This window comes from Jatrophihabitans sp. YIM 134969, assembly GCF_054456675.1.
In genome coordinates this window covers 1-48,855 of the sequence record NZ_JBTJEQ010000039.1, presented here as the reverse complement: position 1 = coordinate 48,855, position 48,855 = coordinate 1, and the positions used below count along the sequence as shown (strand labels likewise).

The 48,855-nt window shown below is 72.1% G+C and carries 47 protein-coding genes; 14 read left to right on the top strand and 33 right to left on the bottom strand.

The window, feature by feature from the left end; translation table 11 throughout:
- The first annotated feature begins 226 nt into the window (after positions 1 to 226).
- A complete protein-coding gene (locus ACXR2U_RS18130) occupies positions 227 to 1,729 on the top strand; it encodes a DUF2079 domain-containing protein (RefSeq protein WP_458826475.1) in 1,503 nt (500 codons plus the stop codon).
- Between the two features lie 70 nt (positions 1,730 to 1,799).
- On the opposite strand, the gene ACXR2U_RS18125 is transcribed toward ACXR2U_RS18130, so the two are convergent.
- A complete protein-coding gene (locus ACXR2U_RS18125; RefSeq protein ID WP_458826474.1) occupies positions 1,800 to 3,440 on the bottom strand; it encodes a lamin tail domain-containing protein in 1,641 nt (546 codons plus the stop codon).
- Between the two features lie 87 nt (positions 3,441 to 3,527).
- Between ACXR2U_RS18125 and sppA the strand changes: the two genes are divergently transcribed.
- Positions 3,528 to 5,174 carry a signal peptide peptidase SppA gene (gene sppA / locus ACXR2U_RS18120; protein ID WP_458826473.1) on the top strand — a complete coding sequence of 549 codons (1,647 nt, stop codon included), beginning with the start codon at positions 3,528 to 3,530 and terminating at the stop codon, positions 5,172 to 5,174.
- A 12-nt stretch (positions 5,175 to 5,186) separates the two neighbouring features.
- On the opposite strand, the gene ACXR2U_RS18115 is transcribed toward sppA, so the two are convergent.
- From ACXR2U_RS18115 to ACXR2U_RS18095, 5 genes are read right to left on the bottom strand one after another with little or no spacing between them, the layout of a single operon-like run.
- The gene (locus ACXR2U_RS18115; RefSeq protein WP_458826472.1) at positions 5,187 to 6,503 is read right to left on the bottom strand and encodes a mannitol dehydrogenase family protein; all 1,317 of its coding nucleotides are present in this window, start codon (positions 6,501 to 6,503) and stop codon (positions 5,187 to 5,189) included.
- Positions 6,500 to 7,747: an alpha-amylase family glycosyl hydrolase gene (locus tag ACXR2U_RS18110; protein ID WP_458826471.1), complete on the bottom strand. Its 1,248-nt coding sequence runs from the start codon at positions 7,745 to 7,747 to the stop codon at positions 6,500 to 6,502. Before ACXR2U_RS18110 ends, ACXR2U_RS18115 begins: the two co-directional genes overlap by 4 nt.
- Positions 7,744 to 8,211 carry a vitamin K epoxide reductase family protein gene (locus ACXR2U_RS18105; protein ID WP_458826470.1) on the bottom strand — a complete coding sequence of 156 codons (468 nt, stop codon included), beginning with the start codon at positions 8,209 to 8,211 and terminating at the stop codon, positions 7,744 to 7,746. Before ACXR2U_RS18105 ends, ACXR2U_RS18110 begins: the two co-directional genes overlap by 4 nt.
- Before the next feature lie 10 nt (positions 8,212 to 8,221).
- Positions 8,222 to 9,091, bottom strand: coding sequence for a DUF929 family protein (locus ACXR2U_RS18100; RefSeq protein WP_458826469.1), 870 nt, complete (start codon positions 9,089 to 9,091; stop codon positions 8,222 to 8,224).
- Positions 9,092 to 9,111: 20 nt separating this feature from the next.
- Positions 9,112 to 10,095 (bottom strand): EamA family transporter, encoded by a 984-nt coding sequence (locus tag ACXR2U_RS18095; protein WP_458826468.1) that lies wholly within the window; start codon positions 10,093 to 10,095, stop codon positions 9,112 to 9,114.
- A gap of 91 nt (positions 10,096 to 10,186) precedes the next feature.
- Here ACXR2U_RS18095 and ACXR2U_RS18090 point away from each other — a divergent pair, with 91 nt between their 5' ends.
- Positions 10,187 to 10,726: a CGNR zinc finger domain-containing protein gene (locus ACXR2U_RS18090; RefSeq protein WP_458826467.1), complete on the top strand. Its 540-nt coding sequence runs from the start codon at positions 10,187 to 10,189 to the stop codon at positions 10,724 to 10,726.
- 56 nt (positions 10,727 to 10,782) lie between these two features.
- On the top strand, positions 10,783 to 11,271 hold the full coding sequence (locus tag ACXR2U_RS18085; RefSeq protein WP_458826466.1) for a beta-class carbonic anhydrase: 489 nt from the start codon (positions 10,783 to 10,785) through the stop codon (positions 11,269 to 11,271).
- Here ACXR2U_RS18085 and ACXR2U_RS18080 read toward each other — a convergent pair.
- From ACXR2U_RS18080 to cobA, 3 genes are read right to left on the bottom strand one after another with little or no spacing between them, the layout of a single operon-like run.
- The gene (locus ACXR2U_RS18080; RefSeq protein WP_458826465.1) at positions 11,268 to 11,741 is read right to left on the bottom strand and encodes an SRPBCC family protein; all 474 of its coding nucleotides are present in this window, start codon (positions 11,739 to 11,741) and stop codon (positions 11,268 to 11,270) included. The genes ACXR2U_RS18085 and ACXR2U_RS18080 overlap by 4 nt on opposite strands.
- A complete protein-coding gene (locus ACXR2U_RS18075; protein WP_458826464.1) occupies positions 11,738 to 12,367 on the bottom strand; it encodes a pyridoxamine 5'-phosphate oxidase family protein in 630 nt (209 codons plus the stop codon). The genes ACXR2U_RS18080 and ACXR2U_RS18075 overlap by 4 nt, the downstream gene beginning before the upstream one ends.
- Positions 12,364 to 13,584, bottom strand: coding sequence for a uroporphyrinogen-III C-methyltransferase (gene cobA, locus ACXR2U_RS18070; protein ID WP_458826463.1), 1,221 nt, complete (start codon positions 13,582 to 13,584; stop codon positions 12,364 to 12,366). Before cobA ends, ACXR2U_RS18075 begins: the two co-directional genes overlap by 4 nt.
- A 139-nt stretch (positions 13,585 to 13,723) precedes the next feature.
- Between cobA and ACXR2U_RS18065 the strand changes: the two genes are divergently transcribed.
- Together ACXR2U_RS18065 and ACXR2U_RS18060 are read left to right on the top strand one after the other, a co-directional pair.
- The gene (locus ACXR2U_RS18065; protein ID WP_458826462.1) at positions 13,724 to 14,089 is read left to right on the top strand and encodes a nitrite reductase (NAD(P)H) small subunit; all 366 of its coding nucleotides are present in this window, start codon (positions 13,724 to 13,726) and stop codon (positions 14,087 to 14,089) included.
- 7 nt (positions 14,090 to 14,096) lie between these two features.
- Positions 14,097 to 14,384, top strand: a complete 288-nt coding sequence (locus tag ACXR2U_RS18060) for a winged helix-turn-helix domain-containing protein (RefSeq protein WP_458826461.1) — start codon at positions 14,097 to 14,099, stop codon at positions 14,382 to 14,384.
- Positions 14,385 to 14,487: 103 nt separating this feature from the next.
- On the opposite strand, the gene ACXR2U_RS18055 is transcribed toward ACXR2U_RS18060, so the two are convergent.
- Positions 14,488 to 15,270: a methyltransferase domain-containing protein gene (locus tag ACXR2U_RS18055; protein ID WP_458826460.1), complete on the bottom strand. Its 783-nt coding sequence runs from the start codon at positions 15,268 to 15,270 to the stop codon at positions 14,488 to 14,490.
- A gap of 70 nt (positions 15,271 to 15,340) precedes the next feature.
- Here ACXR2U_RS18055 and ACXR2U_RS18050 point away from each other — a divergent pair, with 70 nt between their 5' ends.
- From ACXR2U_RS18050 to ACXR2U_RS18040, 3 genes are read left to right on the top strand one after another with little or no spacing between them, the layout of a single operon-like run.
- Positions 15,341 to 15,709: an FKBP-type peptidyl-prolyl cis-trans isomerase gene (locus ACXR2U_RS18050; RefSeq protein ID WP_458826459.1), complete on the top strand. Its 369-nt coding sequence runs from the start codon at positions 15,341 to 15,343 to the stop codon at positions 15,707 to 15,709.
- A gap of 10 nt (positions 15,710 to 15,719) precedes the next feature.
- Positions 15,720 to 16,661 (top strand): nucleoside hydrolase, encoded by a 942-nt coding sequence (locus ACXR2U_RS18045; RefSeq protein WP_458826458.1) that lies wholly within the window; start codon positions 15,720 to 15,722, stop codon positions 16,659 to 16,661.
- Positions 16,662 to 16,680: 19 nt separating this feature from the next.
- Positions 16,681 to 17,064 carry a hypothetical protein gene (locus ACXR2U_RS18040; RefSeq protein ID WP_458826457.1) on the top strand — a complete coding sequence of 128 codons (384 nt, stop codon included), beginning with the start codon at positions 16,681 to 16,683 and terminating at the stop codon, positions 17,062 to 17,064.
- Here ACXR2U_RS18040 and ACXR2U_RS18035 read toward each other — a convergent pair.
- The 7 genes from ACXR2U_RS18035 to ACXR2U_RS18005 all read right to left on the bottom strand — a co-directional run bounded on the left by ACXR2U_RS18035 (position 17,061) and on the right by ACXR2U_RS18005 (position 26,124).
- Entirely contained in the window at positions 17,061 to 19,313 is a 2,253-nt protein-coding gene (locus ACXR2U_RS18035; protein ID WP_458826456.1) for a HelD family protein, read from the bottom strand. The two genes, ACXR2U_RS18040 and ACXR2U_RS18035, sit on opposite strands and share 4 nt — an antisense overlap.
- Before the next feature lie 22 nt (positions 19,314 to 19,335).
- Entirely contained in the window at positions 19,336 to 20,094 is a 759-nt protein-coding gene (locus ACXR2U_RS18030; protein ID WP_458826455.1) for a LamB/YcsF family protein, read from the bottom strand.
- A 24-nt stretch (positions 20,095 to 20,118) separates the two neighbouring features.
- Positions 20,119 to 21,627 (bottom strand): arabinosylfuranosidase ArfA, encoded by a 1,509-nt coding sequence (arfA, locus tag ACXR2U_RS18025; RefSeq protein WP_458826454.1) that lies wholly within the window; start codon positions 21,625 to 21,627, stop codon positions 20,119 to 20,121.
- 52 nt (positions 21,628 to 21,679) lie between these two features.
- Positions 21,680 to 22,570 carry a carbohydrate ABC transporter permease gene (locus ACXR2U_RS18020; RefSeq protein WP_458826453.1) on the bottom strand — a complete coding sequence of 297 codons (891 nt, stop codon included), beginning with the start codon at positions 22,568 to 22,570 and terminating at the stop codon, positions 21,680 to 21,682.
- A gap of 1 nt (position 22,571) precedes the next feature.
- Positions 22,572 to 23,522 (bottom strand): carbohydrate ABC transporter permease, encoded by a 951-nt coding sequence (locus ACXR2U_RS18015; RefSeq protein WP_458826452.1) that lies wholly within the window; start codon positions 23,520 to 23,522, stop codon positions 22,572 to 22,574.
- Positions 23,523 to 23,596: 74 nt separating this feature from the next.
- A complete protein-coding gene (locus ACXR2U_RS18010; RefSeq protein WP_458826451.1) occupies positions 23,597 to 24,973 on the bottom strand; it encodes an extracellular solute-binding protein in 1,377 nt (458 codons plus the stop codon).
- An 83-nt stretch (positions 24,974 to 25,056) separates the two neighbouring features.
- Complete coding sequence (locus tag ACXR2U_RS18005) at positions 25,057 to 26,124, bottom strand: LacI family DNA-binding transcriptional regulator (RefSeq protein WP_458826450.1); 1,068 nt, start codon at positions 26,122 to 26,124, stop codon at positions 25,057 to 25,059.
- Positions 26,125 to 26,277: 153 nt separating this feature from the next.
- Between ACXR2U_RS18005 and ACXR2U_RS18000 the strand changes: the two genes are divergently transcribed.
- Positions 26,278 to 27,084, top strand: coding sequence for a phosphotransferase (locus tag ACXR2U_RS18000; protein ID WP_458826449.1), 807 nt, complete (start codon positions 26,278 to 26,280; stop codon positions 27,082 to 27,084).
- A gap of 108 nt (positions 27,085 to 27,192) precedes the next feature.
- Here the strand turns inward: ACXR2U_RS18000 and ACXR2U_RS17995 are convergent, their stop codons facing one another.
- On the bottom strand, positions 27,193 to 28,590 hold the full coding sequence (locus ACXR2U_RS17995; RefSeq protein ID WP_458826448.1) for a WS/DGAT/MGAT family O-acyltransferase: 1,398 nt from the start codon (positions 28,588 to 28,590) through the stop codon (positions 27,193 to 27,195).
- A gap of 232 nt (positions 28,591 to 28,822) precedes the next feature.
- Between ACXR2U_RS17995 and ACXR2U_RS17990 the strand changes: the two genes are divergently transcribed.
- A complete protein-coding gene (locus tag ACXR2U_RS17990) occupies positions 28,823 to 29,476 on the top strand; it encodes a phosphatase PAP2 family protein (RefSeq protein ID WP_458826447.1) in 654 nt (217 codons plus the stop codon).
- 11 nt (positions 29,477 to 29,487) lie between these two features.
- On the opposite strand, the gene lon is transcribed toward ACXR2U_RS17990, so the two are convergent.
- The 13 genes from lon to ACXR2U_RS17925 form a co-directional block, all read right to left on the bottom strand.
- The gene (lon, locus tag ACXR2U_RS17985) at positions 29,488 to 31,848 is read right to left on the bottom strand and encodes an endopeptidase La (RefSeq protein ID WP_458826446.1); all 2,361 of its coding nucleotides are present in this window, start codon (positions 31,846 to 31,848) and stop codon (positions 29,488 to 29,490) included.
- Between the two features lie 254 nt (positions 31,849 to 32,102).
- Positions 32,103 to 32,969 carry a hypothetical protein gene (locus tag ACXR2U_RS17980; RefSeq protein WP_458826445.1) on the bottom strand — a complete coding sequence of 289 codons (867 nt, stop codon included), beginning with the start codon at positions 32,967 to 32,969 and terminating at the stop codon, positions 32,103 to 32,105.
- 161 nt (positions 32,970 to 33,130) lie between these two features.
- Entirely contained in the window at positions 33,131 to 33,343 is a 213-nt protein-coding gene (locus tag ACXR2U_RS17975) for a DUF3072 domain-containing protein (RefSeq protein ID WP_458826444.1), read from the bottom strand.
- Positions 33,344 to 33,396: 53 nt separating this feature from the next.
- Positions 33,397 to 33,906, bottom strand: a complete 510-nt coding sequence (locus tag ACXR2U_RS17970) for a hypothetical protein (RefSeq protein WP_458826443.1) — start codon at positions 33,904 to 33,906, stop codon at positions 33,397 to 33,399.
- The gene (locus ACXR2U_RS17965) at positions 33,903 to 34,772 is read right to left on the bottom strand and encodes a hypothetical protein (protein WP_458826442.1); all 870 of its coding nucleotides are present in this window, start codon (positions 34,770 to 34,772) and stop codon (positions 33,903 to 33,905) included. Before ACXR2U_RS17965 ends, ACXR2U_RS17970 begins: the two co-directional genes overlap by 4 nt.
- A gap of 13 nt (positions 34,773 to 34,785) precedes the next feature.
- Positions 34,786 to 35,907, bottom strand: a complete 1,122-nt coding sequence (locus ACXR2U_RS17960; RefSeq protein ID WP_458826441.1) for an MCE family protein — start codon at positions 35,905 to 35,907, stop codon at positions 34,786 to 34,788.
- Complete coding sequence (locus tag ACXR2U_RS17955) at positions 35,904 to 37,265, bottom strand: MCE family protein (RefSeq protein WP_458826440.1); 1,362 nt, start codon at positions 37,263 to 37,265, stop codon at positions 35,904 to 35,906. Before ACXR2U_RS17955 ends, ACXR2U_RS17960 begins: the two co-directional genes overlap by 4 nt.
- Positions 37,262 to 38,380 carry an MCE family protein gene (locus ACXR2U_RS17950; RefSeq protein ID WP_458826439.1) on the bottom strand — a complete coding sequence of 373 codons (1,119 nt, stop codon included), beginning with the start codon at positions 38,378 to 38,380 and terminating at the stop codon, positions 37,262 to 37,264. Before ACXR2U_RS17950 ends, ACXR2U_RS17955 begins: the two co-directional genes overlap by 4 nt.
- Positions 38,377 to 39,462 (bottom strand): MCE family protein, encoded by a 1,086-nt coding sequence (locus tag ACXR2U_RS17945; protein ID WP_458826438.1) that lies wholly within the window; start codon positions 39,460 to 39,462, stop codon positions 38,377 to 38,379. Before ACXR2U_RS17945 ends, ACXR2U_RS17950 begins: the two co-directional genes overlap by 4 nt.
- Entirely contained in the window at positions 39,459 to 40,493 is a 1,035-nt protein-coding gene (locus ACXR2U_RS17940) for an MCE family protein (RefSeq protein ID WP_458826437.1), read from the bottom strand. The genes ACXR2U_RS17945 and ACXR2U_RS17940 overlap by 4 nt, the downstream gene beginning before the upstream one ends.
- Positions 40,490 to 41,854 carry an MCE family protein gene (locus tag ACXR2U_RS17935; protein ID WP_458826436.1) on the bottom strand — a complete coding sequence of 455 codons (1,365 nt, stop codon included), beginning with the start codon at positions 41,852 to 41,854 and terminating at the stop codon, positions 40,490 to 40,492. Before ACXR2U_RS17935 ends, ACXR2U_RS17940 begins: the two co-directional genes overlap by 4 nt.
- Positions 41,854 to 42,705, bottom strand: a complete 852-nt coding sequence (locus ACXR2U_RS17930; protein WP_458826435.1) for an MlaE family ABC transporter permease — start codon at positions 42,703 to 42,705, stop codon at positions 41,854 to 41,856. The genes ACXR2U_RS17935 and ACXR2U_RS17930 overlap by 1 nt, the downstream gene beginning before the upstream one ends.
- Before the next feature lie 7 nt (positions 42,706 to 42,712).
- Complete coding sequence (locus ACXR2U_RS17925; RefSeq protein WP_458826476.1) at positions 42,713 to 43,525, bottom strand: MlaE family ABC transporter permease; 813 nt, start codon at positions 43,523 to 43,525, stop codon at positions 42,713 to 42,715.
- A gap of 303 nt (positions 43,526 to 43,828) precedes the next feature.
- On the opposite strand from ACXR2U_RS17925, the gene ACXR2U_RS17920 reads away from it, so the two are divergent.
- On the top strand, positions 43,829 to 45,145 hold the full coding sequence (locus ACXR2U_RS17920; protein ID WP_458826434.1) for a PucR family transcriptional regulator: 1,317 nt from the start codon (positions 43,829 to 43,831) through the stop codon (positions 45,143 to 45,145).
- Positions 45,146 to 45,148: 3 nt separating this feature from the next.
- Here the strand turns inward: ACXR2U_RS17920 and ACXR2U_RS17915 are convergent, their stop codons facing one another.
- Positions 45,149 to 46,087 (bottom strand): hypothetical protein, encoded by a 939-nt coding sequence (locus ACXR2U_RS17915; RefSeq protein WP_458826433.1) that lies wholly within the window; start codon positions 46,085 to 46,087, stop codon positions 45,149 to 45,151.
- 255 nt (positions 46,088 to 46,342) lie between these two features.
- Between ACXR2U_RS17915 and ACXR2U_RS17910 the strand changes: the two genes are divergently transcribed.
- Both ACXR2U_RS17910 and ACXR2U_RS17905 read left to right on the top strand, forming a co-directional pair.
- Entirely contained in the window at positions 46,343 to 47,014 is a 672-nt protein-coding gene (locus ACXR2U_RS17910) for a hypothetical protein (protein WP_458826432.1), read from the top strand.
- A 102-nt stretch (positions 47,015 to 47,116) separates the two neighbouring features.
- Positions 47,117 to 47,746, top strand: coding sequence for a hypothetical protein (locus ACXR2U_RS17905; protein ID WP_458826431.1), 630 nt, complete (start codon positions 47,117 to 47,119; stop codon positions 47,744 to 47,746).
- 86 nt (positions 47,747 to 47,832) lie between these two features.
- Here ACXR2U_RS17905 and ACXR2U_RS17900 read toward each other — a convergent pair.
- On the bottom strand, positions 47,833 to 48,855 hold a 1,023-nt coding region (locus ACXR2U_RS17900; protein WP_458826430.1), incomplete at its 5' end, for a mechanosensitive ion channel family protein.

Here is a 48,855-nt window from a genome sequence, read left to right as displayed (position 1 = left end):
GCGGCCCGGCGGTCCCGGCGGTCCCGGCCGCACCGGTCGACCCGAACGCGGTGCCGCCGTACCCGCCGAACGCGCCGTTCCCCGGCGGTCCGTTCCCGCCGCCGGGGCCGGCGCGCAACGGGCTCATCGCCGGGTGCGTCGCCGCCATCGGGCTGTGCTGCACCGGCCAGATGTGTTGCTCGAGTGAGTGGCAGGGCCCGTTCACCGGGCGCAACCACGAGGGTCTGTGCCACAAGTGCGACTGCTCCGGTTGCTGCGACTGTTCCGACTGCGCCTGCGACTGCTGCGACTGCGACTGCTGTTGAAGGTGCTCGACCGCGACCGACGGGACGGGATGACGGCCTGGGCACGCGGCACCAGACGGCGCCTGCGGGCCGTCGACGGCTGGGTGCCGCTGCTGACCGCCGTCCTCGTCGCGGCGCTCTACACCGCGACCTCGGTGCGGCGGCACCTGAACCTGCAGACCAGCGGGTTCGACCTCGGCATCTTCACCCAGGACGTGCGCAGCTGGGCCGAGGGGCGTTTCCCGCCGACGTCGACGTTGAAGGGGCCGGGCTTCGACCGGTTCGGTGACCACGTCTCCCCAATCCTCGCGGTGCTGGCGCCGGTCTACCGGGTGTTCCCGTCGCCGGTGACCCTGCTGGTCGTCCAGGCCCTGCTGCTCGCGGTCGCGGTGGTGCCGCTCATGCGGTTCGCCCACCGGCGGCTGGGAACGGCGCCGATGGTGGTGGTCGGCGCGGCGTTCGGGTTGTCGTGGGGCATCGCCAACGCCGCGAACTTCGAGTTCCACGAGGTGGCTTTCGCCGTCCCGATGCTGGCGTTCGCGTCGGTCGCCTACGCCGAACGGCGCGACGTCGCGGCCGTCGCCTGGGCCGCGCCGTTGGTGCTGGTCAAGGAGGACCTCGGCCTCACCCTCGCCGTGCTCGGCGTGCTCGTCGCCGTCCGTGGTCGACGGCGGCTGGGAGTCCTGACGGCGGTGGGTGGCGTCGCCGCCACCGCCGTCTCACTGCTGGTGATCATCCCGGCCGCGAACCCCTCGGGCCGCAACGACCACGACGGCTTCTTCGCGGGGTCGTTCGGCCACGACCTGCTCACCTCGCCCGGCCTCGACACCAAGCTGCTCACACTGCTGTGGCTGCTCGCGCCGACCGCGTTCCTCGCCGTGCGGTCGTCGGTGGTGTGGCTCGCGGTCCCCACGCTGCTGTGGCGTTTCGTCTCCGCCCACCCGCCGTTCTGGGGCACCCAGTACCACTACAGCGCCGTCCTGATGCCGGTGGTGTTCGTGGCCTTCGTCGACGCCCTCACCGGCGTGCGCGCCCGCGGCCGACCCGTCTGGTTGCCGCTGGCGGTGAGCGCGGCGGTGACGGTCGCGCTCGTCCCGTGGCAGTCGCTGGACCAGGCCCTGCACCCGGCGTTCTGGCGGACCAGCGCCGACACCGCCGCGGTGCACCGGCTGCTCGACCGGGTGCCGTCCGGCGTCACCGTCGCGGCCTCGAACGACCTCGCGGCGCAGCTGGCCGCCCGCGACGACGTCAGCCTCATCGGCCGGATCGACCTCGGCCCGACGGGACCGCGGTACGCGGTCGTCGACGTCGCACGGAACGCGTTCCCGCTCGACGGCGTGGACCAGGCCCGGGCGATCGTCGCCCGCGCGCTCACCGCCGGGTACCGGCAACTCGACGCCGCCGGCGGGGTCGTGCTGCTCACCCGCGACCCTCCCCCGAGTTGATCACGACGTTCGTGTCGTTGTTGCACTGCTGGTGACGACAGGAACGTCGTGATCAACTCCAGGTGGGGGATCAGGCAGCGTGGCGCCCCCGGCGGCGGTGCAGCCCGACGACGAGCAACGCCAGACCGAGGGTCACGGCGGCGGAGCCCACGCCGAGCGAGAGCCCGGTGTCGGCGCCGGTGGCCGCGAGCGGCGGTGTGCTGGCGTCGGTCGGGCCGCCGGAGCCGGAGATCGGCGCGGAGGGAGTCGTCGGTGGGGCGGGGACGCTGCAGGTGACCGCGCCCTGACGCAGGGCGTGGCCGTCGGTGTCGTCGTCCGCCCAGATCGCGGGCTTGCGGCCGTCGACGCAGAACGCGTCCGGCGCCAGGGCGAAGCCCTCGTCGTTGACGTCCGGGAGACCGGTCGGGCGGTCGTAGGCGACACGCGCGGCGAAGGTCCCGTCCTGCAGGGTCAGCAGCGTCTGCTGCCCCTCGCAGGTGTTGTCGCAGACCGCCCGCAGCTGGCCGCGCTCCGCGTCCCACTGCAACTCCATGACGGTCGGGAACCCGCTGCTGAACGAGGCGATCCGCGTGAACGCGGTGCCGGCCTCGTCGAGGGCGTAGGCGTAGACGTGGCCGTCGGCCTCGAGCCCGCCCAGGAACAGCCCGCCGAAGTGCGGACCGACGCTGCGGGGGTCGTAGGCGTGGACGGCACCGGGCGGGGTGCCGGTGAGCAGACCGCCGGCGACCAGCGCGGCGTCAGGCACGTACGTCAGGGCCTCGAAGCCGGAGTTCGGCTCGACGCTCGGCAGGTCGGTCGTCATGTCCCACTGGTCGGTGGCGACCAGCTCGGTGTCGCTGCCTGCGACGTCGAAACGCAGGATCGCGGGCTTGCTCACCTCGTCGTCGGCGTTGTCGCGTTCCGTCGACACGAACACGCCCCGGCTGCTGTCGCCGCCGACGAGGGTGACGCCCTCGCTGTCGGGTTCGCCGGTGCCGTCGGGGTAGCGCAGCTGCTTGCCGTGCGCCCACCCGTTCGCGGTGTCAGGGGTCCAGGTCGTGCCGTTCCACAGCAGCCGCCACAGCACGCCCGGGTCGTTCTGCACCGACCACAGCACGCTGTCGGCGAGCGAGGCGCCGGCCTCGAGGAACAGCCCGCTCTGGTCCTCGCCGAGCGTGCCCTCACCGTCGGCCACCGCGACCGTCTGCGGGCCGGGCCAGGCGACGGCGTCGGAGCGCACCGGCGGCAACGGCGCCGGCCCGCAGTCGTTGGCGGCGCCACGGGTGGCCGACGCCGTGACCGCGAACTCGCCTGTGCCGTCGGGGCAGCGACCCCACGACGTCGCAGCCTCGGTGGTCCACGTGAAGGAGTCGAGCAGCGTGGTGCCGTCGGCGGCGAACAGGCGGGCGGAGTCCGAGCCGCCGCCGAGCCCGAAGGGTGGGTCGGTGTCGAACGCGACGAACGCCCCGGGCGCGAGCGTCGTGTCGGCGGGCACGATCACCCGGTCGTGGTCGTCGTCGTCCAAGAGTTGATACCCGGAGATGTCGACGGCGGTCGCGCCGGTGTTGGTCAGCTCGATGTAGTCCGGGGTGTCGCCGCTGGTCTGCACCTCGTTCACCACGACCGTTCCGGTCGCTGCCGCCGCGGCGGGCGACGCGAGGCCGAGGCCCACCCCGCCGACACCCGCGACCAGCACTCCGACGACGAGCAGATGTGAGCGTTCGCGCAGCATGGGGTGAGCTTCTCGGGAGCAGATGAACCGGTGGTGAACGGCCGTCGACGCCGCGACGGCGGCTCGGCGCTGACTACCGTCGGATCCATGCCGTCCCTGCCGCGCCGCCCGCGGGTCGTCCTGGAACTCGACCTCACCGTCGCGCCCGTCGAGATCGAACCCGACGACCCGATCGGCCGGCTGCGCTCCCGCAGCCGGACCCGGCTGAAGCCGGTGCTGCGGGCGTTGCACGAAGCCGGCCGCGACCCCCGGGTGGTCGGGCTGGTGGTCAAGGTCGGCCGGTCGGCGTTGTCGTGGACGACCATGCAGGACCTGCGCCGCGGGGTGCTCGCGTTCCGCGGTTCGGGCAAGCCGACCGTGGCGTGGGCCGAGACGTTCGGCGACGGCGGCAACGGCACGGCCGACTACGTCCTGGCCAGCGCCTTCGAGCGGATCTGGCTGATGCCCGCGGGCGAACTCGCGCTGCTCGGCGTGGCGTCGGAGACCACGTTCCTGCGCGGCGCCCTGGACAAGCTCGGCGTCGAACCGCAACTGCACCAGCGCCGGGAGTACAAGAACGCCGCCGACCGGATCATGCGCACCGAGTTCACCCCGGCACACGAGGAGGCCGTCTCGGCGCTGACCGGGTCGATCTGGGCCGGGGCGGTCGAGGCGGTCGCCGACGGCCGGTCGTTGACGCCCGAGGAGGTGCGCGCCCTCGCCGACCGCGCCCCGCTCGCGGCGGACGACGCCCGCCGGGCCGGACTGGTCGACGCCCTCGGTCACCGCGACCAGGTCCTCGCCGACGTACGCGGGCGGGCCGGCCACGACGACGCCGCCCTGCTGTTCGCCGACCGCTGGTCGCCGCGCCGCACCCCGCGGCTGCCGCAGCGCCACCGTCGGGTGGTCGGGCTGGTCGAGGGCCACGGTGCGATCGTCTCCGGGCGCAGCCGGGGAGGCGCCGGTGGCGGGCGGATGGGCAGCGACACCGTCGCCGCCGCCCTGCGTGCAGCCCGCGAGGACGACGCGGTGGCCGCGGTGGTGTTCCGCGTCGACTCCCCCGGTGGCTCGGCCGTGGCCTCGGACGTCATCTGGCGTGAGGTGGTGCTGACCCGTGAGGCCGGCAAGCCGGTGGTGGTGTCGATGGGTGCGTTGGCGGCGTCGGGCGGCTACTACGTCGCGTGTCCGGCCGACGTGATCGTCGCCGAACCCGCCACGCTCACCGGGTCGATCGGGGTGTTCGGCGGGAAGGTCGTCGTGGCCGACCTGCTGGAGCGGCTCGGCCTCACGACCGGTGCAGTGAGCAACGGTGCCGCGTCACGCATGTTCTCCCCGCGCGTGCCGTTCTCGTCCGAGGAGGAACGCCGGATCGACGCGATGCTCGACCGGGTCTACGCCGAGTTCGTCGGCAAGGTCGCCGCCGGGCGCGGTATGACCGAGGAGGCCGTCGACGCCGTCGCCCGTGGGCGGGTGTGGTCGGGGATCGATGCCTCGGGCAACGGTCTGGTCGATGAGCTCGGTGGCCTGCGCGACGCCGTCGCACTCGCCCGCTCGCGGGCGGGTCTGCCGGCCGACGCCCCGGTCCGGGCCGCCCTGCACGTCCCGCCGATCGCCCGGCTCGGCCGCCCCCGGAGCAGCGAGGACCCGCGCGCCGTCACCGCCGGTCTCGGCACCGGCCCGCTCGACGACCTGCTCGCCGGCGTCGGTCTGTCCTCGCGGGCCGTCCTGCTCATGCCGGACATCCGCCTGCGCTGAGCCGCAGCGTCGTCAGGCGGCGGCGGCCTCGCCCGCCGCGGCGTCGGGGCCGTGGCGACGCAGGACGTCGAGCAAGTCCCCCACCCGGTCCGCGAACTCCGGCCGCGCGGCGAGTGTTGCACCCAGCAACGCCTGGTCGACCACCACGGCCCGGGCCAGGTCGGCGGCAGCGGCGTGGTCACGCGCCGCGGCGGCGACGGCCGCGGCCGCCGGGTCACTCGGCCGTTCCGACGCCACCAGCGCGTCCGGATCGGCCAGGCCGTGCAACCAGGCCGCGACGACCAGCGCCAGCAGATGCGGAACGCGCCCGCGGTCCAGGTGGTACGCCGCGGCCGCGGGGACCCGCTGGGTCAGCTTCACCGAGCCGTCGGCGGCGACCTGCGCGCAGCGGTGCCCGAGGGCAGCGTTGTCGAACCGGCGGGACAGCGCGGCGCGGTAGTCGGCGACGTCGAGTCGCTCGGGAACCCGCAGGGTCGGCAGGTACTCGTCACCGAGCGCGTCGGCGGCGGCCCGGACCGCCGGCGCACGGTGGGCCTCGGCGATGAGCCGGTCGCCGCGCAGCAGCCCGAGGTGGGCGAGCAGGCTGTGGACGCCGTTGAGCAGACGCACCTTGACCGTCTCCCACGCCTCGACGTCGTCGGTGACGATCGCACCGGCCCGTTCCCAGTCGGGACGCGGACCGGTGAAGCGCGGCTGCAGCACCCACTGCGAGAACGGCTCGGCGGGCACGGGGACGGCGTCGTCGAAGCCGCCCGAACGGGCGAGTTCGACGGTCTCGGCGGTGGTGGCCGGCACGATCCGGTCGACCATCGTCGAGGGGAAACCCACGGCGGCGTCGAGGAAGTCGGTGAAGGCGGTGTCACCGGCTGCGACGCCGCGCACCAGCGACTCCACGACCCGGCCGTTGCCCGCGAGGTTGTCGCAGCTCACGACCGTCACCGGGGTGCCGTGGGCCGCGCGCGCCCGCAGAGCCTCGACCAGGGTGAGCACCAGGTCGCCGGGGAAGCCGTCGGGCCCGAGCGCGTAGGCCTTCTCCGTGACGGTCATGGTCACCACCGCGGTGTCCGGATCGGCGATCCGTGCCACGACCGCGTCGCGGTCGTCGGCGAGCACCAACCCCCCGGTGACGACCTCGACCGGCTCGACCTCGACCCGGTCGCCGCCGATCACCACGACGTGGTAGCGGTACCCCTGGGCTCGCAGCGCGTCCACGACGTCCCGGCTGCGGTGCGCGACCCCGGTGATCTCCCAGCCGTCGCCGGCGTCGCGGGTGTAGACGGCCTGGTGGGCGCGGTGGAAGTTGCCGAGTCCGAGGTGGACGATCCTCACGCCCCGACCACCGCCCAGCCGTGGGGTGGAACGACGACGGTTGCACCCTGCACCGATGCCGCGCCGGCGAGCAGCTCGCCGGGCGCTTCCTGCGTGAAGGGCTCGTCGTCGAGGTTGAGCAGCACCCGGCAGCGGTCCCCCTCCCCCACCAGGTCGTACGCCAACGTCGTGTTGGTGAGGGTCACGACCTCGGTGCGGGCGCGGTGCCACCACGGGTGGCGGCGGCGCAGGCCGATCAGCTCCTGGGTCCGGGCGAGGGCCGCGGCCGCCTCCGGGTCCGGGTCACCGGGCGCCGGCGGGAAGGTGGGGCGGACGGCGTCGTCGCCGCCGAACCGTTCCTCCTTGACGCCGGTCGCGTCGTACTCGTCGCCGTAGTAGACGGCGGGTGTCCCGGCCACGGTGAACAGCACGACGTCGGCGTGGGCCCGGTGCCGCGGGTCGCCGACCTGCGAGGCGATCCGCGTGACGTCGTGGTTGCCGACGAACGTCCACGGCACGAAGGTCGGCAGCAGGTCGTCGTGGCGGCCGAGGGCGTACGCGAGTTCGAAGAAGTTCGCGTCGTGCAGGGCACTCCAGATCGCCTTCCACAGTTCGTACTGGGTGACGGAGTCGACTCCGGATCCCTCGACGAACGCGGGGTAGTCGCCGTGGATGACCTCGCCGACGACGTAGACGTCGGGGTGCGACTCGCGCACCTGCGGCAGCACCTGGGCCCAGAACGACGTGGGCACCGCGTACGCGGCGTCGAGGCGCCAGCCGTCGGCCCCGCGGTCGAGCCAGTGCCGCATCACGGCGACGACGTGTTCGACCACCGCGGGCGAGTCGTGGTCGAGCGCGACGAGGCCCTCGTGACCCTCGAACACCTCACCGTCGGCACGGACGTACTGCTCGTCGCGGTCGGCGACCCACCGGTGCTCGCGGCCGACGTGGTTGAACACGCCGTCGAGCAGCACCCGGAGGCCGCGGTCGTGGGCGGCGGCGACGAGCCGGTCGAATGCGGCATCGTCACCGAGGCGGGTGTCGACACGGAAGTGGTCGAGGGTGTCGTAACCGTGCGAGGTCGACTCGAACACGGGGCCGAGCGCGAGCCCCGAGGCGCCGAGGTCGATCGCGTGGTCGAGCCACGCGACCACCTGGTCGAGTCCGCCGTGCACCGACCGGTCGCCACCGGTGGTGTCGGCGCCGGTGAACCCCAGCGGGTAGACCTGCCACCAGACGGCGTGCGCGACCCAGTCCGCGGTCACCGCCGGCCCACACGGGTGTCGGCGGTCGACGGCGCGGACCGCTCGCTCTCCCGCCACCAGATCGTGGTGCCGAGCAGGACGAGTGTCAGCAGGTGCACCCCGGTGCACCACACGCACACCGCGTCGACGAGGAACAGCTCGACGTACACCAGCCACAGGACCATCAACGCGCCCACGACCGCGGCGGCGACGCGGAGGTCGGCGGCGAGCCGGCCGCCGAGCACCGACAGAGCCGTCATGCCCGTGAAGAACACCAGCCCGAGCACCGCGACCGGTACGCCCGCGATGACCGACCACGACGAGGTGGTGACCTTGACGCAGTCGAGCGCGCCGGTGGCGGGGCAGGCCAGGCTGGTCGACGAGCTGTAGTGCTCGACGGTGAGGTAGACCGACACGGCGAGGCCGAGCAGCGCGACCACCAGCGTGGTGCGGCCTGCGGCGGTGCCGGGCAGGGCGGGGGTCACCGGGCGTCCGTCACGAACCGAGCGACGACGCCGCGGCCGTCACACCCGACGACGTGCAGACGGCACCGGGCTGGCCGTCGGTGAGTTGGCACAACCGCGCGGTGTAGAGGTTCGCGGCGGCGAGGACGGCCTTGCCGATGTCGGTGTCCGGATCCTTGATCGCGGACGCGATCTCGGCGTGGGTCTTGCCCTTCAGCACGGTGGGGACGTAGCTCGACCCGCTCTGGACGAACTTCCCGCCCAGGTCCTGGAACGGGATGCTGCCGTCGGGGTCGAGCGACTGCAGCAGTGCCTCGTCGGACGACGGCAGGGTGTCGAGGGGCTTGTGCTCGCGGTCGGTGGTCTCGTAGCCGTCGAACACCAGGTAGTCGCTGACGTACGACGCGCCGTGGAACGACAGCGTGGCGGTGTCCGGGTAGACGTCGTCGGAGGCCGAGTTGGTCTGCGCGAGGTTGGTGAACGTGCCGAAACGCGCGAGCGAGGCGACGACGACCCAGCGTTCCGCCGCGCAGAACGGGCAGAACTCGCCGCCGACGTAGAGCACCCGGGGCTTGCCGTCGGAGGTGAGCGCGGAGCCGTCGACCGGGGTGGGCGCCTTGACGTCGCTCCCGGCTCCGACGGCGTCGAACGTCGCGGCCGGGATGCTCGTGACGGCGGAGACGACCGAGGCGGGCGCGGGGCCCGAGGCGATGACCCGGGAGTCGTCGCCGCCGCTGGTCACCTTCACCACCACGAACACCGCCACGACGACGACCACGAGGGCGATCGGCAGGAAGATGCGCAGCAGCAACCGGCGCCTCGCCTCCTGGCGCTGGCGTTCGGCGATCTCGCGGCGGCGGGCCTCCGCCCGGTCGCGGGCCTTCTGGTTGGTGGCGGCCATCTAGACGCACCCTGCAGAGCTCACCCGACCATGTAACCAGCCGGCGCTGTGAGCGCCTCGCGGCGTGCGACACGCGCCTTGCGCAGTTCGTCGACCCGGACGCACGCGGCGCCGCCGACGATGAGCACACCTCCGAGCAGCTGGACCGCGCCGGGCAGTTGTGCGAGGAACAGCCACGCGAACAGGACGGCGAACACGACCTCGGTGAGGCCGACGAAGGACGCGACCGTGGCGCCGAGTCGCCGCGCGGCCTCGATGCCCAGCAGGTACGCCAGGGCGGCCGCGACGACGGCGAGGCCGAGCACGGGCACCAGCCAACTCGTGCGGGTGCCTGCGAACGAGACCGTGCTCGAGCCGACGTGCATCCGCAGCACCCCGACCAGTCCGAGCAGGGCGAGGGTGACGGCGGCGACCACCATCCCGCCCCACACGGTCACGATCGGCGGCAACGGGTCGTCGGTGCGGGCCGACAGCACGAAGTAGGTGGCGAGGGCGACGGCGGCGACCAGCCCCCAGACGACACCCACGGGGTCGACCCGCTGGGCGCCGGTGAGGTCGAGGACCAGCACCAGGCCCCCGAGGGCCAGGGCGGTGCCACCGAGCGTCAGTGGCCGCGGAGCCTCGCGGGTGCGGGCCCAGACCCACCCGACGACCAGGACGGTGCCGAGGTACTCCAGCAGCAGCGCGACGCCGACCGAGAGGTGCTCGAGGGCGTTGAAGTAGCAGAGTTGGCAGCCGGCGACGCCGACCAGGCCGTAGGCGACGACCGCCCGCCAGGACGCCGCGAGCATGCGCCAGCGGCCGCGCAGGACGACCAGCGCCGGGATCGTGAGCACCAGGGCCGCCACGGTGATGCGGGCGGTGACGGCCGCGGCGGGGCTCCAGTCGGCGTCGATGAGGGCGGAGGCGAACACCCCCGCGGTCCCGAACGTGGCCGCGGACCCCAGCGCGAAGGCCAGGCCGCCGCGCGCGGCGGTGGCGGTCGGAGCCGGGGTGGCGGGCATACGGTGGTCCTCCCGATCGGGCGTGCCGTGCTGTAAGCGGTCAAGTCGACCGATGCCCCTGACGCTAGGGTGGCACCGGAAAGGAGTCAAGATGCTTTTCGCTCCTGACACGGAGATCGCGCTCGGTGGTGCCGTCGAACTGGTCAACAGCGCCCACGAGGACCCCGACGCCCTGTCCACCCTCGCCGACCTCGACCTCTTCTACGCGACCTTCGGGTGGACCGGCTCGCGGCGGCACGACGACACCGAACTCGCCGAGGTCCGGGCGCTGCGACCGCGCCTGGAGGCGATCTGGGACGCCGACGAGGACGCGGTCGTCCAGATCGTCAACGGCCTGCTGCGGGAGTACCACGCCCTGCCGCAGCTCATCCGGCACGACTACTGGCCGTACCACCTGCACGCCACCTCGCAGTCCGACCCGCTCGCGGTCCGGATGGCCGTCGAGGCGGCGATGGCGTTCGTCGACGTCGTGCGCAGCGGTGAGCTGGACCGGCTGTCGCGGTGCGCGGCTCCCGACTGCGAGGACGTGCTGGTGGACCTGTCGAAGAACCGCTCGCGCCGGTTCTGCGGGACCACCTGTGCGAACCGGGTGAACGTGGCGGCCTTCCGCGCCCGGAGGGCCGCGGGTTAAGGGACACGGTCGCGCCCGGAGGGCCGCAGGCTGAGCACGTCGGCGATACTGGCGCGGTGTCCGTGATCGATCACCTGGTCCACGCCAACGCCGAGTACGTCGAACGCTTCCCCGGCCCCCGGCCGACCCGGCCGAAGCTGCGGCTCGCCGTCCTCACCTGCATGGACTCCCGCCTGGACCTGTTCGGCGCGCTCGGTCTCGAGATCGGCGACGCCCACCTGATCCGCAACGCGGGTGGCCTGCCGACCGACGACGCCCTGCGCTCGTTGGCCATCTCCCAACGGGCGCTCGGCACCCGCGAGATCGTCGTCATGCACCACACCCGGTGCGGCATGGAGGGCTTCGACGACGCCGCCTTCCGTGAGACCCTCGCGACCGAGTCCGGCGAGCGCCCCACGTGGGACGTCCCGGGGTTCGACGACCCCGCGGAGAAGATGCGCAACTCCCTCGCACGCGTCCGCGCCTGCGGCTGGCTCCCCCACCGTGACGACGTCCGCGGCTTCGTCTTCGACGTCGACACCGCCGCGATGATCGAGGTCGGCTAGGAGCTCTCGATCCCGAGGTGCTGCTGGAGGTTCCTGCTGAACCGGTCGCCGGTGCGGTCCATCATCGCCTTCATGACCCCGCGCACGGCGAGGCCGGACGCGCGGGGCAACGGCAGGTCGACGCTGTAGGTCAACCCGATCGACAGCTGGGTGCCCTCGCCACGGGGCTCGAGCCGGTACCAGCCCTCCGCGCCGGTGCGTTCCCGGGTCCCCGCGGGCGGCGCGTGGTGGAAGTCGATGCGCGACTCCGGCGTGAACTGCATGGCCTCGGTGAAGAACGGCTCGATCGAGACACCGAGGGCGGCGATACGCACCATCTCCCACCGCCAGGTGTCGCCGTCGGCGGTGATCGCGCGCAGCAGCGGGGTCAACTGCGGCAACAGGTCGGGGTCGGTGAGCACGGCCCAGATCGCCGACCGGGGCGCCGCCACGAACGCCTCGTCCCTGGTGGTGTGACGGAAGACCGTCACGCGCGGTACAGACCGTCGGCGTAGCTCGGCCCGTAGTAGGCCTCGAGTTCCTCGATCGGGTCGTCGGGACGCTCGACGGCCTTGGAGATCTGCGCGCGGCTGGGCATCGCGTCCGGCCGCCAGGTGTCGGGCTGCCAGAGCTTCGAACGCAGGAAAGCCTTCTGGCAGTGGTAGAAGACCTCGTCGACGTCGACGACCAGCGCGAGCACCGGCCGGTGACCCGCCACCGTCATCCGGTCGAACCAGGGAGCGTCGCGGACGATCCGCGCCCGCCCGTTCACCCGCAGGGTGTCGCTGCGCCCCGGGATGAGGAACAGCAGCCCGACGTGGGGGTTGCTCAGCACGTTGACGAACCCGTCGCCGCGCTTGTTGCCGGGGCGCTCGGGGATGACGACCGTGCGCTCGTCGAGCACCGTCGCGATGCCGTCCGGGTCGCCCTTGGGCGAGACGTCGCCACGGCCGTCGGCGTCGCTGGTGCCGACCAGCACGAACGGGGAGTGCGCGAGCCACTCGACGTCGAGCGGGTCGAGCACGGTGCGGACCTTGTCGCGCGCCCGCTCGTTCGGGATGCCGAGCACCTCACGCAGTTCGTCCTCGGTGGTGATCTCGACGGTGGCGTCGGTCACGAGCTCTCCTCCTCCTGTCGCGCGGCGGTGGCCACGACGTCCACGACCGGTCCCACGACCACGATCGCCGGCGCGCCGATCCCCGCCGCCGCGACGGCGGCGGGCAGGTCGGCCAGTTCGGCCCGCACGACCCGCTCCCCCGGCAACGTTGCACGGTGCACCACCGCGGCCGGTGTGCGGGGTGAGCGGCCGTGCCGGATCAGTTCCTTGGCGATGAGGTCGAGGCGGTCCATCCCCATGAGCACGACCAGGGTCGAGCCGGACGTGCCGAGGGCGGGCCAGTCGAGGCCGGCGTCGGCGGGGCGGCCGGGGTCGAGGTGGGCCGAGACGATGGTGACGTCGGTGGCGACCCCGCGGTGCGTGACGGGGATGCCCGCGGCGGCCGGGCCGGCGAAGGCGGAGCTGACGCCGGGGACCACGGTGACGTCGACGCCCGCCGCGGTGCAGGCGATGAGTTCCTCGCCGCCGCGACCGAACAGGAACGGGTCGCCGCCCTTGAGCCGGACCACCCGCTGACCCGCCCGCGCCCGGTCGACGAGCAGGGCGTTGATCTCGGCCTGGGTGAGGTTGTGACGGTGGGCGGACTTGCCGGCGTCGACGATCTCGACGCCCGGCGGCAGACCCTCGAGCAGACCGGTCGGCGCGAGCCGGTCGGTGACCACGACGTCGGCCTCGGCCAGCAGTCGACGACCGCGCACCGTGATGAGTTCGGGGTCCCCCGGCCCGCCGCCCACCAGGGACACGTGACCCCGGCGCGCCGCCCGCACCGGTCGGGTCGGCAGGGTGCCGAGGTCGACGGCGGTGGTGACCGCGCCGAGCAGCGTCACGGCGCGCCGCGGGTCGTCGCCGCCGGAGACGGCCACCGTGACCTCACCGCGGGTCACGCTCGCCGCGACCCGGGCGGTCCCGCCGGTGGCGTCGTCGGCGCGGACGCAGAAGATCCGCCGGTCGTCGCAGGCCGCCGCGATCCGCTCCTGCACCGCGGGATCGTCGGTGGCGGCGACTACGAGCCAGGCGTCGTCGAGGTCGGGGGCGACGAACGTGCGCGCGTGGTGCACCACGGCCGCGGGGAGGACCGCGTGGACCTCGGGCGCGACCACCTCGACCAGCGCGCCGGCCTCGACCAGCGTGTGGGCGCGTCGGGCGCCTACCGGGCCGGCGCCGACCACGAGCACGCGCCGCCCGGCGAGGTCGACGAACAGCGGCAGCCCGGTCACGCACCCATCATCCCGGAGCACGCGACCGCGATCGGCGTCCGGTCTGTTCGCCCGAGGTTTGCAGGGTCGTAACACGGGCGTCAACGCCGCACAACACGGTCGGGGCAGCCTCGAGGCACCACCCCGAGAGAGGCCGCCGATGACCGCCACGACGACCCGCACCGACGTCCGGTGGAGTCCAGTGTGTTCCGCCGCCGAACCCGCCCGCGGACAGGCGATCGGCCTGCACGTGGGCGGCCACGCCGTCGCCCTGTTCCGCACGCACGACGGCGAGTTGTTCGCCCTCTCCGACGTCGACCCCCACGCCGGACCGGAGGCCCGCGCCGGCGCCCTCTCGGCCGGTCGTCTCGCGTCACGGCGCGACGTCCCGACCGTGGTCGCGGTCGCCTCGGGTCGGCAGTTCGAACTCGCCCGCGGCACGTGCGTCGACGGGTGCGCGTCGGTGACGCCGTTCCCCGTCCGGGTCACGGACGGCGCGGTCGAGGTCGCCGTGCCGGCCGCCTGAGCGGCCCGTGACGCTCTCCCTCGCCGGACACCGTCTCGAGATCGACGACACCGAGGTCCGGCTCGACGGCCGTGTCCTCGACCTCGGCACCGCCGCCCGCGCCCTGCTGGTGCGCCTCGCGGCCGACCCCGGCCGGGTCGTCCCACGCGAGGACCTGCTGGTCGTGCTCCCCAGCGCCGGACACGCCGGCGCCCACGCGGTCGAGGTCGCGGTGAGCCGCCTGCGGGTCGCGCTCGGCGACCCCCTCATCGTGCAGACGGTGGTGAAGCGCGGGTACCGGCTCGCGCTGGACTGAGCCGAGCCAATCCGACGACGGGGCGCCGGAACCGTGCCGGTCGGCCTCCGCGGCACGGTTCCAGCGCCCAGCCGTCGCGTGTCGACCGTCGTGTCGCGGGTGCTCAGAAGCTGCGGCCCACGAGCTGCCAGAAGCGGGCCGTGCGCAGGTAGGGCTCGCGGTCGCACAGGGCGATCTCGAGATCAGCCAGCGCCGCGAAGTAGTCGGGGTCGGCCTTGCGGGCGTCGTCGCGGACGTAGTCGGTCACGCAGCGGATCCCGAAGCGGTGGACCAGTTCGCACCCGGCGCCGACCAGCGCGCTGTGGGCGGCGTCGACGTCGATGCGGGCGACCTGGTGGTCGAACGTCTCCGACCGGCCGGTGGGGTCGTCGAGCGACGCGAGCGCCGCCGCCGGGTCCCCGCCACGGACCACACCTCCGAGCACCTCGGCGGCCGGGTTGGGGCTCAGCAGGGAGATGAGCGCGCCGGAGTCGGCCATGGCGACCACCGCACCGACGCTGCGGCGCAGGTCCTCCCGGTACTGCAACACGTTGTGGCACAGGACGAGGTCGAACTCGCCGAGGTCGAGGGTGCGCAGGTCGTCGATGCCCGCCTCGACCGTCGTCAGCCGATCGTTGCAGCCTGCAGCGGTCGCGGCTGCGTTCGCCTGGTCCAGCAGGGCGGCCGACGGGTCGAGCACGGTGACGTCGTGGCCCCGGCCGGCCAGGTGCAGGGCGTCACGGCCGTCTCCCCCGCCGACGTCGAGCACGCGTAGCCCGCGCGCGTCACCGACGACGACGTCCAGGGTGTGCGCCACCACCGCGTAGCGGATCCGCCCCCACGGCGTCTGCTGGTAGGCGGCCCACTCGGCCAGGCGGCCGTCGAACACGGAGGGGTCGGCGGCCACGGCGGGTGACGCTAGTGCGGTCGGACGGGTGCGGCGACTCCAGTGCCGGGCGTCGTGTTCGATGGGGTGCATGACCGAGATGAGCAAACCCACGATCGACCGCCCGGACGGCCCGGCGCCGACCCAGCTCGTGATCCGCGACATCACCGTCGGCGACGGCGCGGAGGCCGTTCCCGGCGCCCAGGTGACGGTGCACTACGTCGGCGTCGAGTACGACACCGGCGAGCAGTTCGACGCCTCGTGGGACCGCGGCGCCCCCATCGACTTCCCCCTCGCGGGCCTGATCCAGGGCTGGCAGGACGGGATCCCCGGCATGAAGGTCGGCGGCCGTCGCGAGCTGGTGATCCCGCCGGAGCAGGCTTACGGCCCCGCCGGCGGCGGCCACCGGCTCTCGGGCCGGACGCTGGTGTTCGTCATCGACCTGCTCGGCGTGAACTGAGCCCACCGGCATGAGCCGCACACCCGTCGTCCTCGACTGCGACCCCGGCCACGACGACGCCTTCGCGATCCTGCTGGCCGCGGCCCACCCGGACCTCGACCTGCTCGCGATCACGACGGTGTCGGGCAACGGACCGGTCGACAAGGTCACGCTCAACGCACGGCGGGTGTGCACGCTGGCCGGCATCGACGTCGTCGTCGCCGAGGGGGCCGAGAGGCCCCTCGCCGGTGACGCGCACGGTGCCGAGGACATCCACGGCGAGTCCGCGCTCGACGGCGCCGACCTGCCCGAGCCGACCGTTGCACTGTCACCCCTTCCGGCCGTCGAGCAGCTGGTCGAGACGATCGGGGCCAGCGATCAGCCCGTGACCATCGTGGCCACGGCGCCCCTGACCAACGTCGCCACGCTCATCCGCGACCACCCCGAGACCCTCGCGAACGTCAGCGGGATCAGCCTCATGGGCGGCAGCGCGCTGCGCGGGAACGTCACCCCGGCGGCGGAGTTCAACATCTGGGCCGACCCCGAGGCGGCGGCGATCGTGTTCGGCAGTGGCCTGCCACTGAAGATGGTCGGGCTCGACGTCACCCACACGGTGCTCGCCACCCCCGACGTCCTCGACCGGTTCCGCGCCACCGACACCGACCTCGGCTGGATCGGCGCGGACCTGCTGACGTTCTACGCCGACAGCTACCGCACCAAGTTCGGGATGCCGGGTGCGCCGCTGCACGACCCGCTCGCGGTGCTCGCCGTGGTGCACCCGGACTGGCTGGTCTGGCACCACTGTCGTGTCGACATCGAGCTCGACGGCCGGCACACCCGCGGCATGACCGTGGTCGACCTCGACGGTGTGGTCGACACGCCCCCGAACGTCGAGGTCGCCCGCGCCGTCGACGTCGGCCGGTTCTGGGACCTCATGGTCGACAGCGTGCGGCGCCTCGGGGATCCCGGCTGATCCTGGGCAGGCTGACGACGTGCCCACGTTCCGCTTCGACGTCGACCGCTCCTACGCCCTGGCCGCTCTGCCGTTCGGGGTGCGGGCCGACGCCGCGCGCGTGACGGTCGGGGACGGTCGGATGGTCGCCCGCTTCGGGCCGTGGACCGTCGACACCGCGCTGACCAACATCGCCTCGACCGAGTTCTCCGGGCCGTTCCACGTCGTGAAGACGGCCGGCCCCGCGCACCTGACGTTCTCCGACCGCGGCCTGACCTTCGCCACCACCGGGCGTCAGGGCCTGATGATCCGGTTCCACGAGCCGGTCCGCGGCATCGACCCACTCGGCCTGATCCGCCACCCGAACCTCACCGTCACCGTGCTGGACCGGGAGGCACTCGCCGCCGCCCTCGCCGCGGGCTAGAGGGTGAGGCCCGGCGGCAGGGGCTGCCGGTGGACGACGTGCAGGCGCTGGGTGGGGCGGGTCATGGCGACGTAGAGATCGTTGATGCCGCGGGGGGATTCCGCGACCAGCGCCGCGGGCTCCACCAGCACGACGCCGTCGAACTCGAGGCCCTTGGCGTCGGCGACGGTCAGCACCGAGACCGGTGAACCGAGGGCGTTGGTGTCGGCGGTGACCAGACCCGCGGGCAGAGCGGCGGTGACGGCCGCGACGATGGCGGCGTGCTCGCCGCGCGGGGTGATGACCACGACCGTGCCCTCGCCGGTGATCTGGTGTTCCCGGGCGACGACGTCCGCGATCGCGCCGAGCGCCGCGGTGTCCTCGGCCGGCAACGCGGTCGCCTCCGGGTCGTGGCGCCCGACCCGCGCCGACGTCGGGGCCTTGGCCGTCGACCCGGCCGCGGCGAGGACCGAGGCGGCGAGGTCCATGACCTGCTCCGGCGTGCGGTAGTTGACCGTGAGCTCGGCCTCGGTGAACCGGTCCTCGACGTGCGGGCGCAACACCTCGGCCCACGAGCTCGCGCCGGCGGCCGAGCCGGTCTGCGCGACGTCGCCGACCACGGTGAGCGACCGCGTGGGGCAGCGCCGCATGAGCAGGCGCCAGGCCATGGGTGACAACTCCTGGGCCTCGTCGACCACGATGTGCCCGTAGGCCCACCCGCGGTCCGCGCCGGCCCGCTCGGCGACGCTGCCCAGTGCCCGTCCGCCGACGTAGCGCGAGGCGAGGTCCTCGGCCGACACCATCTCCGCCCCGCCGAAGGTGTCCTGGACCTGGCGGGCGTACTCGACCTCCTGCTTGCGCTCCGCGTCGGCGCGGGCCTGCTCGCGCTGGTCGGCGGAGTCGTCCTCGCCGAGCAGTTCCGCGGCCTCGTCGAGCAGGGGGACGTCGGCGAGGGTCCACGGCGCGGTCCGCTCGCGGTGCAGCAACGCCCGCTCGGCCCGGGACAACCGCCCCGCGGCCTCCCCGAGTCGTTCGGGCAGCGCGTACAGGTCGCGGACGAGGCGCTCGGGGGTGATCGGCGCCCAGCACCAGTTCACCTCGCGCCGGACGTCGCGGGAGCCGAACAGCTCGGCCATGAGCGAGGCGCGGGTCTCCTGGTCCAACTCCTCGCCGCGCCGGTCGGCGAGCTGGCGCACCAGACGGCGCAGGACCTCGGCCACGAACGTCGACCGGGCCACGTTGTGGGGCGACCGGGTGCGCCGGGCCCGCTCGCGGGCCTCCTTGACGTCGTGCGGCTGCAGCGTGAGCGTCGTGCCCTCGACGTCGAGCGACACGGACCGGGCTGGGATCCGCTGGCGGCGTCGGACGGCCTCGGCGATCACCGCAGCCATCCGCAGGTCGCCCTTGAGCGCCACGACGGCGTCGGCGTCGACCGCCGTGGCCACCACCCCGGGGTACAGCTCCCCCGGTGTCGACATGACGACGGCGTCGGCCTCACCGAGCGAGGGGAGCACCTGGTCGATGTAGCGCAGGAACACCCGGTTCGGCCCGACCAGCAGCACGCCGGAGCGGGCGATGCGGTCGCGGTTGGCGTAGAGCAGGAAGGCCGTGCGGTGCAACGCGACGGCGGTCTTGCCCGTACCGGGCCCGCCCTGCACCACGAGCACACCCGGCAGCGGCGCCCGGATGACCCGGTCCTGGTCGGCCTGGATGGTGGCGACGATGTCGCGCATCCGGCCGGAGCGGGCGGCGTCGAGGCTCGCGTAGAGCGCGCCCTCGCCGACCACGACGTGGCCGCCGTCGACACCGTCGCGCTCGAAGCCCTCGAGGTCGAGCACCTCGTCCTGGACTCCCGTGACGGCGCGGTCGACGGTGGTGATCGAACGGCGGCGCAGCACGCCGTCCGGTCGCAGGGCGGTGGCTTGGTAGAACGGCTCGGCGGCAGGTGCCCGCCAGTCGACGAGCAGCTCGCGGCGGTCGTCGTCGGAGATGCCGATGCGCCCGACGTACCGGCGCCGGCCCTCGGCGAGGTCGAGGCGCCCGAAGCACAGCCGGTCCTCGACCGCGGCCAGGGTGCGGACCCGCTCGGCGTACAGGCGCATGAACGCGTCACGCTCGGTACGGGCCGCCGGCGTGTTGGCTGTGCTGCTGCGGGCCACACGGTCGAGCGCCGCGGCCGCCTCGATCCGCAGCTGGTCGAGTTTGGAGTAGAGGACGTCGACGTGGACCTGCTCGGTGGCCAGTTCCTCAGCCACCATCCCCGACGTCACAGGGACATCATCCCAGGGCGCCTCACGCGAACGCGGCGACGCCCACCCCGGCCGCGTCGAGAGCCCTCCGGACCGCGGCCGCGATGGCCACGGCGCCCGGTGTGTCGCCGTGCAGGCACACCGACCGTGCGACGACCACGACGTCCGATCCGTCCACCGCGGTCACCCGCCCCTCGGTCGCGAGCCGGACCACCCGGGCGGCGATCTCGTCCGGGTCCTCCAGCACGGCGCCGACCTCGCCGCGCGGCACCAACGTGCCGTCAGGGCGGTACGCACGGTCGGCGAAGGCCTCGGTCACCGTGCGGACACCCCGGCGCTCGGCCTCGGCCAGCAGCAACGACCCGGGCAGACCGAGCACGGCCAGGGTGTCGTCGTACGCCTCGAGGGCGTCGAGGACGGCACCCGCCTGGGCGCCGTGGCTGATCGTTGCATGGTACAACGCTCCGTGCGGCTTGAGGTAGGTCACGCGGCCACCCGCCGCGCGGGCCAGGCCGTCGAGCGCGCCGAGTTGATACAGGACGTCCGCGGCCAGGTCGGTCGGGCTGACGTCGACGAACCGGCGCCCGAACCCGGCCAGGTCGCGGTACGAGACCTGGCCGCCGATCGAGACGCCCGCGCGCACGGCGTTGACGCAGGTCCGGCGCAGCGTGGTCGGGTCACCGGCGTGGAACCCGCACGCCACGTTCGCGCTGGTGACCAGCGGGAGCAGGGCGTCGTCGTCGCCGAGGGTCCAGCGCCCGAACGACTCGCCCAGGTCCGCGTTGAGGTCGACCGGGCCCATACCGCGACCCTACGGCCGCCGGCCCTACGCGGGCCGCAGCGTGAGCATGTTCCACGACAACGGTGGCAGCACGACCGACACCGTTCCGCCGTCGGCGTGGACGTCGTCGTGCCGCCGCGGCGTCACCCGGTCCGGTTCGGCCGCCGAGTTGACGGCGTCGGGGTCGTCGTCGTGGACCGCGACGTGTTCGGCGACGACGGTTCCCCCGAGCGCGCGGACGTCGAGGTCGAGGGTGTGCTGGTCGTGCTGCGCGCGGTTGACGGCGAACACCGACACCGAGCCGTCCTCGGGGTGGTGCACAGCGACCATGTCCAGGAGCGGGACCTCCCCCATCCACGCCGTCTCGTGCCGGTCGCCGGTGGGCACGGTGTGCAGCACGGTGCCACGGCCGTGGGCGGACGTCAGTGCGAACGGGTGGAAGGTGGTCTGGCGCCACGACGGCCCGTCCGGTTCGGACCGGATCGGGGCGATGACGTTGACCAGCTGCGCGAGGCAGCCGATCTTGACCCGGTCGGCGTGCTTGAGCAGCGAGATCATCAGGTCGCCGACGACCACGGCGTCGGTGACCGAGTACGTGTCCTCGATGAGGCGGGGCGCCTCGGTCCACTCGGTCGGGTCCCCCTGGTCGGCGAACCGGGTCTGGTACCAGACGTTCCACTCGTCGACCGAGAGCGTCATCGTCTTGCGGTGCCGTCCCTTGGCCTTGACGAAGTCGGCGGTCGCGACGGCCTCCTCGATGAACCGGTCGAGCTCGACCGCTGCGGCGAGGAAGCTGTCGCGGTCACGCTTGCGTTCCTCGTAGTAGCTGTGCAGCGACAGGTGGTCGACCACGTCGTAGGTCTCCTCCAGGACCGTGGCCTCCCACGCCCCGAAGGTGGGCATGCGCCGGTTCGAGCTGCCCACCGCCACCAGTTCGATGGACGGGTCGACCCACCGCATGACCTTGCCGGCCTCGCGGGCGATGCGGCCGTACTCGTGGGCGGTCTTGTGGCCGATCTGCCAGGGGCCGTCGAGTTCGTTGCCCAGGCACCACACCTTGATGCCGAACGGGTCGGAGGAACCGTTGCGGCGGCGGAGGTCGGAGAGTTGCGTGCCGCCCGGGTGGTTGCAGTACTCGACCAACCGGCGGGCGTCGTCGACCGTCCCGGTGCCGAGGTTGACCGCCATCATCGGCTCGGTGCCGACCCGCTGGGCCCACCCCATGAACTCGTGGACGCCGACCTGGTTGGTCTCGATCGAGTGCCACGCGAGGTCGAGGCGCACCGGCCGCTCCTCCTTCGGGCCGATGCCGTCCTCCCACCGGTAGCCCGAGACGAAGTTCCCGCCGGGGTAGCGCACGATCGGCACGTCAAGCTCGGTGACGAGGTCGGCGACGTCGGCGCGGAAACCGTGTTCGTCGGCGGTGTCGTGGCCGGGTTCGTAGATCCCGGTGTAGACGCACCGGCCCATGTGCTCGACGAACGACCCGTAGACCCGCGGGTCCACCTCGCTGACGGGCAGGGACGGGTCGATGGCGACGTGGCTGTGGTGCACAGGACTCCTCGAGGAGAGAGACGGAACGGGTGGTTCGTCGGGGCGGTGCGGGTCAGCCCTTGAGGCCGGTCCCCGCGACGCCCTCGACGATCTGCCGTTGGAAGAACAGGAACAACGCGATGAGCGGCAGCGCGCCGAGCAGCGCGGCCGCCATGGTGTCGGCGTAGCGGATGCCGAAGTTGCCCTGCACGGTCGCAAGACCGACGGGGATGGTCATGAGCTTGGGGTTCGACAGCACCAGCAACGGCCAGAGCAGGTTGTTCCACGACCAGATGAAGGTGAAGATCGAGACCGCCGCGATCGCCGGGCGCGTCAAGGGCATCGCGACCGTGCGGTAGATCCGCCAGGTGCTCGCGCCGTCGATGCGGGCGGCCTCCTCCAACTCCTTGGGCAGGCCGTCGAAGAACTGCTTGAAGACGAACACCGCGATCGCGGTCGGCACCTGCGGCAGGATGACGGCCCAGTAGGTGTTGAGCAGGCCCATCGATCCGATCTCGCGGAACAGCGGCACGATGAGCACCTGGCTCGGGATGAGGATCCCGGCGAGGATGAAGCCCAGCATCGCACCGCGGTAGCGGAAGTTCAGCCGTGACAGCGCGAACGCCGCGAGGCTCGCGGTCACCACGGTCAGGAGCGCCGTGGCCCCCGAGGTGATGAGGCTCGAGGCGTACCAGTGCCAGATGTCGCCCTGCGACAGGATCGACCCGAACGAGTCGAGGGTCGGGTTCTTGATCCACCACGTCACCGGGAGCTCGGCGGTCTCGCCGTTGGGCTTCAGCGCGGTGTCGAGCGCCCACAGCAGCGGGACCAGCCAGATGATCGCGAACGCGATCATGACGCCGAGACAGACCCGGTTGAACAGCTTCGAGCCGGACACCGCCATGGCGCCCGAGGCGCGGGTGCGGCCCTCGGGGACCGGCTTGTCGGTGATGACGGTGGCCATGTCAGACCTCTCCCTCGGAGCGACGCGTCTGGATGAACCAGACGGCGGAGACGAGCAGGACCAGGACGAAGTAGAGGGTCGACGCGGCCGCGCCGTACCCGACGCGGAAGTCGGTGAACCCGACGTCGTAGATGTACTCGAGCGCCGGCCGGGTGCTGAAGTTCGGCCCGCCCGCGGTCATGATGTACATCTGGTCGAAGACCTTGAGCGACGCGATGACCTGCAGCACCACCACCAGGGTCGTGGTCCGCTTCAGCAGCGGGATGGTGATCCGGCGGATCTGTTGCACGGTGCTCGCGCCGTCGAGCGCCGAGGACTCGTACAGCTCACGCGGGATCTCCTGCAACCCCGCCAGGTACAGGACGAAGTTGAACCCCAACGTCCACCAGACGGTGGCCATCGCGATCGAGACCATCGCCCAGTTCGGGTCGCCCAACCAGCCGGGCGCGGTCAGCCCGACCTTCTCCACCGCGGCCGAGGCCAACCCCAGGCCGGGGGTGTACAGCCAGATCCAGATGAGGGCCATGACGGCCGACGGCAGGATGTAGGGCGCGAAGAACGCCAGCCGGAAGAACCACCGGCCGTGCGAGGCGCGCTCGACGAGCAGCGCGAACACCAACGACAGCACCACCAACGGCGGCGTGGTGAGCAGAGTGAACAGGACCGTGTGCCACATCGACGACCAGAAGTCGGACGACCCGAACGCCTCAACGTAGTTGTCGAAGCCCACGAAGCTGCCGAGGCCGGACTTGACCAGGCTGGTGTCGAAGAAGCTCATCACCAGGCCGTAGACCGCAGGGCCCACGACGAACAGCAGGTACAGCAGCACGAACGGGGCGAGGAACCAGAACGCGGACCGGCCGTCGGACCGGACGCGGCCGCCGCGCGGCCGGGGCGCGACCGGGCGGGCGGTGTCGACGGGTGTGGTGGTCGGGCTGAGAGTCGTGCTCACAGGGATCTCCCGGAGGGGGCGTCGGTGCGGTGGGCGCTGGACGGCTTGACCCGTGGGGGTCAGGTGGTGGCGCGTCACGTCGGTGGCGCCGTCCGCGAGAGGACGCCGAGTTTGTCCTTGATCTGCGCCAGACCGCTCGCGGGCGTGGCCACACCGCTCATCACCGCACCGACCGAGCCGCCGATGATGATCTCGAAGTTGGAACCCGATCCGGAGTACCAGCCGTCGGGGTCGTAGACCGCGGCGTCGGCCGCCGCGGCGTACCGCGACTGGGGGGTGAGCTTCTTGTACTCGTCGCTGTCGCGGTACGGCAGCCAGGCGGGCACGTGCCCGCCCTCGGCCCAGGTGTTGCTCTGGTCGAGCAGCGAGCGGATGAACACCAACGACCGGTCGAGGTCGTCGGCGGACATCCCCTTGCGTTTCGGGACGACCAGCGTGTGTGAATCGGCCTGCACCTTGTAGCCGTCGCTGCCGCCGTAGACGTTCGGGAACGTCGTCATGCTGAACGGGGTCTTGGCCGTCTGGAACGTCGTGATCTCCCACTCGCCCTGGAAGAAGAACCCGGCGCGGCCGGCGGAGAACAGCGCGATCGACCCCTGGTAGTCGAGGGTTCCCGGCATGAGGCCCTTGGTGTTCAGGCCGCTCATGAACCGCAGGACCTCCATGGCCTTGTCGTCGTCGATCACCACCCTGGTGCCGGAATCGGCGAGCACTTCTCCGCCGAGTTGGCTGTAGAGCGACTGGAACATGCGCCACGGCGTGGAGGTTTCGTTGACCGCTGCAACGGTCGCGCCGTACTGGCCGGTGACCTCCTTGGCCCGGGTGAGGGCGTCGACGAACGCGTCCTCACCGTCGAGCGGCTTCAGTACGCCGGAACTGTCGAGCAGTCCGGCCTTCTCGCAGACGTCGGTGTTGTAGAAGCAGACGAACGGGTGGGTGTCGAGCGGGATCGCGTAGGCACGACCGTCGACCAGCCCGGTCTGCCACGCGGTGTCGTTGAAGTTGCTCGCGTCCATGCCGTGGTCGGTGAGGTCGGCGGGGGTCAGTTCGGTCAGCAGGCCCGCCGCCTGCAGGGTCTTCATGCGGGTCAGGTGCGCGACCGCGACGTTCGGCGGTTTGTCACCGATGGTCGCGAGCGCCAGCTTGGTGTAGTACGGGTTGCCCCAGGCCAGGGTCACCGCCTGGAGCGCGATCTCCGGGTTGGCCCGCTCGAAGCCCGCCTGCATGGCCTGCATGCGGACACCGTCGCCGCCACCGAACAGGTTCCAGTAGTCGATCGAGCCCGGGTCGACCTGCGAGCCGAACAGGCCCGCGGCGACGGGCGACGAACAGGCCGACAACGCGCCGGCGCCGAGCACGCCGGCACCGAGAGCGACGGCGCCGCCGAGGAAACCTCGTCGCGACAACGGGATCCCGGTGGCGGGAGGTGGACTGGTGGGGTGGGATCTCATCGGGACACGTCCTTCACTGCGATGGGAAGACGGGCGGGCGGCCAGGGGGTCGAGAGCGGCGGGTACGGCGGCGGGTACGGAGGTCAGGGCGGCGGCGGGCGTCCGGGCGACGGCCCGGTCGAGGCCCGGACCACCAGGTGCACGGGCAGCAGCAACCGGCGCGGCACCTCGCGGCCGGCGATGCGGTCGAGCAGCAGGGTGGCCGCACGCGCACCGGTCTCGGCGAACGGCACGTGCACGGTGGTGAGGGCGGGGACGAGGTAGGCCGACGCCTCGAGGTCGTCGCACCCGATCACCGACACCTGCGCCGGCACCTCGAGGCCGCGGTCGGCGAGCAGGCGCAGCACGCCCGCGGCCATGACGTCGTTGTGCACAAACAGCGCGGTGGTGTCCGGTGCCGCGTCGAGCAGGGCGCCGGCGGCGGCGTAGGCGCCCGCAGGGGTCCAGTCCGCCGTCGCCACCCGGACGTCGGGCAGCGGGACACCGGCCTCGTCGAGACGGTCCCGGAAGCCGCGGTCACGGGCCTGGACCACCTCGCGCTCGGCGGGGCCGGTGACCGCCCCGATCGCGCGGTGGCCGAGGTCGAGCAGGTGCTCCGCGGCGAGGGCACCGGTGCGGCGGTGGTCGGAGCCGAGCAGCACGGCCCCCACCCCCGGCAGGTGGTTGAGGCTGACCAGCGGCAGGGTGGCGGGGAACGCGTCGGCGAGGGTGCCGTCGGCCTCGAGGCTGGGCGCGACGACGAGGACGCCGTCGACCCGGCGTTCGAGCAGCGTGCGCAGCGACGTCGTGGTCGGGATCTCCGGACGCACCCCGACCAGCACCGCCGCCTGTCCCTGGCCGGCGAACTCCTCCTGGGCGCCCGCGACGAAGCCGGAGAGCGCGACGTCGGCCAGGTCGTCGGCGAGGATGCCGACGGTGACGGTGGACCCGCCGACCAGTTGCCGGGCCAGGCCGTTCGGGACGTAGCCCAGCTCGGTGGCGGCGGCGTGGATGCGGTCGACGGTCGCCGGCGCGGCCACGCCCCGCCGACCGTTGAGGACCTTGCTCGCGGTCTGGAAGCTCACGCCGGCCCGCGCGGCGACGTCCTTCAGCGAGACGTACACGGCGGGCCTCCCCTCGCGGTGGGCGACGTGCGGCGTGCGCCAGGTCACGCGAACGTTCGCCCTGGTGGGTGTTCGCCCATCTTGGGGGGGTTCGTCGGGCGCGTCAAGAGTCGATGTGGGCGTTCACACCGAACCGAGGGGTGGGTCGGCACCCGCGTCGTGGGGCGGATCCGGACGGTCGCGGACCTAGGCTGGCCCACCGTGACCGAGCACGAGGTACCGCTGCCGGGCGGCGACGTCACCGAGGGCGTGGTGCGCGTCGGTGACACCGTGCGCCGCCCGGTCGGCGACCACACCCCGACCGTCCACGCCGTCCTCCGTCACCTCGAGCGCGAGGGGTTCGACGGCGCCCCGCGGGTGCTCGGCGTGGACGACCGCGGCCGGGAGGTCCTCACCTACGTCGAGGGCGAGGTCGCCGGACGGCCGTGGCCCGCCTGGGTCGGCGACGAGGACCGGGGGGTCTCGGTCGCCCGGCTGCTGCGTCGCCTCGACGATGCGCTCGAGGGGTTCGGCCTGCCACCGGGGCAGCCGACCGACACGACCCGACCCGGCCTGCCCGACAAACCCGGTCCCCCACCGTGGTTCCTCGGCCACCGCGACGTCACGCCGGAGAACACCGTGTTCCGCGACGGCACCGCCGTGGCGCTCGTCGACTTCGACCTCCTGCGGCCCTCGACCCGTGTCGACGAGGTCGTGAACCTGCTGCTGTGGTGGGCGGGCTGGACGGCGCCCGCCGATCGCGACCCGGCCTTCGCGGGAATCGACCCCGCGCACCGGGCGGCGGTGCTCGTCGACGCCTACGGACTCTCCCCCGCCGAGCGCGAGCTGGTGGTGCCGCTCGCGGTCGTCACCGCCGTCCGCAGCTGGGCCTCGATGCAGGAGCGCGCCGCGAGGTTCGGCGGCGGGTGGGCGCGCATGTGGGACGAGGGCATCGGCGACGTCATCCACCGCCGCGAGCTGTGGCTGCGCGACGAAGCCGACGCCCTCGCCTCCGCCCTCACGTCCTGACCTCCGCGCGAACGCCGGAGCCTGGACTCACAGAAGTGCAGGGTTTGGTCGTTCAACGACGATCCGAACGACCGAACCCTGCACTTTTCTCACATGAGAAGCGCCGGATCAGGCGACGCCCGCGGCCTGCTCCAGCGCGGTGACCTCGTCCTCGAGGTGGCCGAGCAGGCGCTGCAGGTGCGGGACGCGACGCCGGCAGCCGACCAGACCGAAGCCGATGTCGTCGCCGTAGGTGGTGCAGGTGATGTTGAGGGCCTGGCCCTGCACCGGGATCGAGAGCGGGTACATGCCGGAGGTGGCACCGCCGTCGAGGTAGGTCTGGGTGCGTGGGCCCGGCACGTTGCTGATGATGAGGTTGAACGGCGGCCGGGCGACGTCCTGCAGCGGGAACACCAGGTTCAGCGCCATGGGTGAGATCCCGAGCGCGCTCATCATGAGGATCTGCACGGGCGTCATCGCCGAGAGGGCGGCCTTGCCCTCGACCATCGACCGGTGCACGTGGTCGAGCCGGTCGCCGGAGTCGGGCAGGTGGGTGCCGAGGTTGCACATCGTCATCCCGATGGCGTTGCCCTCGCGGCCACCGTCCTCGTCGCGCAGTGACACCGGCACCATCGCGATCAGCGGGGCGTCGGGCAGCGCGTTGAGGTCGAGCAGGTAGCTGCGCAGCGCGCCCGAGCACATCGAGAGCACGACGTCGTTGAGCGTGTAGTCGCCGGACTTGGCGATCCGTCGCAACCGCTCCAACGGCCAGTCCTGGGCGGCGAACCGCCGCGAGCCGCTGATCGAGGTGTTGAAGATCGTGCGGGGCGCGGAGAACGACACCGGCGCCGCCTCGCCGCGGATGCCGCGCACCAGCGTGGTGGCGAGGGCCGGCGCCAGGCTCGCGGCGTTCTCGGCCAGGTGCAGCGCGGTCTGCCCCGCCCCCACCAGCTGCTGCACCGGGTTGCTGTCGGTGTGGATGATCTCCTTCGGCGCCTCCGGCCGGGCCTTGCGGGTGATCGCCCACGGCGGGGTGAAGACGCCCTCGGCGTCGGTGGACAGGCACTCCTGCGCGAGCCGCATCGCCGACACGCCGTCCATCACCGAGTGGTGGACCTTGGTGTAGATCGCGAGCCGGCCGTCGGCGAGGCCCTCGATGACGTGGAACTCCCACAGCGGCCGGCTGCGGTCGAGCGGCGTGCCGTGCAGCCGCGAGACCAGGGCGAGCAACTCCAGCACCCGGCCGGGCTTGGGCAACGCGCTGTGCCGGACGTGGTGGTCGAGGTCGACGTCGGCGTCCTCCGACCAGCCGGGCAGGCCACCGGTGGTGAGCGACCGCCGGGCCCGGCGGCGGAAGCGCGGGTTGAGGACGGGCTCGGCGCGCAGGCGTTCGTAGAGCGCCAGGGCGTCCCAGCCGTCGCCGCCCTCGGGTGGGTCGAACAGCTCGAGCCCCCCGACGTGCATCGGCTGCTCACGGGTCTCCCCGATCAGGAACATCGAGTCCGCGGGCGACATCGGCACGAGCACTGTGGACCATCTCCTCCGCCGGCGTCTCGACGACCTTGCCTCGGTGCAACGACATGTGGAACCGCCGGTAACCGGTCGTACCCGCTGACGTGACCGATCTTGCACCTCCCGCTCGTGACACGCCCAGCGGTGGGGTCAGCGGTGCGGCCGGAGATCCGGCTCCGGCCTCCCGACGCCGCGCGTGGAGGCGGCAGGTGCTGCGCCTCGCGCCCGGACGGCGCAGGATCGACCCGTGACGCGCGTGCTGCAACCGACTCGGACCGCGACCCGTGCGGCGGGCGTGCTGGCGGTGCTGTTCGCCGCGCTCACGGTGGTCGTCGCGCTCGAGCCCCGGTGGCTCAGCGTGTCGGTCGACGGCGCGGTGTCGAACCGGGTGCGCGACCTCGCCGGTCGGACCACCCTGCTCGACGTCACCCGCGTCGTCACCTGGCTCGGCCACCCGCTGGTGGTCGACGCGCTGGTGCTGCTGTTCGCAGCCGTGCTGTGGCGGGCCCACCGACCCGTCGCCGCGGTGTCGCTGGTCGTCACCGGACTGGTGTCGCTGCTGGTGCGGGCGCTGGTCAAGGACCTGGTGGCCCGGCCGCGGCCCGGCGGCGGGTTCAGCACCGCGACAGGCGGCTCGTTCCCCTCCGGCCACACCGCGGGCGCCGCGTTCCTCGCCGTCGCGGCGATCGCGCTCCTCACCCGCGCCTGGGTCACGGTCGTCGCCGTCGGCTACACGGTGGTCGTCGGCGCGTCGCGCATCGTCCTCAACGTGCACTGGGTGTCCGACGTCGTCGGTGGAGTGTTGCTCGGAGCAACGTTCGGGTTGCTGGTTCCCTGGGCGCAGACGCAGATCGGGGAGCGTTGGCCCCGCATCAGCGGGTCAACGCTCCCCGATCGGTAGAGCGGTGGGACTCAGGCAGCGACCTGGGCGGTCTGCTCCCCCGTGGCCGCGGGCTCGAGCGCGAGGGCGACGATGTCGGCGACGTCGTCGACCAGGTGCACGTCGAGCTGCTCCAGCACGTCGGCCGGGACGTCGTCCAGGTCCGGGCCGTTGCGGGCCGGCAGGAAGATCGTCTTCAGCCCGGCGCGGTGGGCGGCGAGCAGCTTCTGCTTCACGCCGCCGATCGGCAGGACCCGGCCGTTCAGCGTGACCTCACCGGTCATGCCGACGTCGGACCGCACCGGCCGCCCCGTGATGAGCGAGGACAGCGCCGTCACCATCGTGACGCCCGCGGACGGGCCGTCCTTCGGGACCGCACCCGCCGGGAAGTGGACGTGGACACCCTTGCCCAGCTGCGCGACCTCGGCCTCGGTGATGCCGTCGATCGCCGACCCGTGGGCCTTGAGGTAGCTGACCGCGATCTGGGCCGACTCCTTCATGACGTCACCGAGCTGACCGGTGAGCGAGAGACCCCCCTTGGCCTCGGGGTCCGGCGTGCTCGGCACGACGGCCTCGATGAACAGGACGTCACCGCCCGCACCCGTGACCGCGAGACCGGTGGCGACACCGGGAACCGCGGTGCGCTCGGCGGATTCCGGCGTGAACCGCGGCCGGCCGAGGAAGTCCTTCAACGTGTCGGTGTCGACCAGGACGGGCGCGGGGTCGCCGCTGCCCAGCTTGGTGGCCGCCTTGCGCAGGATCTTCGCCACGGCCCGCTCGAGCTGCCGCACGCCCGCCTCGCGGGTGTACTCGCCGGCCAGCTGCGCCAGCACCTCGTCGGTGATGACGACGTCGTCGGCACCGAGTGCTGCACGCTGCAACTGTCGCGGCAGCAGGTGCTTGCGGGCGATCGAGGTCTTCTCGGCCTCGGTGTAACCGTCGAGGCTGACGAGCTCCATGCGGTCGAGCAACGGGCCGGGGATGGTGTCGGCGACGTTGGCGGTCGCGAGGAACACGACGTCGGAGAGGTCGAGGTCCAGGTCGAGGTAGTGGTCGCGGAACGTGTGGTTCTGCGCCGGGTCCAGCACCTCGAGCAGGGCCGCCGCGGGGTCACCGCGGAAGTCCGAGCCGACCTTGTCGATCTCGTCGAGCAGGACGACCGGGTTCATGGAGCCGGCCTCCTTGATGGCCCGGACGATGCGACCGGGCAGCGCACCGACGTACGTGCGCCGGTGACCACGGATCTCGGCCTCGTCCCGCACCCCGCCGAGGGCGACGCGCACGAAGTTGCGGCCGAGGGCCCGCGCGACCGACTCCCCCATGGAGGTCTTGCCGACGCCGGGAGGGCCGATCAGGGCGAGCACGGCACCACTGCCGCGTCCGCCGACGACCTCGAGGCCACGCTCGGCGCGGCGGGCGCGCACGGCGAGGTACTCGACGATCCGGTCCTTGACGTCCTCGAGGCCCTCGTGGTCGGCGTCGAGGATCTCGCGTGCGCCGAGCAGGTCGTGGGTGTCCTCGGTGCGGGTGCTCCACGGGAGCTCGAGCACGGTGTCGAGCCAGGTGCGGATCCAGCCGGACTCGGGGCTCTGGTCGCTGCTGCGCTCGAGCCGGTCGACCTCGCGCAGGGCGGCGGTCATCACGGCCTCGGGCAGCTCGGCGGCCTCGACCTTGGCGCGGTAGTCGTCACTGCCGTCGGGCTCGGACTCGCCCAGCTCCTTGCGGATGGCGGCGAGTTGCTGACGCAGCAGGAACTCGCGCTGGGTCTTGTCCATGCCCTCGCGGACGTCGTCGCGGATGCGCTCGGCGACGTCGAGCTCGGCGAGGTGCTCACGGGTCCAGGTCAGCGCCTTGGACAGCCGCTCGGCGACGTCGGTCGTCTCGAGCAGCTCCCGCTTCTTCTCGTCCGAGAGGTAGCTGGCGTAGCCCGACATGTCGGCGATCGCCGACGGGTCGGTCATGGCCTGGACGTTGTCGATGATCTGCCAGGCGTTGCGGCGCTGGAGCACCGACACGACGACCGTCTTGTACTCGGCGGCGAGCTCGCGCTCCTTGCCCGTGGGCTCGTGCGGTGCGACGACCTCGACCTCGACCCAGAGGGCCGCGCCGGGGCCGGTGGTGCCGGCGCCGATCCGGGCGCGCTCGGTGGCGCGGACGACGGCTCCGCGGGCGCCTCCGGGGAGACGGCCGATCTGCTCGATCTCCGCGACGACGCCGACGGCGGCGTGACGGTCGGGCAGGCGGGGGGTGAGCAGGAGCCGCTCGTCGCCGGCGGCGCGGGCGGCGTCGACCGCGGCCTGGGCCGCGTCGTCGAGTTCGATGGGGACGACCATGCCGGGCAGCACGACCTGGTCGGTCAGCGCCAGCACCGGCAGGGTGAGGGTTTCAGCCATGCTCGTCTTCTCTCGTGAGTTGAGTGCTAACGGCTCAACCTCACGACCCCCCACCTCATTCCGGAGGCCGCCTCCGCGTCGCCTCCCCGGCTGCACGCGTGTCGTCCCGACCCAGCAGAATCGGGGGCTGCCGCTGTTGCCGACAGCTCCCGCCGTTCTCTCACGGCGGACAGCACGACGCCCGGCCACCGGCACGTGGCCTCGACTCGACGCCCGGCCGCGGGGGTCTCGGCCGGGCGTCGGGACGGGTCGGGTCAGCCGAGCGGGCTGAAGGCGCGGGTGCCGGTGGCGAGTTGGAGGCCGGTGATGCCGGAGTGGGCCCCCGCGTAGCTCAGCTCCTTGCGCAGGTTCCCCACGCCGTTCGACGCCGGGAGCGGCGCGAGGGCGAGGGTCGAGAGGACCCCGAAGGCGTTGCCGTCGGAGTCGAGGAACCCCGAACCGGAGTCGCCGGGGACGCCGGGGCTGACGGTGTAGAGCGAGGTCGACCAGCCGCCACCGGAGTCGCCGAGGCTCGTACCGACCTTGGGCGACAACACCGAGAAGCCGGCCCGCAGCGAGGAGTTGCCGTAGGTGTGGATCGTGTCGCCCGCCGTGGTGCCGGTGCCGAGGCCGTCCGGGCCACCGTAGAACGGGACGGTGGGGTTGACCCCGCTGACGTCCGCGGCGTCGACCTCGACCAGCGCGAAGTCGTTGTAGGCGCAGGTGTCGGCGTCGGTCTCGCCTCGGGTCGCCATCGTGGCCCACGAGGAGTAGGCGAGGGTCCCGCCGCCGAGACGGGTGCCCTCACTCACGAGGGACCCGCCCGCGCGGAAGCTCACCGGCGTGCCCAGCGGGAGCGACGGCGTGACGCAGCCGTCGGTGTCGGTCGACTCCCCCGTTCCGGCGCAGTGGGCGGCGTAGCCGAGGTACACCGCGCCGGCGGCATCGGTGAACACGAAGTTGGTCGTGCACTGCGCGCCCGCGGTGTAGGCCATGACCCCCGGGTGCAGGGTCGCGGTGGCTTCCGGGGCGAAGGTCGGTCCGGCGGTGGCCGCGGGTGCCGCGGCGAACGCCGCGGCGCCGAGCCCCGCCACGGTGGCCGCGACGACGGCGAGCGATCGGGTGCGGGTCGAGCGGGCCATGATGTCCCTCCGGCAGGTGACGATGTGCCCGTTCAACGAGGAATGTCCGAATCAGTCACGTGCCGGACGCTGACCAGATCCAGATCCGGATCCGGATCCGCACCGGCGTCCGGTGGGCCGGCGACGCCCGATCGCGCAGCGGCCGACCCACCGGGCGTGACTCAGGTGCCCTGACCGCGGCCGGTCTCCTCCTGGAGTCGGTCGATCTCCTTGCTGGCCTCGGCCTTGGTGAGGTCCTCGGGGACTTCCTCGCCGGCCTCCTGGGCCAGCGTGCCGAGGTAACTCTGCTGCGGCCCGGTGGCCGGTTCCTCGCCCGTGACCCACTCATCGGGGTCGCGCTGGGCGTTACGGGTGACGTCGTCCTTCGCTGCCATGACTCCGGCCTACCCGCTTCACGCCCGTGTCGAACACCTGTTCGGGAGCTTCGTCAGAGGGCGAGCAGGCCGCTGATCTTCCAGTCCGACCCCTGTTTGACGGCCGTGACCTGGATCTGCGCCGCGGAGGTCGAGGTGGCCTGGTCGCTCGCGCGGGTCGACTTCTGGTCGAGGAACACCAGCAGGTCGGCCTCGTCGGCGGTGAGGTTCGAGACACCGGCGACGCGGGTGGTCGCGACCAGCGTGAGCTTCTGGCCGTCGGCCTTGCTCTGCAACGCCGTGAACAACGTCCGGTACTGGGTCGAGGCGTCCCCGACCAGCAGTTGCGCCGCGGCCTGCTCGCTCGCGGCGGGCTTCGTGTAGTCGTAGCTGAGCACCTGGTCGAGGGCCTGACTGACCTGCCCGATCACCTGGGTGGTCTCGGCCTGGTCGGTGAGGGCCCGGTTCGACGTGTCCCCGCCGGCCCCACCGCCGGACTTCGTGAGCAGGACGATCCCGGCCGCGACGAGCAGCAGCCCGACCAGGGTGATGAGCCCCGGCACGAGGGCGCGACGCGCGGTCACGTGACGTTCACCGGCACCTGCTGCACCGCGCCGATCTTCCAGACGTCGCCGACACGGGTCATGGTCAGGGAGAACCGGTTGCGCTTCGAGGTCGCCTGCCCGGTCGCGGGTCGGACGTCGATCTGGATGCTGGTGATGACCGTCGCCCCGCCGTTCGCCGGGTCGACCTGGGTGACGGCGGCAGCGAGCACCGACGCGGTCGTGACCGACTTCGACTGGGCGATGGCCGCCTTGTCGGCGTCGCTGACGGTGGCGAGCTGATCGTGCAAGGTGCCGGTGGTCGCGCCGAGCCAGCGTTGCAGCCCGCCGTCGACGTCGCGGTAGTCGAGCGTGTTGAGGACGACGATCTCCTGCCGGGCGGCCAGCAGCGCGGCGTCGCGGGCGGCCGCCGGTGAGGTCGTGCGGTCGTCCTGCGCGTTCGCGTGGACGACGGCCGCGACGACCACGAACACCACGGCCAGCAGCGCGAACGCCGTCGCCAGCACGGTCGCCCGGCGCGGCCGGCGCCGGGCCCGCGTCGGCGCCCCGCCCTGATCGTCGGCACCGTCATCGTCGGCATCGCCGGCATCGTCGGCCTCGTCGCCGTCCGCACTCGTGTCGTCGGCGTCGGCGTCACCGGCCGCGGTGTCGTCCGAGCCGGTGACGGGAAGCTCGACGTCGCCGACGTCGTCGGGTTCCTCGACGGTCGCGGGCTTGGTCAGCGCGACCGCGGTGGGCGGTGCGAGGTCGGCCGGCGGGGTGTCGAGCGGGTCGTCGTCGACCGGTGCCGGCGGGGCGGCGGCCTGGCCGCGGGCGAGCCTGACCGCCCGCGCGGCCCGGCGGGCGTCGCTGCGGGCGCGGTCGGAGGAGTCCTGGGTCACGGTCATGCCAATTTACCGGTCAGTTGCCGGCGGGTGAGTCGACGGCGTGCTGGCTGCCGCGGACGTCGGTGCCGGACGACGCCGGAGCCGTGCAGCCCGCGGCGGTGTTGAACGGGGAACCCGGGCTGGTGTCCAGGCCGCCACGGCGCGGCGTCGACTCGTAGCCCGACGTGCAGGGCAGCGGGTCGAAGAACGTCAACCCCAGCCCGGTGTTGATGCCGGAGCCGGTGATGGTCTTCGACCCGATGCTGATCGCCTGCGGCAACTGCACCAGCAGCCCCTGCAGGCCGCCGAGGTTGGCGTTGGTGATCTGCGCGCCGGTGAGCAGGTTGCCCAGCAGCGTGCCGAGTTGCGGACCGACCGAGTCGATCAACGTGGTCACCTGGTTGGCCGCGAGCGGTGCGGCGGCGATGAGCGCGCGCAGGTCGGAGTCCGACGACGCCAAGGTCGACGCGATGTCGCGCAGGTTCGCACTGAACTGCGCGATCTGGGCCGACGCCGCCTGCTGGGTCTTGAGCACCGTCGCCGAGGTGTCGATGAGGGTCGCGGTCGCCGGGAAGTTGACGTCGGCGGTGGTGAGGAACGCGCTCTGGCTGTCGAGCAACGCCTGCAGCGACGGGCCCAACCCGTTGAAGGCGTCGCCGAGTTCGCTGACGGTGGTCTGCAGCGAGGTGATCGGGACCGACGACACGAAGCTGTCCAGGCCGGCGAGCAGTTGGTCGGAGGTCGGCGGCCGCGCGGTGCGGTCGGAGCTGATCACCGAGCCCGCGGTGAGGAACGGTCCGCTGTCGGTCTGCGGCCGGAGGTCGACGTACTGCTCGCCGATGACCGACCGGTTGGCGACGACCGCCTGCACGTTCGAGGGGATGTCGGGCGCGGACGACCGGATGTCGAGGTCCACCTCGATGCCGCTGGCGGTGAGGCGCATGTCGCCGACCCGACCGACCGGGACGCCGCGGTACGTGACCTCGGCGTTCGGGAAGATGCCGCCGGAGTCGGGCATCTCGACCTTGGCGGTGTAGTCGCCGGAACCGACCAGGGACCCGGCCCCGACGTAGCGGACGGCGATGTAGCTGATGAACAGCAGCGCCAGCACTACGAACACCGTGAGCTGGATGCGCACCTTGCGGGTGACGATCACGAGCCACCCCCACGGGTCGACGCGGTCGGTGGCGCGGACTCCGACGTGCTCCCGGACGGGTTGCCCGACGGCGACCCGGCTGGCGTGCTCGAGCCGGACCCGGACGGCGTCCCCGACGCCGAGCCCGACGGCGAACCGGACGCCGACCCGGACGCCGACGCGGTCGGCGAGGTGGTGACGACGGTCGACGACGGCAACCCCGGCGACGCCGAACTGGTCGAGGGCAACAGCGACGGCGGCGGGTCGACCGGCGTGGTGCCGAGCGTGGTCGCGTCCGGGCTGGTGGGCAGGCCGCCGCTGCTGGCACCGGGAGCCGTCGCCGGGTCGGAGACGGCGTCGATGTCGCTCTGGGTGGTGTTGAGGTTGAGGACGATGAACCCGCTGAAGTAGTCGCCCTTGATGGCCTGCAGCACGGTGTCGGGGAACGGGTAGGTGAGCAGCACCTGCAGCGACTGCGGAAACGCCGACCCTGCGGCCGCGAGCTGGCCCAGGATCGGCGCCAGCTGGTTCAGGTCGGCGACGATGTCGTCCTGGCTGGCGTCGAGGGTGTCGACCGAGACGGTCGAGAGCCGGTTCAGCGAGTCCAGGAGCCCGACGAACTGACCGCGTTGCTTGGCCAGGACCTTCAGGCCCGGGGCGATGTCGTCGAGCACGGCTGCGATCTGGGTGGAGTCCAGCCGCAGGTTCGTGGCGAGCAGGTTCACCGAGTCCAACGCGCGCGTGATCGACGTCTTGCGGGCGTCGAGCTGCGTGACCGTGGCGTCGAGACGCTCGAGCAGGTTGCGGAAGTCGGCGTCGCGGCCGTCGGTCGCCTTGTTCAGCTCGCCGGTGATGGTCTGGATCTGCTCCAACCCGCCGCCGTTGAGCAACAACGACAACGCTCCGAACACCTGCTCGACCTGCACTCCCTCCGAGGTGCGGCTCACCGGGATGACGTCGCCGCCGTGCAGGGTGCCGCTCGCGACGTCGTCGACGGGCCGTGCGAGGTCGACGTACTTCTCCCCCAGCAGGCTGGTCTGCTGGATGCTCGCGATCGCGTTGCCCGGCAGGGAGACGTCGCCGTTGACCTGCACGGTGACCACGGCGGTCCGGCCGTCGGGGCCGAGGGCGATCTTCGTGACGCGCCCGACCGGCACGTTCCCCACCTTGACCGCGGACTGCGGGACGAGGTCGAGCACGTCGGAGAACTGGACGGTCACCTCGTAGGGGTGGTCGCCGAGGTCGGCACCGCCCGGTAGCGGGACGTCGTAGAGCCCGGTGCTGAACACGCCGGTGCAGCCGGTCAGCGAGAAGGTCGCGGCGACCGCCGCGGCCGCGGCCGCGAGCCGGCGGCGGGTTCGGGTCGCGATGCGGTTCACGACGTCGCCCCCGCGCTCGGCAGCAGCAACGGCGGGGCATCGGCCGGGTCGGCGGCCGAGGTCACCACGCCACTCGACGACACCGACGACGGCGACGAGGCGTTCGGCGAGACCGCGTCCACCGCGGTCCACAGGGACAACTCGTTGAGGTTGCCGCGGCCGACCAGCAGGTTCCGGTTCGGGTCGTAGGTGTTGATGAGGTTCTGCACCAGCAGCGGTGCCGACGACAACGCCTGCTCGAGCGAGTCACGTTCGGACACCAGCACCTGCGTGATCTGCGACAGCTTGTCGACGTCGGCGGTGAGGGTCTCGCGGTTGTCGGCGATGAAGCCCTGCACGGTGGTCAACGCCGCCGACAACTGCTGCAAGGCCGCGGCGAACGTCTGCCGGTCGTCGGCGAGGGTCTGGCTCACGCTGGCCAGGCGCTGGTTGAGCCCGGCCACCGACTGGTCGTTGCGCTGCAGCATCGTCGTGAACTGCGAGAGGTTGTCGATGCTCGCGAACAGGTTGTTGCGGTTGGACGACAGCGTGCCGCTCGCGGCGGAGAACTGGGTCAGCGCCTCGTTCAACGCCCGGCCGTTGCCGCCGAGGTTCGCCGCGCTCGTGTCCAGCAGGTCCGACAACGCCCCGTTGGCGTTGGCCCCGTTCGGGCCCAGGGCGTCGGTCAGCGACAGCACACTCGAGTAGATCTGGTCGAGTTCGACGGGGGTCGCCGTGCGGTCGAGCGGGATCTCGGCGTCGGCGGCGAGCTTCGGACCCGACGTCCACACCTTGGTCAGTTGCACGTAGCGGTCACTGACCAGGCTCGGCGAGAAGATGACGGCCTCGGTGTCGGGCTGCGCCGCGTACCCGCTGTCGAGGTGCGCCTTGACGAGCACACCGGTGCCCTGTGGCTCGATCGAGTCGACCTGGCCGACCTTGACGCCGAGCATCCGGACGTCGGACCCGGGGTAGACGCCGACGGTGCCGGCGAAGGTCGCGGAGAACGGCGTCCGGCCGTGGTCGCCCGAGAGGTACCAGATCAGCGCGGTCATCCCGAGCACGACAACCACCGCGACGGCGATCGCGGTGGCCACGACGCCGCGGTGCCCCGTGGCGGTGCCGTTGCGGCTCACGACCCACCCCCCGGCTCCGGGGCGCAGTTGCGCTGCAGGGTGGAGTCGAGGACCGGGGTGGGGACCTGCGTCGTGCTGCCGCCCGAGCCCGTGACGGGTCGGGTGCCGTCGAACAGCCCGCAGATGTAGGTGTCGAGCCACCGACCGTTGCCCACGGCATCGTTGAGCTGCGAGTAGTACGGGCCCAGCAGCTGCAACGCCTTCTCCAGGTTCGCCTGGTTGGTCTTCAGCACGTCGGTGACGGTGGACAGGCTGGCCAGGGCCGGCCCGAGCGTGGCCTGGTTGTCGGAGACCAGTCCGGTCAACTGCTGCGAGAGCCGGACCGTGCCCTGGAACAGCGCGGTGACGGCGTTGCTGCGCGCCTGCAACTCGGTCAGCAGGAGGTCGCCGTCCTTGATGAGCGAGGCGATCTGACTGTTGCTGTCGACAACGGTCGCGGTGACCTTGCGGGTGTTGGCCAGCAGCTTGGTGAGCTCGGTGTCGCGCGAGGAGATGCTGCGGGACAGGTCGGTGAGGCCCGACAACGTCGCCCGCACGGTGTCGGGGGTGTCGGCGAAGGCCTGCGAGAGTGCTTCGAAGCTCTTCCCGAGCTGGTCGGTGTCGATCTGGGTGATCGTGCTGGAGAACTGCTGGAAGGCGTTGGTGACGTCGAAGGGCGCGTCGGTGCGCTCGAGCGGGATCGTCGCCGAGGTCGAGAGCTGCTCCGTGCCGATCGGTGTGATCGCGAGGTACTTGGCGCCGAGCAGGGTCTGGATGCGGATGGCGGCGCGACTCTGGTCGCCCATCCACGCGTTCTTCACCCGGAACCGGACCTCGACGTGGCCGTCGACCAGGGCGATCCCGCTCACCGTGCCGACGCTGACGCCGGCGACCGTGACGTCGTCACCCGATCGCAGCCCCGCGGCCTCGGTGAACTCCGCGGTGTACGTGGGGCCGTCACCGACGACCGGGAGGTTGCGGGAGTTGAAGATCCCGAAGCCGATGACGAGCAGGACGACGATGCCGACGACCGCGATGGTCACGGGGTTGCGTTCGGCGAAGCTCTTCATCGGAGAGCGACGCCGGGTCGACGAGGCGGTCACGAGCCGCACCTCGGAGCCGGGTTCTCGATCCCACTGTCGCCGTAGTAGCCCGGGATCGTCGGCCACGCGCCGCCGGCCGGCTGGATCGAGCAGACGTACACGTTGACCCACGAGCCGTACGAGACGGTTCGGCCGATGGCGTCGAGCTTGGACGGCAGGTTCTGCAGGAACGTCCCGAGCACCGGCGTCTGGGCCGCGAGGTTCGACGACAGCGCGCCGAGGGAGTCGATGGAGCGCTGCAGACCGGGGCGGCCGGCCTGGAGGAAGCCCGACACGGTGTCGGTGAGCCCGGCGATGCCCTGCACCGCCGAGCCGATCGACGCCCGGTCGGCCGCGAGGCCCGACACCAGCTGCTGCAGGGTCGACACGGTCCGGCGCAGCTCGCCGGTGCGGGCGTTGACGACGTCGAGGACCGCGTTGAGGTTGTCGACGACCTGGCCGATGACGGCGTCCTTGTCGGCCAGGGTGCTCGTGAGCGAGGCGGTCGAGGTGAGCAGGGAGTCGACCGTGCCGCCCTCACCCTGGAAGATCTGGATGATCTGGAAGGACAGGTCGTTGACCTGCCCCGGGTCGAGCGCCTTGAACAGCGGTTGGAACCCGTCGAACAAGGTCGTGAGGTCCAGCGCCGGTTGGGTGCGGTCGGTGGGCAGCACCCTGCTGTCGGGCCAGCGGTCGTCCAGCGAGCCGTCGCCCTGCACGAGCGCCACGTACCGCTGGCCGACGAGGTTCCGGTAGCGGATCGCCGCGGTGACGGTCGAGGCGAGCGGGACGTCGGTCGACAGCGACATCGTCACCTCCGCCTGGGTGCGGTCGACGATGGAGATCGCCTTCACCGTGCCCACGCGCACACCGGCCATGCGGACGTCGTCACCCGCCTGCAGCCGGGTCACGTCGGTGAACTCGGCCCGGACGGTGCGGTCGCCGCCGCCGGTCTGCGAGATGGTCGCGAGCAGGACGAGGGTCGCGAGGACCGTGACGACGACGAACACGAGGCTCTTGACCAGCGTCGGCCACAGCGGGGCGCGGTTCACGAGCCCGCCCCCGTCAGCTCGATCTGCGTGCCGCGGAGCACCGGTCCGAGCAGCAGGCTCCCCCACCGCGGGAAGTCGGCTGGGGCGACGCCCACGGTCGGGCCGACGAGTTCGGCGATGACCTGGTTCTCGGCGGGGCTGTTCGCGACCCCCAGACCGGCACCCGCGCCGTCGGAGCCCGCGCTGGCGAGGTAGGACCGCACGGTGGGCGAGAGGGTCGCGAGGTCGATGCCCGCGGCCGCCACGGCGGCGCCCGGGGTGGTGGGCGTGGCGGCCGCCCCCAGCGCCGTGCCGGTCACGCCCACCGGCGGGACGTAGGGGCACGACGGGCCGCCCGGCGGCACCGCCCCGGTGGGGCTGTCCACGCCCGGCACGTACTTCGCGGTGCCGGGGACGACCCGCAGCGTGACCTTCAGGCCGGGAGTCGACGTCCCTGCGCCCAGCGCCTGGTTCGCGACCGGGACGAAGTCGCGCAGCGCGGTCGCGATGCACGGGAACTCGCTGGAGTAGGCGGCGAGGACCTTCAGCGTCGGCAGACTCCGGTTCGACAGCGCGATGATCGTCTTCTGGTTGGTGTCGACGAAGCCGGTGGTGGTGTCGCCGAAGGTGGTGACGTCGGAGAACAGGGTCGCCAGCTGGTCCTTCTGCTGCGCGACGGTCTGGCTCGTGGTGGTGAAGTCGGTCAGGGCGTCGACGAGGTCGGGCGCGGCCTTCGCGTAGGTGGTGGCGACGTCGGCGAACGCGTCGAGGTCGGCGGTGAGTTGCGGGACCTTGGGCGTGAACTTCTGCAGGTAGTCGACGACCGTCGTCACGGTCGTGCCGAGTTCCTCACCCCGGCCGCGCAGCGTCTGCGCGATCGTGCCGAGCACGGTGGCGAGATCGGCGGGGCGGATCGCCTGCAGCACCGGCAGCAGCCGGTCGAACACCCGCTGGATCTCGACGCCCTCGGCCGAACTGTCCTGTCGGATGGTGTCGCCGTCGGACAGGGGATCGCCGTCCGCGGTGTCACCGGTGGGGTCGACGATGCTGACGTACCGCTCGCCGAAGAGCGTCTTGGGCAGCAGCCGGACGGTCACGGCGGCGGGGATCTCCTTCGCCAGGTCGGGGTTCAGCGACAACTCCAACCGCGCGCCACGGCCGTCGCTCGTGACCCCGGTGACCTCACCGAGCTGGATGCCCCGGACCTTGACGTCCGAACCGGTCTGCAGCGACGTGCCGATGTCGTCGACCAGGGCGGTGACCTTGATGTCGCCGCTGAACGCGCGGTTGTAGACCGCGATCGACAACGCGACGAGCGACGCGACCAGCAGCAGGTACAGCAGACCCACCGTCGCGTTGCGCAGCGTCTTGGCCGGGAACATCAGCCGGCGATCCGCACCGTGGTGGACGTTCCCCACAGGGCCAGGGACAGGAAGAAGTCGACGACGTTCACGGTGACGATCGCGGTGCGCACGGCCCGCCCGACGGCGAGGCCGACGCCCGCCGGACCGCCCGACGCCGTGTACCCGTAGTAGCAGTGGATCAGGATGATGATCAACGCGAAGACCATCACCTTGAGGAACGACAGCAGGATGTCGGTGGGTGGCAGGAACAACGAGAAGTAGTGGTCGTAGGTCCCCGCCGACTGGCCGTAGAACGTCACCGTCACCAGGCGCGACCCGAGGTAGCTGGTCAGCAGCCCGATGGCGTAGAGCGGGATGACCGCGACCGTGCCCGCGATGACCCGGGCCGTCACCAGGTACGGCATGGACCGCACGGCCATGACCTCGAGGGCGTCGATCTCCTCGTTGATGCGCATCGCACCGAGCTGGGCGGTGAACCCGCAGCCGACCGTCGCCGACAGTGCGAGCGCTGCGACGAGTGGGGCGATCTCGCGGGTGTTGAAGTACGCGGAGATGAAGCCGGTGAGCGTGGACGTGCCGAGCTGGTCCAGCGCCGAGTAGCCCTGCAACCCGACGACGGTGCCCGTGAACAACGACAGGCTCACCATCACGCCGATCGTGCCGCCGATGACCGCGAGCGCGCCGGAACCGAAGCCGACCTCGGCCAGCAGGCGCAGCACCTCACGCGGGTAACGCCGCAGCGAGCGCGGGATCGAGGCGATGGCCTGCAGGTGGAAGATCAGCTGGCCGCCGAGGTCGGCGAGGGTGCCGACCGGCTTGCGGATGACACGCACGCCGGTGCGGCCGATGACTCCTGACGGTGTGGCCATGTCGCCCTCAGATGCCCTTGCTCGGGAACAGCTGCAGGTAGATGGTCGTGATGACGAGGTTCATGAAGAAGAGGAGGATGAACGTGATGACGACCGACTGGTTGACGGCGTCACCCACTCCCTTCGGACCCGGTCGCGGGTTGAGCCCGCGGTAGCTCGCCACGACGGCGGCGATGAACCCGAAGACGGCGGCCTTGATCTCGCCGACCCAGAGGTCCGACGGGCGGGCGAGGGCCGAGAAGCTCGCGAGGTAGGCGCCGGGCGTGCCGCCCTGGACCAGCACGTTGAACACGTAGCCGCCGACCACGCCGACGACCGAGATCATCCCGTTGAACAACACCGACACCAACACGCAGCCGATCACCCGCGGCACGACCAGACGCTGGACCGGTGAGATGCCGAGGACCGACATGGCGTCGATCTCGTCGCGGATGGTGCGGGCGCCGAGGTCGGCGCAGATCGCGGTGCCGGCGGCGCCCGCGATCATCAGCGCGACCACGATCGGGCTCGCCTGCTGCACGATCGCGAGCACGCTCGCCGCGCCCGTGAAGCTCTGGGCCCCGATCTGGACGGTGAGTTCACCCAGCAGCAGCGCGATGGTGGCGCCGAACGGGATGGCGATGAGCGCGGCCGGGAGGATCGAGACACTCGTGATGAACCAGAACTGTTCGGCCAGTTCGCGCCACTGGAACGGGCGTCGGACCGAGAGCCGGACGACGTCGAGGGCGAGGGCGAACAACTGCCCGATCTGCTGCAGCCCACGCACCGGCCAGGAAGGGCGGCGGTAGTCGACGTGGCCGGGCGGGTTGGGCGGCGGCACCTGCCAGACGGGTGGCGTGTTCCAGGGATCGGCGCCCACCGCCACCAGGCTCCACTCCTTCGTGGTTCGACGCGCGGCAGACCCCCGGGCCCACCAGGGACCGGATCGCGCGGAGGAGGTGGAGCATGGATGACGGGCGCACCGCTGTGCAAGCGAGGGTCACGGCGTGGCGACGATTTCGTGCGTGGGGTCGCCAGTGTGCGCTGATTGTTCGTATCGTGATCCGAAATCCGCCGGCGACCTCGCCCGAAGTCGTACCGGTGGTCCGAGTCAGCGGCGACGATCGGGAACGGCGGGGACCACGTGACGGCAACCAGAGGGGGTACGCACACCCCGCGCACCCCGCACGCCGTCCACCCGCCGGGACCACGGCGCCCGATCGCGCCCGCGCCCCAGATCCCCGACCGGCTCACGACCGTCGAGTGGCCGACGCTGCCCCGGCGCTGGACCGCGACCATCCTGCCGGCCGAACTGCCCAGCCTCACCCGCGAGATCGTCACCGCGATCCGGACCGAGATCCCCGAGTACCGCCGCGCGATGGACGGCGTGCTCGGCCGTTCCACCCGCCGCGGTGTCGAGCAGGCCCTCGCCGCGTTCCTGCTGCAGGTGGTCTCCGGGCGCACCACCGCCGAGCACGACGACGTCTTCCGCTCCCTGGGCCGGATGGAGGCCCTCGAGGGGCGTCCGCACGACGTCCTGCAGGCGGCCTACCGGGTCGGCTCGATGGTGGCGTGGCGGCGCATCACGGCGTTGCAGGAGCGTGCCCCTCTCCCACCCGACACCGTCGCCCGGCTCGCGGCCGCCCTGTTCGCGTTCATCGACCGGTTGGCCGGTCTCTCGGCGCAGGGTTACCAGGAAGCCCAACTGACCAAGGCCTCCCAGGCCGAACGGTTGCGCGTGCGGCTCGCGAAGATGCTGCTCGACCAACCGGCGACGTCACCGGAGGGCATCGAGTCACTCGCCGACCGGATCGGCTGGGAACTGCCCGACCGGGTGCAGGTCGTCGAACTGCGCGACGCCGGACATCTCGACGTCGACCTCACGGCCGTCTTCGGCTACGCGGTGCTCAGCTACACCGTCGAGAGCACGCCCGTGCTCATCGCGCCCGCCCCGCTCGACGACGCCGTGGTGGCCACGCTGAACTCCCTGCCGCCCGACGTGCGCGTGCTGATCGGTCCACCCCTGCCGCTCGTCGAGGCACCGCGATCGTTGCAGTGGGCACAGTTGGCCGACCGACTGCGGCTCTCGGACGTCATCCCGGACGACGACGTCCTGCACGCCGAGGAACACCTGCCGACCCTGCTCGTGATGGCGCAGCCGGCCATCGCCGACCTGCTGGTCGCGCGGCGACTCGGTCCGCTGATGACGTTGTCCGCGCCCAAGCGACTGAAGTACGCGCGCCTGCTCTCGGCGTGGCTCGAACGAGGCGGCAGCCAGGCCGACGTCGCCGACTCCCTCGGCCTGCACCGGCAGACCGCGCACTACCAGTTCGCGCGCCTCACCGAGATGTTCGGGCCCTGCCTCCAGGACCGTGACGCACGGGTGGAGATGGCGCTCGCGCTCCGAGCGGTCATGCCGAACTGGGAATCGGTCGACGGAATCGAGGGACGAGCCGGCTGAGGCTCAGCGTCCACTCGGGGGGTTGAGCTTCGGTGGGGGCGGCTTCTCGCAGGTCGGCAGTGTCGTGTCGAACGGTGCACATCCGTCCGAGCGACTCGGATCCCACTGGCCCAGAGCGCCCTGCTGCAGGCGGAGCAGGTTGTTCGGACCGGAGACCGTTCCGGTGAGCAGCGGCGAGACGTCCTGCCCACCGTCGGTGCAGCCCGCGAAGGCCGGGACGTCGAACGCGCCCTCGAGCAGCCCACCGGTGAACACGTTGTAGGTGTTCTTGCCCTGGAGCCGCAGATCGATCGGCCTCACGATCCGACAGGCGGGTCCGACGTCGAGCGGGACGCCGTCGACGGACACGTTGTCGACCCGGAGGTCGAGCTGACCGGTGACCTCGGCGGTGGTGGTGTTCGGGATGACGTCGAGAGCGTCGAGGTGCACGTTGATGGGCTTGTAGAGCCCGGCGTCGTTCTTGACCTGGCTGAGGTGGAGGTCGACCCTGACCGGGAGCGCCCCGAATCCGAGGGTCGTCACGGTCTGCACCGGGAAGATGCCGAACGTCGGCTTCGGGCCGGAGGACGAGACCACCCAGGCCGGCTGGTCGTACAGGGTCCGGGGCTTCTGCCCGCTCCCCTTCGGGGGGCGGATCCGTTGGAACGTCTCGCTGGCGTAGATCCGCTGCAACTGCAGCGGAAGCGTGACGATGGTCTTGGTCGCCTTCACGTCCGCGCGCCCGGAGAGGAAAGCCGCGCTGTCCTGGGTTCCGTGGCCGATGCCGTCGACGATCGGCCCGGTCGGGATGCACGAGCGGATGCCGTTCTGCGGCGTCGTACAGCTCTCGGGTTGCGGGGGCGCCGCCTGCGCGCCCGAGAGGCTCAGGCCGAGCAGCGGGATGGCGACAGCCACGGCCGCGAGGTTGCGGGCCCGGGACCGGGGCCACCGCAGCGTTCGCACGGCCCGCACGCTAGGTCCGACGAGGCGGGAGGGCAAGCGACGAGGACGCTCCGCGCGTCGCAGCGGGCCCGCTCGTACGCGCGTCGGAAGAACGCGACACGGATCCATACGGCCGTACGAGTGGATTGCGTCGACCCCCGTTCCACGGGCCAGCCCCCGCGAAATCATGGTCTTCGGCCCACGTCGGCGTTACGTTCTGCTTCCCGGAGCGTCGAGCTCCGGGTCCCTGCAGGCGTCAGAGAGGACGACCACCGCATGCCTCGTACCACCAACCGCTTCGTCAAGGTCACCGTCACGGCCGGGGCGCTGCTCGCCGTCACGGGTCTCACGGGGGCTTCGGCCTTCGCCGCCACCACCTACAAGGTCACGGCGGGCACCAAGACCTCGGGCCAGCAGGACTACACGGCCGCCACCAAGACCGGCACGACCGATGCGCCCGGCATCTACTTCAAGGACAAGACCTCCGGCCTCGAGCTCGGCTGCACCAAGGGGACCGCGGCCGGCGCCGCCAACCTCGGCGCCTCCGTGGCCGGCGCCGGTCTCGCCAGCATCTCGTCGACGACGTGGACGAGCTGCGCCGGCCCGGGCGGGATCCCCCTCACGCCGACGCAGAACGGCACCTGGAACCTCAACGCCAAGGGCAAGACCAACTCGTCCGGCGTGACCAAGGGTTCGATCAGCAACGTCAACGCCACCGTGTCGGGGCCGGGCTGCACCTTCACGGTGTCCGGTGCGGTCGACGGTTCGTACACCAACAGCACGGGCGCGTTGAAGGTCGCCACCGTCGCGGGCACCGGCAACGTCCTCAAGGTCAGCGCCGTCACCGGCTGCTTCAGCCAGATCAACAACGGCGACATCGTGATCTTCAAGGCCACGTACAAGGTCACGACCTCGTCCGGCCTGCTGAAGATCAAGAGCAACGCCTGATCGGTGGTCGGGGTCGGCGGCGGACGTCCGTCGCCGGCCCTGACCTCGTTGTCCCCCGCTGCCCGTCACCCACCTCCCTCCCGTTTCCGAGGGGAAGTTCCCATGCCACGTCTGTTCTCGCCGCGTCTGCTCGCGCCGGCCGCGGTGACCGCCTTGCTCGTCGGTGCTGTCGCCACACCTGCTCACGCTGCCGACGACGCCTCCGCCACCTTCCAGTACGACGCCTCCGGCACCGCGACCGTGGCCAAGACGGGCTCGGTCGTGCAACTCGGCCCGTCGACGCTGACCGTCCACCTCGCGTCCGACGGGACCTTCACCGGGTCCCTGCCGTTCGCACCGGCCTCGACCTCGTTCAAGATCATCGGTCTGGTCCCGGTCTCGGCGACGGTCACGTACGTGCCGGTCGGAGACGTCATCGGCAAGCTCGGCAAGCCACCGAAGACACGGGTCACGAGCAGCGCGAGCTACTACCTGCGCCTGTCCGACGTGAAGACGGCCGGCATCCCGACACCGGTCGGCAACGCCTGCCAGACTGCGGCTCCGGTGACGATCCCGATCGCCACCCCGAAGGGCCAGAAGTTCAACATCAGCAAGGGCGGAACCCTGACCGGCTCGTTCACCATCGGACAGTTCGCGAACTGCGGTCTCACCACGTTGCTCATCAACTCGCTCATCCCAGGCGCGGGCAACACCACGACCGTCACGTTGTCGAACGGTCGTTTCATCCCGTAGTACGTCGCCTGACAGCACGACCGAGCCCCACCGCGTCCACCGCGGTGGGGCTTCGTCGTGTGCGTCCTCCGTGCCTGGCCGGGAGGTCAGACCGGCCGGGACGGGTCCGGGCCCGCCGGCCGCGCCGGACCTTGGTCGGTCGGACGCGCGGTCGGACGCGCGGGGGTGTCGTCGTCATCGCGCAGGGCGTCACCGAGCACCTGCTTGACCGCCGCGCGCAGGTCGGAGTCGGCGGCCGCCTCCTCGGCCTCCGCCGCCTCCTCGGGCGGCTGGGGGCCGATCGCCGCGGCGAGCAGTTGGGCGTTGGGGATGTTGAGCGGGCCGTACGAGGTCAACAGCACCGTGTAGGTGAGCCCGACGCTGACCACGACGCCGTCGTGCGGACCGCCGAGGCCGCCCGCGTTGACCCGGATCGCCTCCCCCGGGACGTACGGGCGGCTGAACAGCAGCACGAGCCCGGCGAAGATGTTCCCGAGCGCCTGCTGCGCGGCGATGCCGATGACCACACCGGTGAGCGCCCCGCCGACGAGCAGGTTCCCGAGCCGGACGTCGATGATCCCGAGCGTCACGAGGATGACCAGCAGGTAGCCCACCAGCAGCGTCGTGACCCGGATGGCCTGGGCGGCCGTGCGTCCACCCTTGGCCGTGCTGACCCGGGACAGTTCGCTGGCGAGACTGCGCACCGCGACGATCCCGAGGACGAGGAACACGAGCGCCAGGCCGTAGCCGATGAGCTTGGTGGTCGTGGAGTCCGACGACACCGGGAACAGCGCCTGCTGCACGATCGCGGCGACGATCGCCAGCACGCCGGTGGCGATGGCGATCCGGAAGTCGGCCGGCACCTTGGCCTCGACCGTGCGCGCGGCGTCGCGCAGGGCGTCGCGCTGGTCGCCGCGGCGGACCTTGCGTGCGAAGCGTCGCGCCAGGGGCAGTTCGTCGGTCGGCGGCGCCGGGGGCGGCACGACGCCGGACGTCGGGCCGGGCGGCACCCCGCGGCCGTACGGGTCGGGCGGGGTGGGCCCCGGACGCGGCGGCAGGGTCTCGGTCGTCGGGCCCGCGGACGTCGAGGGCGGCGCGGCCGGCGGCAGCGACGGCGGGATCGCGGGCGG

What these genes read in the sequence shown, in the direction of transcription:
- ACXR2U_RS17930 (WP_458826435.1), bottom strand. Translation starts at nt 42,705, where the DNA reads ATGGCCACACCGTCAGGAGTCATCGGCCGCACCGGCGTGCGTGTCATC.
- ACXR2U_RS18095 (WP_458826468.1), bottom strand. Translation starts at nt 10,095, where the DNA reads ATGCCCGCCACCCCGGCTCCGACCGCCACCGCCGCGCGCGGCGGCCTG.
- ACXR2U_RS17980 (WP_458826445.1), bottom strand. Translation starts at nt 32,969, where the DNA reads ATGGCCCGCTCGACCCGCACCCGATCGCTCGCCGTCGTCGCGGCCACC.
- ACXR2U_RS18090 (WP_458826467.1), top strand. Translation starts at nt 10,187, where the DNA reads ATGCTTTTCGCTCCTGACACGGAGATCGCGCTCGGTGGTGCCGTCGAA.
- ACXR2U_RS18045 (WP_458826458.1), top strand. Translation starts at nt 15,720, where the DNA reads ATGAGCCGCACACCCGTCGTCCTCGACTGCGACCCCGGCCACGACGAC.
- ACXR2U_RS18030 (WP_458826455.1), bottom strand. Translation starts at nt 20,094, where the DNA reads ATGGGCCCGGTCGACCTCAACGCGGACCTGGGCGAGTCGTTCGGGCGC.
- ACXR2U_RS17910 (WP_458826432.1), top strand. Translation starts at nt 46,343, where the DNA reads ATGCCTCGTACCACCAACCGCTTCGTCAAGGTCACCGTCACGGCCGGG.
- ACXR2U_RS18065 (WP_458826462.1), top strand. Translation starts at nt 13,724, where the DNA reads ATGACCGCCACGACGACCCGCACCGACGTCCGGTGGAGTCCAGTGTGT.
- ACXR2U_RS18050 (WP_458826459.1), top strand. Translation starts at nt 15,341, where the DNA reads ATGACCGAGATGAGCAAACCCACGATCGACCGCCCGGACGGCCCGGCG.
- ACXR2U_RS17965 (WP_458826442.1), bottom strand. Translation starts at nt 34,772, where the DNA reads ATGACCGTGACCCAGGACTCCTCCGACCGCGCCCGCAGCGACGCCCGC.
- ACXR2U_RS17905 (WP_458826431.1), top strand. Translation starts at nt 47,117, where the DNA reads ATGCCACGTCTGTTCTCGCCGCGTCTGCTCGCGCCGGCCGCGGTGACC.
- ACXR2U_RS17935 (WP_458826436.1), bottom strand. Translation starts at nt 41,854, where the DNA reads ATGTTCCCGGCCAAGACGCTGCGCAACGCGACGGTGGGTCTGCTGTAC.
- sppA (WP_458826473.1), top strand. Translation starts at nt 3,528, where the DNA reads ATGCCGTCCCTGCCGCGCCGCCCGCGGGTCGTCCTGGAACTCGACCTC.
- ACXR2U_RS18010 (WP_458826451.1), bottom strand. Translation starts at nt 24,973, where the DNA reads ATGAGATCCCACCCCACCAGTCCACCTCCCGCCACCGGGATCCCGTTG.
- lon (WP_458826446.1), bottom strand. Translation starts at nt 31,848, where the DNA reads ATGGCTGAAACCCTCACCCTGCCGGTGCTGGCGCTGACCGACCAGGTC.
- ACXR2U_RS18020 (WP_458826453.1), bottom strand. Translation starts at nt 22,570, where the DNA reads ATGGCCACCGTCATCACCGACAAGCCGGTCCCCGAGGGCCGCACCCGC.
- ACXR2U_RS17975 (WP_458826444.1), bottom strand. Translation starts at nt 33,343, where the DNA reads ATGGCAGCGAAGGACGACGTCACCCGTAACGCCCAGCGCGACCCCGAT.
- ACXR2U_RS18100 (WP_458826469.1), bottom strand. Translation starts at nt 9,091, where the DNA reads ATGGCCGCCACCAACCAGAAGGCCCGCGACCGGGCGGAGGCCCGCCGC.
- ACXR2U_RS18125 (WP_458826474.1), bottom strand. Translation starts at nt 3,440, where the DNA reads ATGCTGCGCGAACGCTCACATCTGCTCGTCGTCGGAGTGCTGGTCGCG.